Origin of the sequence: Gimesia sp., from assembly GCF_040219335.1 — a bacterium.
GTDB lineage: Bacteria > Planctomycetota > Planctomycetia > Planctomycetales > Planctomycetaceae > Gimesia.
In genome coordinates this window covers 1-57,671 of sequence record NZ_JAVJSQ010000028.1, presented here as the reverse complement: position 1 = coordinate 57,671, position 57,671 = coordinate 1, and the positions used below count along the sequence as shown (strand labels likewise).

Genomic DNA, 57,671 nt, shown 5'->3' with positions numbered 1-57,671 from the left:
CCCAGGCCGAGTGGATCGAGCTTTATCTCCCCCTGCTACTGGCTAAACCAGCGGTAACCGGTGTTTACTGGTCACAGTTCCGTGACCAGGATGCCTGCCGATTTCCCCACTCGGGTCTGGTCAACGAAGACGGCAAAGCCAAGCCAGCCCTGGACACGGTCACGAAGTATCATCGCCAATACTGGCGCGCCTGATTTCAAACAGGTTCTACCACATTGCACAGCGGCTCTCTGTCGAAAATTCCATGTCAGACTGTTATCATGCAGGTGCGTGACTGAAGTTTTGCATTCCAGTCTGATTCGTATTCCGACTGGCTTCATCGCGCCCTAACGAACCAGCCCCGGTTCGCCCCTCAGACTTCATCAAGGAATCAACATGGCTACCGATAGCAACGTACCTGAAGTTGGCAAGCGTGCTCCTGCTTTTACTCTCCCCGCTTATCCGGAAGGCAAAGTCCGCCTGAGCGAATTCAAAGGGGAAAAGAACGTACTGCTGTACTTCTACCCCAAAGACAATACCCCCGGCTGCACCACTGAATCCTGTGACTTCCGGGATCGGGTTATTACCTTCAAGAAAAATGACACCGTCATTCTGGGTATCAGCCCCGACTCGGTAAAGTCTCACGAAAAATTCGCGACCAAGTTCGAACTGCCTTTCACCTTGCTCGCAGACGAAGACCATGCCATCGCTGAAAAGTATGGTGTGTGGGTAGAAAAGAGCATGTACGGCAAGAAGTACATGGGGATCCAGCGTGCGACTTTCCTGATCAACAAGGAAGGCAAAATTGCCGCAGCCTGGCCCAAGGTGAAAGTCAACGGACACGCCGAAGAGGTCGCCCAGGCATTAAAAGAGCTTGACTGATCAAGCGGCCTGAGGACCTCGTCTCAACTCCCTCGAACAACGCTGGCTGGCTGACGCAGTTCCCGCTTCGGGTGCCTGCTAGCCGGCCATGCGGCGTTGTTCGCTCGGAAACTGGATGAAGGGTCCGACAGGTCCCTGCTGGCTGCCATCCCACTGATGAGCATTGACTGCTTCCAGTACTCGCTCTGCAACCTGCATTGCTTCCAGAGCCTGGGTTCCCCCTACCAGGGGCGCTGTATTATTACGAATCGATTCCACAAAGCTGCTCAGCTCTGCAGTCAGAGCATCTGCCGAAGAAACTTCAGGATTCTCCACTTTCAGAAACGTTCCGAAGACTTCCTGTTTCAATGCTTCCAGGTTTACGCCTGCTTTCCGGGCTCGCTCCAGCGGAGGAGTGCCGTACAACAGAGTTTCTGAAGGCCGAAAGGAATTCACTTCCCGGCTGGTGAAGTCAACGGTTACACATCCGGAAACACCCCAGAGTTGCATGGTCCGTTTCGCCACCGGGCAGATCCGGCTGGCAGTCAGGTCGGCAATACATCCATTCTGGAATCGCAGACGCGCCTGAACGGCGTCTTCATGCTCGCCCATCACTGAGATTCCAAACGCTTCCACGCTTTGCAGCGGGGACTGGACGACGGACAGTACCAGGTCAATATCATGAATCAACAGATCGTGAATCACACCGATATCGGTTGAACGGAAGGTGTAAGGGCTGACGCGTTCGCTGCGAATAAAGCGTGGCTGCGGACAGCGCTGGAAAGCAGCCTGGGTGGCAGGATTGAACCGCTCGACATGTCCAATCTGCAGCAGAGTCTGATTGGCTTCCGCAATCTGCACCAGCTCTTCTGCTTCAGCCAGATTACAGGCGATTGGCTTTTCGACCAGTACGGGAATCTGCTGTGAAAGAAATTCACCGGCGATCGCCAGATGGGCATGAGTCGGTACGGCCAGAGAAACCGCGTCCACGGAATCAAATAGCTCACGGTAATTTGCCACCCAGCGGGTGCCGTGCTGCTCGGCAATGGCCTGTCCCTGATCAGGATTGGTGTCGGCAACTGCACACAGATTGACCCCTTCCATGCCAGCTAAAATCCGGGCGTGATGCCGCCCTAAAGCTCCGACCCCGACGACGGCCACGTTCAATGAACTCATGCTGCTCTCCGTGTTGAATCTTGACTGTTTTCTTCAGGAACGTATTTGGCGCTGCGGGCGGCTGCTTCTCGTCCTCGTCCCGCTTTACTCCCCTGAATTCCTTCAAAATGATTAAACAGAGTCTGCAATGCCATCGGCATTACACCCTCCAGTTCCTGACTGAAAATTTCGCGGACTTCGTCCAGTTTTTTATTCTTGCGATAGAACAGACGGTACGCTTTGCGGATGACTGCAATTGAGCTCTCCGAAATACCCGCACGCTGCATGCCAACCAGGTTGACAAACCGCACGCGAAAATCATCGGAGCCCGTGCAGATCATAAAGGGAGGCACGTCGATCGTGGCCCGGGCACCGCCGCTGACGAAGGCCAGCGTTCCTACGGTACAGAACTGATGGACGACCGTGTTTCCGGAAACAATCGCCCGGTCGTGCACATGCACATGTCCGCCCAGCAGCACGCCGTTGACGAGTGTCACATCATCAAAGATCCGGCAGTTGTGAGCGACATGAGAATTACACAGGAATGTATTTCGATTGCCAATGCGTGTGCAGTGGTCTTCTTTTTCGGCGCCCCGATGAATCGTGCATCCTTCTCGAAACAGATTGTCGTCACCGATGATCAATCGGGTGGGAGCACCATGATAGCCGGCATCCTGTGGCTCGCTGCCAATGACTGATGTCGGGAAAAAACGATTTCGTTCGCCAATTGTAGTATGTCCCGTGATGGAAACATGACTGTCCAGTACAGTCCCATTCCCAATTTTGACATCCGGTCCCACAAAACAGAATGGGCCGATTGTCACATCCTCTCCAATTTCTGCCTGGGGATCGACGTGGGAGAGATTTGAGATACTTGTCGCCATGTGTGTTGACGTCCTAAAAAGTCTGCAGTCAGTGACATACCAGAGTGTGATGGAATAGCTGTCCAGCAGCTGAATCAATACTTTTTAAGCAACCTTCCAGGCTGTTTCGGATTCCGTGGATTGATGCGTTAACCTGATCTGCCGGATCAGCTCTCGATTTAGAGAATGCCCCGACTGATTTGCGCTGAAATAACCGTGCAGGTCACAGCCCAGCAGAGCAAAATCTCCCAGGCAATCCAGCATTTTGTGGCGGACACATTCGTCGAGTGTCCTTAATTCGTTATCAACGGGACCATCCGGCCCCAGAACCAGGAGATCGGCGGCACTCAACCGCTGACCGTAGCCCAGCTCACGCATGGCTGCGACTTCTTCTTCCAGCACAAACGTACGGGAAAAAGCCAACTGGTTCACCCAGACCTCCGGATTGATTTCCAGAGTCAGACACTGAGGCTCAACCGGCGAGTCTGCGCCATAGTTCAGATAGTAGCCAATCGCCATGACAGACCGATTTAAAGGACGAGCCTGAATAAAGCTGCCCGCCTCATTGTCCACGGTCACTGGCTGCTGAATCGAAATCACTTTCCGGGGGAATGGCTGTTCTACGATTCCCGCTTCCAGAAACTCCTCTGACAGCTCCAGCGCGGAACCATCAAAACAGGGAGCCTCGGGAGCATTGATCTCGATGCGGCAATTATCGATCTGCAATCCTGCCAGAGCGGCCATGACATGCTCGATCATTTCGACAGAAGCGTCTTCGAATTCAATCGCAGTCCGCCGCTGCCGAAAGACGGCATTCTCAATCAAAGCCGGGATTGGTTTGGATCCACTCAGATCCGTCCGGACAAACTGGATTCCATGATTTTCCGGTGCGGGGAAAAAGCGAATTTTCACATCAGAGTTTGTGAAGATCCCGACTCCGCGACACTGTACTGATCTGGCCAGCGTTCTCTGTTGGCGAGTTCGCATGGGCTGCTCCTTCAAAAAGAAAGATGATCCTGGTGCACTGAAACAACCACAAAAAGGATGCAGGCAGATTCAGACCTGCGCTGCATCCGTTTGAGGAGTGCATGAGAACCCTTCTCTACTACTGCCGGGTGTTACCGGGAGTCGGACGAGTAGCAGAACCACCGGCAGCTCCTGCCTGGCTCTTGTAGTTGCGGTTCAGGTAGTCCAGCACGGACAGAGTGATGTCATCGTCAGCACGGTGAAATACCACCTGGCGATTCATACCCTGGATCAGTTTCTTGGGATCATCGGTGTCGAGGCTTTCGCGATTAAACCGCATGATCAGAGTGTAGTTGTAGATCTTTGCGTACTTCTGAACCGTTTCAGTCACTTCCATGTAAATGGTGTGATAGATCCGGGATTCTTTCCGCAAAAAATCACGCTGTGCTACTTTACGGAATGCTTCGAAGTCGGAAGCGGCCTGGGCCAGCTGCTTTTCGCGAGCCAGGTACTCAGGGCTGCCCTGTTTGAAATCCTGCATCTCTTTCTGAACAGCCTGAATCTGCTCTGCCATGGCTTTCGCTTTGGCATCGCTCTGCTGAATTTCAGTTTTGAGCTCTTCACGCAGGGCGGTGAATTTCTCGTAGTTCTTGAACACGTGAGCCATGTCGATCAGGCCCACTTTGTGTACCACAGAAGAGGTCTTGCTGGGAGCATTGTTTTGTGCAGATGCTGTTTCGGTGAAACAGGCAAAGCAACCAACAATGGCAAGAACTGTAGCAGATGTCATTAATTTTTTCACGACCGAAGCACTCCTTTGCAGAATGGACCACTGTCCGTAGTGGCAATCAAACGAAAATAGATTTTCTGAATCAGGCCCGATTCCGTCTCACGTTTTCAGGAGACCTTCACGGAACCCGTACATCATGGAAATGTAAGTTTAACTATCGCGTTCAGTGGAAAACATCTCATATTTTTCCGACTGCCCGCATCGAGAGAACGGTAATTTTGCATAGTTTTAAAATCAGGTCAATACGAAAAAATCCGCTTTCACGCTCAATTTACAAACCGATTTCGGGTTTTTCGTCGCAGGTCCCTGCGCAGTTCCAGTCACTCGGTTTTTGGTCTTGCCTTGATATGGCGTTTGAATTATCACACGCACCTCTTTCAATTCTCAAATTCAACCTTTCCCCGATATGAATCGCCCCCGATTCGTATTTCCCAAACAATTCTGGTTGTCCTCAAACACTCGCGACAACTCACCTTATACCTTTCAAATGGGCTGTAAAAAAGTCAGCACGGAGGCTTATTCCATGTGTCCGTTAGACCGCTGGATCCTGACACCTATATTAATGACAGGGCTGTTCCTCAGCCTGGCTGACGATGTTTTTGCGAAAAAACGGACCTTTCCCTACGAAGCGGTCGTCAATGCAGACGAAGCCCTGGTTCGCAGCGGCAATGGACGTCGCTATTATCCGACGCTCAAACTCAAACGGGGCAACCGCGTCACCGTACACCGCCACGATCCGGGTGGGTGGTTTATGATCGCCCCTCCCCAGGGAAGTTTCAGCTGGGTTCGTGCAGAACATGTACAGAAACTCAATGGCAATCGGGGACGCGTGACAGAAAATGGCGTCGTCGTCCGGGTGGGAAGTGCCTTTGATGAATCGCGGGAAGTCGAGCAGATCCGACTCTCAAAAAATGATGAAATCACCATTCTGGACAGCAAAAATGTTCAAACGGAATTTGGTAATGTGCTGATGTATCGCATCAAACCTCCCGTTGGCGAATGGCGCTGGGTTGAAGGACACCTGTTGCTCCCTACAGATGAATATCAGCCTGGCAAAAGTGCCCCGGCAATGATTGATTCGCCGATCGCTCAGAATGACGCTGACCCCTTCAGCCAGGGTATGCCCGAGATTAAGACGCCAGCTGCTCCAAATCAGGAACAGATTCGAACTCCCACCGATGGCTCTGCCCGGCGGAGTGTTCCTCAAGTTGACGAAATCGCTGCCGCCAAGGACGCGATCAAAACCATCGACACTCAGTTCCGGGCGATGATTGAAGCCGAACCGACGAGCTGGGATCTGGATGGCCTGGAGCAGGACTATAAAACTCTGCAGCAGGAAATCAAACTTCCGGCGATCGCCAGTAAGATCGATCTCCGCATCGATGCCGTCAATCGCTATCGCAAAGTCAAAGAAGAGTACAAGGACTTCCTGAAGCTGGCAGAAGAAACCAGCAAACGGGATGCAGAACTGGTCTCGATGGCTCCGGACCAGAACAAAACGAATCGCTATCCCTCACCGGAAGTTCCTGTGGGAGAGAACGGACTGCTCCCCCCCACTCCCGAACCTGCTGATTCCATGATTCCCGGGCAGCCTGCTGCTCCCACTCAACCAGTCATCCCGAGCCAGCCGGCTCCACCACTGCCACAACCGAGTGCACCAACACCAACTGTTCCCCAGCCTCAGATGCAGCAGCCTTCTCAGCCTGCTCAACCTCAGTTCTCAGGAGCGGGGATCGTACGACGTCTGTCCAATATCAGCCGTGGCATGCCGACACATGCTCTGGTTGCCCCGGATGGACGCTTTCTGGCCTATCTGCAGCCGGTCTCTCCTCAGATCAATCTGGACGCCGTCCAGGGTCGGGCAATCGGCGTGACTGGCAAACGCTGGTTCCGAAATGATTTACGCGGGGAATACATTCTCGTCGAATCGATGACTCCTGTTCGCCTGCAGGCAACTCCGGTTCCCGGGCGGTAACGTCCCCCCTACAGATAATAATCTGATAAACAAAAACGCCCGCTGGAGCTCTGAGCCAGCGGGCGTTTTCCATTTCAGATTGAGATCGAATCAGCAGTTTAGACCATCTCTTCGGCACCAGCGGCCTTCGCGACATCTTCTTCGCTGACTTCTTGAGGTGCCTGTGGAGAATCCTTGAACAACAGGAAGAACAGGACCATGATCACCAGCGCTGCCACGGTCGGAATGATCCAGAACTCTTTCCAGTTCTGCAGTTTGGCTGCCCCTTCGCCGGTCACAATCGTATTGATCAGGTTTCCGCTGATCAGTGCCCCCAGCAACATCCCAACTCCCTGAGTCGCGAATACCAGAAAGCCCTGGGCCTGGGCACGAATTGAGGGTCCCGCTTTCTGATCGACATAGATCTGCCCTGTCACGAAGAAGAAGTCGTAACAGATACCGTGCAGCAGAATCCCGATGACAATCATCCAGACAACACCATCAGTTGCTCCAGCAGCAAACAGGCCATAACGGACAACCCAGGCGAACATACCGAACAGCAGCATGCGTTTGACTCCCAGGGATTTGAAGAAGAAGGGCATCAGCACCATGAACAACACTTCGGACATCTGACCGAAGGACATCTTAAATGCAGGGTTCGCTATTCCGGCATCGGCGACAAACACCGGTGCGTAAGCGTAATAAGCTGCCAGGGGAATACAGATCAGCAGTGAGCTGACCATGAAGACCAGAAAAGATCGATCTTTCAGCAGTGCCAGCGAATCCAGTCCGAGAATATCCCGAATTGAAATTTCCTTACCTTTAGACGGTGGCGGAGTGTGTGGCAGGGTCAGACTGTAAATCCCCATCAGCACTGCAGCTCCACCAGCCACGAACAGCGGTTTGGGAGTCATGTCAGCTTGCATGAATTTACTGACCACAACGTTAGCGACAATCCAGCCCAGGGTCCCAAACACACGGACCAGCGGGAACCAGACTTCCTGATTCTTGAGATGCGAAAAAGCAATCGTATTGGTCAGCCCCAGGGTTGGCATGTAACACAGCATGTGTAACAGCAGTAACAGGATGAAGGTTTTGCTCCCTTCCCCATCAGGTCCTACAACGTGCGGAGCGTAATAGAGTGCCGCACCACCGATGACCATCAGCACGGCCAGGACGCGTTCAGAAGAGAAAAAGCGGTCTGCCACCATACCCAGGATAAAAGGTGAGACGATCGCCGCGATCGGCCCTACAGTGTAAGCCCAGTAAATCGCATCCCCCATTCCGTTGGCTCCCATGTAGTTACCAACGGTTACATACCAGGCTCCCCAGACGAAGAACTCCAGGAACATCATAATTGAGAGACGAATACCAATGCTGAGTGGCGATTGTTGTGAGGACATACTCGTTAAACCCTTCTCCTGCTCTGTTGCTAAATACCGTATTTGTCGGATCTTTGATCGGTACGATCATGTCCCGAATGACCTTAACAGGCAAGTATAAAGGGATTCAGTCCCGGGAATTTCTCCTGAATGCATCACTGCTGTGCTCTGACTGAAACGTATCCCGGGGATTCAATCAGTCGCTGCATGCCAACCAAGCCAGGCTTCTTCTCGTTGAATTACTCCTGACACGATGCAATCTAATCAACTGCCTGACAAGCCCCCAAGGCGGCATTATCCCCGGCAGATTAGCAAAGTATTTCCATATCAGACTGCGATATATGGACTTACAGAATTTATATGCAAAAGAAACACACTTATTCACACTTTTCATATTACCTATATTTACAATGGGCGTAAAATCGATACAATCCGTTTAATCCGAATAATCACTACAATCGGAACAGGCGGAACTCACTCTCACCTCACTCTCAAGAAACTGTCACCACTTTCTGAGAGGTCTATTATGAAACTGTTAACGAACTTCTGGTGCGATGAAGCCGGTCTGGTCATGTCAGCCGAGCTGGTCATGCTGGGAACGGTCGGAGTCATCGGTGCCACTGTCGGCCTGAGCGCTGCTTCCACCGCCATTAATGATGAACTGGTTGAATTCAGCCACGCGATTCGCAGCCTGGATCAGAGCTATGAAGTCCAGGGGCACACCAGTTGCCGTGCCTGGACTGCTGGATCATCCTATCGGCAGCAGGACGTCGAGAAGTCACTGGCTGATCTGTGTGGCCAGGTTGAAAAAGGCAATCGCGCTGTCGAGAAAAAACGTGAGTTGAAACGCAAAGCGCCACCCACATCCAAAGAGCTTCGCAAAAAAATGGAAGCTAAAAAGCGGAAACAACAGCAGAAGAAAAACGAAGCCTGATCTGTCAGCTTCATAAGTTCCTGCTAACCCCATAATGCAACAGGCCCGCTCTGATTCGATTTCAGAGCGGGCCTGTTTTTGATTTCAGTTTCGCTGGCAGCTTACTGCTGACGATTCCACTCATCCACCTGCTGCAATACTTTGATTACGGCTTTCAATGGATCAAGTGCTTCTGCTTCGAACCTTCTGGAAATCCGCGGATTCTGTGGTGGTGAATAGGAACAGCTGAAGAGAAATTCGTCCGGGCGGACACCAGGTTCAAGGCGATAATCGCGAATGCCCAGTTCGTTCAACTTCTGAACCGCGGCACTCCAGGTCGCCGGATCCCGTCTGAGCATCAGTTCGGCTCGCTGCCGGAACTGGGGATCCACTTCGCGAACTGGTTCCTGGGCTGCAGCCTGTTGAATGGCGGATGGCTGCTGCGGTGTGTCAAATGGATTGGCAGTATTCGCCTGGCTTTCAAACTGCTGAAGTTCCTGCCCCAGTGCATTCTCAACACCTGGTGCGAACTCCGACTGACCATCAAAGCCGGCCTGTTGTATCGGATTCGGCTCACGGTTGTCCTGCATCTGTGCTTCACCAGGAAACTCAGCCGGAGGATTCAACCCTGCCATCTCCTGACCGGGCTCACCTTTCTGTGCAGATGGTTCCAACTCCCAGCCATCAAGGGCCCCTGCAGGTGGCAGCCACTCATCATCGCGTCGACTTCGCTTGGGAGACTGTGATGCTGTATTACCAAACGGATTCTGTGCGGACCGACCATTGCCTGCGGCACCGTTCAAACTAGCTTCTCCACCCAGATCGATTTCGTGGGAAGAAGAGTCGAAAGAGATTTCCTCAAAGGGAGACTGCGTTGAATCTTCCTGGTTGAAGAGGTCGTTTTCACTGAGGGCAGACTTTTTCACAGGAGCGATTTCCGGAATCCCGAAGATGGCCAGCATCGGTACTGCCACCAATGGGATTAACACAAGAATCGTCGAAAAAAAGTCATTTGTTTTGGAGCGCATTTGCGTTTCTCCTCCATGTTCGCAATCACGCTATCGGATCAGATCCGATCGGAACAATGGGAACACTCCTTGTTCTCAATGTGTCTGGTTAACAGAAACCTTCCTGTTTAACCACAATTAATCTAATCAGAAATTCGCCTTCGCTGTGGGGCCCGGTTGTTCAACTGACTTCTGAATTCCTGAGGCAGATCGGCATTTTTTGAAATGTATCCAGTCAGTTTCAAGGTCGCGAATCATACAGAATCACCTGAATCCCAACAATTGAAGTTTCTGAAATTCTGTTGAATTCGACAAATCTTCAATGAATCATCTATCTTGCGCCCCCCTGCCGGCTGTTAAAATAGGACACCCTTTAACTTCAGGCAGAATAAAAAGGTCACAAACTTAGGTAGCAACGAGTCAATCTAAAGAATCTGTCTTGACAATTTATCAAAAAACCAAGAGAACACGTGATCTGATTTATTACGGTCTGGGCATCGGTTCGATTATTTATACAGTGTCGAGAGAGTTTTGAATGTTCAAACCTCTGCTCGACATCGAACCTAAACACCGTATCATTTCATATGAGGGAAACTCAGTCAGACGTTTCCGTACTGCAGAGTGATCTATATAATTCTTACTGGTTTTGAGACCGTTCCTCCGCCAATGTGCTCATTCGGAATCAGTCCAAAACAAGTGGATTTCGACAAAGGGAGTCACGAAATTCAATGGTAAAACAATTCGCTTACCAAACGCGCATCGTTCTGGGTCGCCAGATGGGGAAAGTGGCAGCGTTCACTGGAGTTCTTGCTCTCGCCCTGACTGCCAGCCTCACTCAGGTAAATAACCTGCACGCTGAAACCCCAAGTTCGGGCCATGCTCTGGATCCGGCTATCCGCCTGGCGATGCAGAGCTATGAAACAACGGCTGACATTAAAGACTTTCAGGGGACCTTCATCAAACGTGAAAAAGTAGGACGCAGAATGCAGCCTACTCACACGATGCAGATCAAGTTTCGTGAAAAACCACTCAGTGTCTATCTGAACTTCCTTAATCCTCATGAAGGACGTGAAGTGATCTACTTCCATGGTCGCAATGGAAACCAGATCCTCGCACACGAGACCGGTATCAAAGGTCTGGTCGGTACCGTCTCTCTGCAGCCTAACAGCCCGCAGGCCATGGATGAAAGCCGCTACCCGATCACAACCATCGGCATTCGCAAAATGCTGTACCAGATTCTGAAACAATGGAATGAAGAACGGAAACAGGATGCTGGCGTTGCTGTTAAATACTTCCCGGATGCCAAACTGGGCAACATGCAATGTAAAGTTCTGCAGACCAGCTATCCTCAGCAGCGTCAGGGAATCCGCTTCCAGATGACGCGGCTCTACATCGACAAAGCAACCAACCTGCCCGTACGCGTCGAACAGTATGACTGGCCGACACGTCGCAATGCGAAACCGGAACTGGTCGAAGAATACACCTACACCAACATCCGCACCAACGTTGGTCTGACCGATGCAGACTTCGATCCGCAGAACCCGAATTACAACTTCTAACCTGCCCGTGATTCGACTCCATATAAATTAAGATCACTTAGTAATCACCCGCCGAAGACTCGTCTCGAGTCTTCGGCTTTTTTTATCGTTTCCTCTCCGCAAAACCCTGCCTTGTGACTCTTCACATTCTTTACGAACAAGTTGCAACTGCCTCTTTCGCATTGATATAATCAGATATCATTATACGTATTTTTATCTGATTGAATTCCGCTTTCTACTAAACGGTCAATCGATTGATTCTCTGCTTTCCTTTTTCAATCGGCCGGTCAGATAAACCTTCCATCTGTTTTCAACTTCATTAGCTACAACTAAGGAGCCCAACATGAGTGAAGCGCCCAAGGACATCTCATCACGTCGCGAATTTTTAAAGAATTCCAGTCGACTTGCTGCAGGGGCTTCTGTGCTGGCAGGCACGTCTATTCCACACGTACATGCTGCCGAAGATAACACAATTAAAATCGCCCTGGTTGGCTGTGGCGGACGTGGTACCGGAGCTGCCTCCAACGCGCTCTCCACCACCAGTGGTCCCATTAAACTCGTCGCGATGGCAGACGTCTTCGACCATCGCCTCAATACCAGCTACAACAGCCTGAAGAAAATCCACGGCGACAAAGTCGATGTTCCCGACAGCCAGAAATTCATCGGCTTTGATGGCTACGAGAAAGCAATCAGCTGTCTCGGTCCGGGAGATGTGGTACTGCTCGTCACCCCTCCCGCTTTCCGCTGGGTTCACTTCGGTTATGCCATCGAAAAAGGCATCAATGTCTTCATGGAAAAACCGATCACCGTCGACGGTCCCAGTACCCGCAAGATGCTTGAGCTTGGCAAAAAGTCTGTTGAGAAGAACCTCAAGGTTGGCGTCGGTCTGATGTGCCGGCACTGTAAAGCACGCCAGGAACTTTACGATCGCATCAAAGATGGTCAGATCGGAGATGTTCTCGAACTGCGGGCCTATCGTATGGCAGGTCTCACCGGTTCTGCTGCCACCGGCCCCCAGCCGCCTGACATGAAAAGCGAACTCTTATATCAGATCTCCCGCTTCCATGGATTCCTCTGGGCCAGCGGTGGTGGATACAGTGACTTCCTGATCCACAACATCGATGAAAGCTGCTGGATGAAAGATGCGTGGCCGATTCAAGCCGATGGATCGGGTGGACGCCATTACCGCGGCGATAACGTCGATCAAAACTTCGACAATTACAGCGTCGAATACACATTCGCCGATGGAACCAAGCTCTTCCTGCGCGGTCGTACGATTCCCGGCTGTCGCCAGAAGTTTGCCAGCTTTGCGCACGGCACCAAAGGACTGGCGGTTATCTCAACCTCAGCCCACCACCCGGCTAAACCTCGAATCTACAAAGGCTACAATGAGGACAGAGATAATCTTCTCTGGGAATTCCCACAGCCTGAGCCGAACCCGTATCAGATCGAATGGGACGATCTGATTACCGCCATTCGTGAGGATCAACCTTACAACGAAGTTCAGCGCGGTGCGGAAGCCAGCCTGGTTACCGCCATGGGTCGTATGGCTGCCCACACAGGGCAGATCGTTACCTACGATGAAATGTTGAACTGCAAACAGGAGTTCGCTCCCGATGTGGATAAACTGACCATGGACTCGCCCGCTCCGGTGATCGCTCGTGCCGATGGATCTTATCCCGTTCCACTGCCGGGTATCCTGAAGCACCGTGAGTATTAAGATTCACCGACGGCTACGGTCGTCTCTCAAGTGAATGATCAACAAGCGACCTCCGAACTGATTCCGGAGGTCGCTTTTTTTATTTCAAGTCATTCTGAAATACTCAACACGCTTCCTACCCCTGTCTCATCGACGTCCTTTCTCATTCAGCCTGCACAGGCTCACAACGCTACCAAACGGTCATCCTCACCCAAATATTTCTGGAGCGGGAAAATCACTCATATCAGCGTCAGACAGAAAAATTGACAAAATCAGGAGAATCAGACAATCAGTGATTGCCTTTTTGAATTGCGAACGGTAAATTCGGTTCCTAGTGGGTTTCCTGCCCAATTGATCTTTGATAACTAGTTGATTGCGGGTTATCCGCCCAGTACAATGTTGAAATCATTCAAGATTGTTGCAAATCGGGTTTAATCACCCCTGTTCCGTCAGGCTGACTATGAGCGGTGAAACTTTTATCACAGGAGAGATCAAACGGACGGTCGACGACCGTTTCCGGATTTCGCTCCCTGCTGATATGGCTCAAGCCGTGACTGACGATTCCGGGGAAACGATGCTCACCAAAGAGCGTGCTGGCTGCCTCAGTCTCTGGAAAGCCTCCGACTGGCAATCCAGACATGATCAGGGAGTTGACCTGATCAAACAGAAGATCCAGGCTCATCGCCTGGAGAATCGCTGGGATGAAGTGCAACGCCTGGGGCGACTGCTGTCGACCCGGAACCGCACGATTCAGTTGGCCAATCGTTCTCGCTGCACAATTCCGGAAGGATTTCGCGAGTTTCTGGGAGTCCAACCCAACCAGGAGGTCATGATTGTTGGCGCAGTGATCTGCGTTGAAATCTGGAATCTCTCGGCCTGGCAGAATCTGCTCGAACAGGACATGCCTGAATTCGGCACACTCTTCAAAGAGCTCTCTGGTTAATCCACAATCGATCTACGATACATATAGACCTTCAGCGTCTTTGACTACGGGAGAGGGAGCGACTCATTCAGTACCCCCATCACATCCGGTAAACCTAAAGTCTATTTCCATGGAAGGCTTTTTTGGCACGGATGCCGCTTTCTTCTCTTGAGTCAAATGCGTTTTCCCCATTCTCAATCTCAGGCAATTTTGAGAATGGGGATTTTTTACGCGCTAACCCAAACCGATGCGATCAGTTCCCCACCTGCCCGGCCAGCAGCTGCGCAAACTTTCGCCCCGTGACTGACAGGGGATATTCGCCCAATTCACTCACAGGCACCCACCGATATTCGGACGACTCCAGGGCTTCGTCCGCTTCGACCTCGGCGATAAAACACAACAGCCGAATCTTGTATCGCGTCACGCTGTGACGGATCTCCTGGGCAAATTGACGAATCGAAGCCGCCACGCCTGAGTGCTCGCGCACATACGCCTCCAACTGAGGAATCACAGACGCGTTCAACCCCTCCGGAATTTCTGCGATGTGGTTACCCACTTCCATTTCCTCATCGAACAGCAACTGCTCCCGGGTGGATTTCTTTCGGGGGGCAGCCGGATGCGGAGTACCATTCAGTTCTTGCAGAGTGAATCTTGGAAAATCCCAGAGCCCCGCCCAGCGTTCGCCTGCTGTCCGCTGCCGAATCAGAACATTCTGCCCGTCGAAGACCGCGATCGAAGCATCCGTCAGAGGAGTAATCACCGGCCGCGCTTTAGGAACCGGAATCTGCTGCTGTCGCTGAGTAAGAAACGCTTCACAACAGGCACTCACCGGACACTCGGCACACTGTGGATTCTGAGGCGTACAGATCAGACTCCCCAAATCCATCAACGCCTGGTTAAACGCTCCCGGTGCTTTGCGAGGCAGAATCAACTCTGCGAATTCCCACAACTGCTCCTGTCCGGATTTTGAGCGGGGATCTAATTCCAGACCGATTAATCGCGAATTCAGGCGGAGTGTATTCGCCTCTACAATCGGTGCCCGCTGATCATAGGCGAATGAACAGATGGCCCCAGCGGTATATCTGCCGATTCCAGGTAGCGCCTGCAGACCATCGACGTCTCGTGGAAAGACGCCTTCGAGTTCCTCTGCGATCACCCTGGCCGCTTTATGAATGTTCCGAGCTCGACTGTAGTAACCCAGCCCCTCCCAGTATTGCAGCACTTCACCCTCTTCGGCCACAGCCAGAGTCTGCACGTCGGGAAAGCGATCCATAAACTTTTCGAAATAGGGGATCACCGCAGCAACCACGGTCTGCTGCAACATGATCTCGCTGATCCAGACTTTGTAGGGATCTTCAATATTCCGCCAGGGAAGATCCCGCTGATGGACCGCATACCAGGCCTGCAGTCCACGTCGAAACCGCTGCCGTCGACCAGCGTCAAACAGATCACTTAACTCAGACATCACATCCCCAAACTGAAGCCGACCCTGCCGGCCCCGTCCGGAGCCTGCAGGAATTACTTGGGCGTTGCATACCGATGAGTGGGCACCGGTCGACCTGGGCGGAAACTCTGGGTCTGATTGAACTCCAGTTTCGCATTCAAAGCCCCAGCACACTGCTCCAGGACCTTCATGACCTGCTCGGTCAACGCGTCTGGATCGCAGGCCACGCGGGCGTTCACAATCAGATCGACTTCCTTGACCGTGCAGTCGGATGCCAGCGACAGCTTCGGTTCACTGTCGTTACTGACCAGGTTCGAGACACCAAAAAATCCTTCCCACAAACCGATCACTTTCAGGTGAGCGGTCTCTACCCCCTGTTCGCGGAATGAAGCCTGCAGTTGACTGATCACATCCAGCAACAGCTGATCCAGGGAGAATTCGGTCTCAGCTGAAACATGCACGCTGCTGTTCAACCAGCCCAGCTCTGCTTCACCTTCCGCATAGATATCATAATCAATGTCCAGAATTTTACCGCCGAAATCGCCTTCCTGTTCCAGAAATTCGATCAATCCTTCAAAGCCTGCCCCCGTCAGAGCGGATGTCCGCAGGACAGGTGTTCCGGGAAACTGTTCATTGACCAGCGCTGTCAGTTCTTCCACGGCCTCTCCAGATAATTCATCGATCCGATTGATGAGAATCAGATCTGCCTCTTCCAGCTGCTTCTTCAGAATATACGCCGCCTTCGGTGAGAATCCGGAACCCTGCTCATTTTTTAGAATTTTCAAACCATGACTGGGTTTCATCAGCACGGCATAAGGTTGGATTTTGAAATCTGCATCGTACAACTGCTTGATCGGCTGAATCACGGTGGCAACCAGATCGGTGCAACTGCCGACCGGCTCGGCCAGAATTACGTCAGGCCTCTGTTGTGAACCGAGTTCGCCAATGGTGTCCATCAGCGAATTAAAATGGCAGCAGAAACAGGCACCTGCAACTTCTCCGACATTCAGCCCCTGAGAACGCAGCGAGTTCGTATCAACCAGATCCGCCGCCTGATCATTGGTAACCACACCGACGTTCAATCCCTGATCCGTGTAATGCTTCGCCAGCCGTCCGAGAGTGGTGGTTTTTCCTGCACCTAAAAACCCACCCACCATGATAAATTTGATTTGATGCGACATCTTGGTTTCACCTGCCAATACGAGTATGCTGGATTTCAGACGAATTTCTGATTCAACCTGGTAACCTGATTTATGGATCAGAGCCCTGAAGATTGACACCATCATACTCTAACGTTCTTAAGTATAACAGTATGTTATTCACGTTTTGCGTCTTCCTGTTTAAATATTAGAGTCTAGAACCATGCTCGTGAACAGCCCCTTCAGCGAAAAACCGGCGATCCTCGGCGGCATTCCCTGTCTGCCCGCAGGTCCACCAGCCTGGCCTTTCCCGAGCGCAGGCACCACCCAGGTGTTGCAGGAGGCCCAGAGAACAGGCCTCTGGGGGAAATACCATGGGCCCTGGACGAAAGAACTGCAGCAGCGACTGTGTGAGCTCCATCAAAAAGAGGAAGCCCTCCTCTGCTCCAGTGGCACTGTCGCCATCGAACTTGCGCTACGGGGACTGAATGTCGGACCAGGAGATGAAGTCATCCTCGCCGCTTATGACTTTGAAGGGAATTTCAAAAATATCCTGACGGTAGACGCGACACCAATGCTGGTCGACGTGGATCGCCGCAACGGCAATCTCGACATCGAACTGGTAGAACAGGCGATCACACCTGCCACCCGCTGCATCCTGGTTTCACACCTGCATGGCGGGCTGGTCCCCATGCGGGCTCTGACAGCGATCGCAGCAGCCCGAGGCATCCCCGTGATTGAAGATGCCTGCCAGGTCCCGGGAGCGATGATTGAAGGCCGCACAGCAGGCAGCTGGGGCGAGATTGGCACTCTCAGCTTCGGAGGCAGTAAACTATTGACCGCAGGACGAGGGGGGGCTGTGATGACATCCTCACCACAGATCGCCCAACGGATTCGCCTTTATTCCTACCGGGGCAATGCTGCCTATCCACTCTCTGAACTGCAGGCCGGCCTCTTAATCCCTCAGATGGATCAGTTGGATACACAAAACCAGTTACGTCAGGAAAATGTGACACACCTTATCAGAAAGCTGGGCAGCGACTCAGGACTAACCAGCTTTGAGAACCACAGTCTCAATTCTGCGCATGCTTCACAGCCGGGATATTACAAGCTGGGGCTCTGGTATGACTCAGAGCAATTTGAGAGCATCCCGCGCGAGTTGTTCTGTGTCGCAATGCAGGCCGAGGGAATTCCCCTGTTCCCAGGCTTCAGGGCTCTGCAGGCGATCCACAGCCGTCGACGCTACCTGCAGGCCGACGAACTCTCTGTCGCCTCTGAATGTGATCAGCGACTGGTTGTTCTACACCATCCCATCCTGCTCTCTGAGGTAGAAACCATGACACGAATTGCAGAGGCGGTCCGACGTATTCGAGTCCATGCAGCCGAAATCAGACAGCAGACCACTCCGGAGATTCAAGAGGCAGTGCGCAAAAAAAACAGCGACCATTCATTCGAATGATCGCTGTTTTTCAAATCTGACCCCAAGGGGATTTGAACCCCTGTTTTCGGGATGAAAACCCGATGTCCTGGGCCTAACTAGACGATGGGGCCGAGGAGATTAGTAATCTAAGCTTTCCATCGGATAAGTCAAGCGGACGGCGTTAATAGAATTCAGGTTCTCAGAAAAAAAATGGGAATACGCCAGCTGGATGGAATCGGGCTGAAATCAGTCGCTAAAAAAAGCCGCTATGAAGCGGCCTTCTAGTATTCATAGATGCACAGCAGAATTATTGCAGTAACTCGGAAGCATCATTCTCAGATCCTGAAACCGAATTCTGTTCGTTCTGAATTGCTTCGTAAACTTCGCTACGATGAATGGGTACTTCGCGGGGCGCTTCAATCCCCAGACGCACCTTGTCGCCGCGAATTTCAACAATCGTAATCACGATGTTTTCATCGATTACGATCTTCTCATTTTTCTTGCGAGATAAAACTAACATGCCATCTTCTCTCTCAGGATGACTGATCATCCTACGTAAATCCTGACGTAGTGTGCCGCGAAAAACAGGGACACTACAACGATCCATCAGTAGTCGCACTGAGATCAAGTAACGTTGAGATTTTACATGCCCACATTTATACCGTCAAGAGGCTGGCGCGCGAGATGAGCGCACAGGCCGTCCGATGCGAGCCCTTCAGAAGAGGCAGTAGAGAAAATGAGGCGTTACATTGCAGGCGCAACATGTATTATAAAATACACTTACAGCAAGAGTTTCCCCTTCCGAAGGTAATCAGAAAGACTTTACAAAAAACGCTTTAATTTCGAAGAAATTTTGCTTTTTTTGAGTTTTTGACCTGAATCGGGCTTTTTCTCGAGAAAACCTGATGCGGTATTCCAGAGCAATGACAGTCGGTTCAGTTCAAAGAGAGTAGAGGAAACTACTACCCGAATTCAAATTTGATGCAGCTTCTACGAAGAGAAGCTGCATCGGAATGAATTCGTTCATCCTGCAATCAGACGCAGGAGACTAGACCATCTCTTTGAGTGCTTTGAGAGGTCGAACCTTGACGACGTTGCGAGCAGGCTTTGCAGCAACCTGCATCATTTCGCCAGGCTTGAATGGATTGGGACGGGTGGTGGCTTTGGTAGCCGGTTTACGCTGAACCTGAATCTTCAGCAGACCAGGTACGTTGAAGACACCAGGACCACGTTTGCCAAGGTTCTTGGCAATCAGTGAGCTTAATTCATCAAGTACAGCGGTAACTTCTTTCTTAGTGAGTCCAGAACCTTCAGCTAGTGCATTGAGGATCTCTGTTTTGGTAAGTGGCTTATCTTTCGTAGCCTTTGCTGCCATTGTGAACTCCTGATACTGGTAAATGAAAATGAAAGAAGTGGACTACCACCTCGTCATAGTGTGTTGTCATATCCGTGTTGTGGTCAGGCAAAAAACGTTGTTTTCCCCTAGAACCAAGCGTAAGTAAAGTATTTGTAAATCCAAAAGTCAATGTGTTTGCCCCTGTTTTTCAGGAGTTTTTGTTATTTACGCCGAAATAAAAACTTTTCCTGTGTCATTTTTCAGTCGCTATGAGATAATAAATTACTGGTATTTCTCACCAGAAGATCCAGATTCAACCCACACTACTATTGACGAATGAGAGTGAATTCACACACCACTTTTTAACAGGATCGTTATCGCGAAAAAAATTACCGCCGTATAGTTCCATTCTCAAAGCAGGCCCGACGGAATCGGGGACACTGAATTAAGGAGTCTCCACTACTATGGCAACACACGAACCGCGCTTGGACATGACCTCTTCGATTGTCAATCATATCCTGGTCGTTGAAGACGATCAGGATACGGCGTTCTTCCTCAAAACACTGCTGGAAGAACATCACTTTCATGTCACCCTGGCTAAAGATGGCGGCCAGGCTCATTCATCTTTCTCAATGCACAAGCCTGATTTTGTCATCCTGGATCTGATCATACCCCAGGAGAGCGGGTTTGAAATCTGCGAGCATATGAAGCAACGGGAAGGCGACGTCCCGATTCTGATTCTGACAGCCATCGATTTACCCGAGTCTCGTGAACTGGCTGCACGCGTTGGTGCGAACGGATATCTGCTCAAACCCTTTGATCCCGACGAACTCCTGGAACTGATCAGAGAGATCGCAGACGATGCCTGGGAACAAGGACACCTCACCGATCATCGAGAACAGCAGGAAGAACGCATACAGTTTTCCTGTGGCTGCGGCAAGAAACTGAAAGTCCGCAGTAAACACCGGGGCCGTACGATGACCTGCCCCGCCTGTAATGATGCCTTAATTGTCCCACTGCATGATTGAACCACTTCTGAAAAACAATGCAACCAGGAAAACATGACCTGATCCAGTCCCTTCATTTCTGTGCCGTACAAACCAGTAAACTACGAATTAATTCAAACAAGCCTGCCACTTTGAAGTCTGTTGAAATCGACCATCATTGTTCACAGCACGAATCACATCTTCCTGATGTAAGGCCCGCCAGACATGCCCAAATTCATTATCAAAACAGGTAAATACCAGGGAAAAACGCTCAAACTCCCCGCAAGAGAGGTCACACTTGGACGCGCCCCCGAATGCGAAATTTGTATCCCCGATCCAGATGTCAGCCGAAAGCATTGTCAGTTCTCGACAAGGGAAGGCACACTCTACGTCGTTGATCTGCAGAGTCGCAATGGCACCTATGTCAACGACCGGGTAATTCAGGCAGAGACCCCACTGCAACCAGGAGATCAATTGCGTGTCGGACCAATGCTGCTTGAGTTGGCCGGCGCTCGAAAAGCCATTTCGAAGCCTGCTAACCTCAGTCCCGACCAGTCGGCTCCCCTCTCCGATGATGACATTTCCACCTGGCTTTCTGAAGAAACGCCGGAAGGGGAACCTGGCGAATCGATTGGCGATACCACCATTATCTCCACATCACAGCTACCTCAGCCGGAAGCACCTGTTCCGAAAGCAAAGAAAGAGTTTCACTCGATTGCCGAAGAAGCGGCCGAAATCATTCGGCAGCACTGGGCAAAAGTGGCCCGGCAGAAGCAGGAAAAGCAGTGATCCTTCTCTTTGCCGCGTCTCCGTTATACAATCGCGGCATCGTATTTTGTTGTGTTTCGTGTGAATCCCGAGATTCACGCTCGATTTATTGAAATGTCATTACCGTGCGTATTATTGCTGGCAAATATCGTCGACGAAAATTACAGGCTAACCCCGGTCAGACCACCCGTCCCATTACCGACTTCGTCAAGGAAGTCCTTTTCGAATGGCTCGGGGATTCAGTCAAGGACAAGCGGGTGGCAGATATTTACGCCGGAACCGGATCTCTGGGACTGGAAGCACTCAGTCGCGGCGCGACCAGCGCTGTGTTCATCGAACAGGACCGGAAGGCTCATGAGTTGCTGAAACAGAATGTATCGCACGTCGGCGTTGAAGCAGATTCCCTCTGCTGGAAGACCAACGCCCTGCTCTCGTCGTTCCGTCCCAAAAATGTGCCAGACTTCGTCCCCTTCGACCTGATCTTCTTCGATCCCCCTTACAAAATGATCGATGATCTCAAGCCCGGCTCCCGGCTGTATGAATCAATGCAGCGACTGGCCCGTGACAACGTTTCCAGCCCCGACTGTCGCCTGCTACTCCGCACGCCCCGCGACGCTGAGTTCGAAGCACCTCCGGAATGGCAACAGTACGACCTGCTGCAGAAGTCGAGCATGGATATCTACTTCCTGAAAAAGCAGGAACCATCGGCGTAGCTCCTGCCCCAGAAAGCGATCTGCAAGGCCATCCCCGACGACACTGTAATCAATGTAAAGCCACCCTGAAATGAGACTTACGCCTCGAAAGACTGTTCAGACTGTGCCCGTTTGACCACATGGGAAAGATGTGGCTTTGACTCTTTCCCCTCCTGCAACAGCGGATGTTTCTCAGTCGCTTTCTGCTCTCGATTCTGCGAGTTCACAATCAGCGTTCCCAGAGGGCCAGCCAGCAGTGCGGGCAGAAAGATGATGTCGGCCAGAAGTGCTGCGGTAATCAGAGCACACATGAGAATGCCGAAGCGACTTACGAGCAGTAATTCTGCCGGATAGAGCATCGCCAGGCTGATCGCCACCACGGCACTCGTCTGCCACATCGCAGGGCCACAATGCCCCAACGCTGCAGCCACCGCTTCACTCTTGGTTTTGCCTTCATCGATTCCGATTTTGAACCAGGTCAGCAGATGCAGAGTCCCATCCACGGCGATCCCCAGTGCGACGGATGCGGTAATCATTGTCCCAATATCCACAGCCACGTGCATCCAGGACAACAGTCCGAAGATCACACCGATGGGCATCAGGTTGGGTAACATCGTAATCAGACCTGCAGTTGGGCTCCGCAACAGCACCATCATCACCACGGCGATGACAGCAAAGGCCAGCCCAAAGCTTTTGATCAAGCTCTCCAGTACGGCCTGCTGGGTTCGCAGAAACAGAGGAATCGTTCCGGTCACCAGATGCGTCGTCCCGGCATGATCACGCAAGACAGACTGCGTCACCTGGTTCAATTCATTCGTTAGATCCGCATAGTTGAGATCGGTCATAATGGCGACCTGTGCGGTAATCCGCCACATTTCGTCGCCCTTCTGAATGTCGACCATTCGTGCGCCGTTAGCAGTCTCCTGCTCCAGATCCGCAGTATGGTCGGCAATATTTAGAAATGATTTTACAGTATCCCCTTCCAGGTTTACTTCGCCTGATTTTTCCTTTTTCAGGCTCTCGCGAACGCGGCGTTCGGTCTCGTTCACCCGTTTTGCGTGACGCAGTTTCTGGAAGGTACTTGCATCTTTGGGCAGTGGTTCAGAGACGGGACGAAAATCAGCCAGCGAGATCGTACCGCTGATCTCAGGATGTTCGGCGATTTTCCGCTCGATGTTTCGCACCAGTTCGACACGTTCTTCGAAGTTCAGATCTTCCTGTGCTTTTTCATCGAAACAGATCACGGTATCGACGGGGGTAATCCCTGACAGGTTCTCTTCCAGAAACAGGTAGTCCTGAATCACGCGGGAAGAGTCGGGAAAATACCGGATTACCTTGGTCTCGGTCCGGAACCATTTGAACCCATAACAGGCAGCGATAAAAATTGTAAGACAGGTCAGCGATACCAGCCACTGGTGTCGTGCAAGCCCCCGACCGAACGCCTGCCAGTGTCGGGTATCGATCTCCGAAGCTTTCGGCGGCTTAGCCGGCCATAACTGGAGTAACGATGGCAGACCATAGAGTACCATCAACAGGGAAACCACACAGCCGATCGAAGCATAGAAGCCAAAATCGCGAACTGGTGATAGTGGGCTGGTCAGCAGTGAAGCCAGACCAATGGCAGTTGTCAGACTTGCCATCATACAGGGGGCCCGTGCCATCTCTACCGCTTTGACGACAGCGGTTTTCATATCCACATGGGCGGCGTGCTTCCAGTAATTCGCAACGTGAATAGACCCGGACAACGTGAGCACAGTCAACAGTGTCGGCATCACGACCAGCACCATGTTCATCGTGCCGCCGGTCATGGGAATTATGGAGACAGCAACGAACGTTGTGTAATAGGAGACCAGCAGCACCAGGCAGGCCAGTCGTACACTCCGCAGCATCAGGAATGCCAGGGCAATTCCGATCAGTCCGGAGAACAGCGTCACCGAACGTTTATGGAACTGCCACAGAGGATACGCAGTATTCCAGGATGATTCTTTTACCATTCGGTTCAGTGCAGCCCCCGCAACCGGGCGTCCCCCCATGTGGAGGTTTTCTTCCGGAATACCTGCGTCAACGGCAGCTGTTTTAATGGCTGCAACTGCCGAGGCATGGTCGGCATCGCCTGTATCGGAGAGTGAAATCGCCACTGCGATGGGAGTACCAATCGCGAAAAAACAGTCTTCAATGAGCTTGGGTTCTTCACCTGGCTGATCGCTTTTCACTTCCTGATCGGCAGCAGTCGAAGCCCCCGCCAGGATCTCGGGACGTCTTAAAGACAGTGCGATTTCTTTGACCTGATCGGCCTGCTTGGAATGAGCCTGCATTCGCGGCCAGATTAATTGAAAATCGTGTTCGGGGATCGCCTCGACCAGAGCCTTGAAGTCGACCTGATCTTCGTCCGGCTCTTCCACTGGTGCATCAGTAACGCTGCCTTCTTCGGTCTCGTCAACCATTTCCACCCAGGGAGTGAAAGCGGGTTTGACAGTCAGATCAATGCCCAGTTCGCGTTTGGTTGTGGCGATCAATTCCTGAATCGTCTGTTCTCGTCGCTTTTTACCAGCGGGACTCAAACGCACCTTAAGCATCCCGGTCCCGATCAGAACCCCCTTCAGGCGACGCTCTGCTTCATCAGCGTCGATGTGGTAATCCACCATCTTCTGAATCGCATCCTGGGGAGTTGCGACATCCAGAATGTACGGTGAACCACCCCGACGAACGCCTTTGGCATCTTTCTGCCCCAGCAATGACTGCTGCAGACGACCGGCGCGCAAGTCCGTCAGCGAACTGCCATCCCAGGAGACCAGCACGCGATCTTCAATACCGAAGCTGTCACGATGCCACTGCAAAACTTTTGACTGTGGATCATCGGGGGGGAGCCAGTTCTCAACGTTGTTTTCCTGGCGGATCTCCCGCAACACTCCGAACAGCACCGGAGTGATGAAGATCATCAGAACCACAACCCACAAAGATAGACTGTGTCCCCATGGATCGCGTTTTTCAAAAAACGAAGCCATTAATTAATCCATTAGCCGAGTAGGCTTTATCAATAACATGAATTCGCGTTCGAAAATCAGGGAACTGCTTAATTCATATTGAAAACGGTTTGATCCAAAATATCTCAACAACTGAGCCCGACTTGAGCTTTCTTCACTGAAAAACAGGAAAATGCTCAAACCAGATCTCATGAATTGTCACGGTTTCGCTAAATGAATCAATCTCGAATGCATAAAAAATAGAAATGCCCGCTTCCGCTGCTTGATTTGAATTGCGTTGTTCCGGTCACCGCATATCGGTATTTTTCGTCGCCGCGTCTGGTTAAACTTGTCGCAGCACAGGCAACATCTGTGATTATCGTAAAGATCCTGCGCATGATAGCAGTTTTGACGATTATAGCAGCAGGAATTTGCCCTCTGGGAGCCGCTTCTCCCTTAAAAAGTGGAAAATACAGCTTCAAGAGAGTGCTGGCGTCCCTGATTTTTACAGCGCGCAGGACGGACCATGTGGACACAACAACACACAAGGGCACCGGAAATCAGGCTGTTATTCGGCTGTTTCCGGGTCAAAGCCTTTGAGCAACTCATCGTCCCACTCGTCCTGTAATGGCCAGTCGATCGCACAGGTGCCGAAGTCTGCCATGTGCAGATATGTGTTCAGACGATCAATGGTCGATTGCAGCAGTTCCCGTTTATTGCGGAAAATAGGACCGTGACTGGGGAGCAGCCATTTCGCATCGCAGTCACGAATCCGTTCCAGGGACGCGATGAAATCGGGAATATCCGAACCGTGGTGGGCATCAATGTGACCGACACAGCCATCGCGGTAGATGTTATCCCCGGAAAACAGCAGATCGCCAAACCGGAATGCCAGCTGTCCGTCGGTATGCCCGGGGGTGTGCCAGACCTCCAGCTTAATGTCGCCCCCCAGATCAATCACATCGCCTTCATTGACTTCCCGATCAACCTTGCACGCAGGCATATCGATAGAAATCCCCTGGGCGCTGATCTCGGCATAAGTGCTGATCCGATCCCCTTCCTCCAGTGGTTTGGCTGCACTGGGATGCGCGACGACCTGGGCATTGGGCAGGAGTTCTTTCGCTTTACTCAACCCCTGAATGTGGTCGACATCTGCGTGGGTTGCAATCAGATATTTGCAGTTTGCCAGCGGGAAATCCATCTGCCGGATCATCTCGATGATTTCGGAAACGGTATCTTCGTAACCGATATCGATCAGTAACCACTCATTCTGGTCGTTGAATACCAGATAGACACAACACCCCAAACGCTGTCTGGCCTGATAATTGATTTCGATTACGTGGGGAAATACTTCGCGTCGGGGCAACATACCCGTAAGCTCCTCGTAGTTTTAAGCGCGGCGGTTGTTTTGAGATTCGGAACGGAAAGACCGGCCAGGCACTGGTTACAGAAATTGAATATCCAGCAGACAGAACGCCCTGTAAATCCAGTCTTTGCACTGCCGTCATTCTAAGCGGGGGAATTCACCGAAACAACCAATATCAAAGCAGATGTAGGGGTATATGTCTGATTTCATAGACAAAACCGCTACGTTTTCGATTCACATCGACAGACGCAGAACCGATTTACAGCTTCCAGTAACCGGGAAGCCCCTTCCGGGTTTCGATCAGGATCTCCAGAATCGCGCGGCGGTCCTCGACACTGAGATGCGCGTACTCCTTACTCTGGTTCTTACCTGTCAGCACTTCCCACAACTGACGATATACCACTTCCAGAACCGGTTTAGGCAGGCTTTCGAACGACTCGCTGTAAATCAGGTAGCTGCAGGGATACTTGAACAATCGCCGCTTCAGATCGAAATCGCGTAGTGAACGTCCCTGGCTGTCTCGCGGGCCTGCTTTGGAAAACTCAGCCTGGAAACCAGAGATCCCCTGAATCTGATCTTCCAGCTGTAGTTCGTCTGCAAACAGCATATAGTCCACCAGCCGTTTTGCAGAGCTCTCATAGCGTCGCTTTGTGCTGTCACTCTGAAACGCCGCTTCCCGTTCCAGCATACGGTTCATCACCTGCGAGTCCCGATCGGTAATCCGCCCTTCAAACTGCGCCCGTGTGATCAGGTTATGCATCTTCGCCTGATGCTCCAGGACCATCAACGACACAATATCACTGTACGGCGTCAGATAGGGGTCGGTGTCGAACCAGCGTTCCAGGTCGTCAGCGTTCGCTCCACGATCTCGATTGAGATTCCGCGCGCTGTCCCCCTGTCGGAAGATCAGGTTTCCCATGTGACGCATTTTTCCGTGCGTTCCTGAGACGTACCAGCCCCCCCAGCGTTCTTCAAAGGGACTACTGTGGTCGCTACGATAAGTTCCCTCACGGAACACAGGCATTCCATCCGGCCCCGGGTAGACCGACCGCATGATATGCCCCGGCACTCCCTGTGTCATGGAACCAGCATGGCACTGCGTGCATTCAAACGTTTTCCGGACAAACTGCGGACGCGATGCTTCAAACTGTGAGAGCGTGTAAAAAACGGTTCCCAGTTCTGGATCACTGGCCGAAACCTCCAGCACGGATCCCCCCTGTACGAAGCCGAGGTACAGATCGTCATTGTAATACAACGCACGCGGCGATAATGGATCGATGCGTTTGACCTGCAGACTGGTCTTGGAAAAGACCAGCACCTGCGAAGAAACCGGAATCTTCAAGGCTTCCAAAACCGCAGGCAAATAGCCACGGCCCTCTTTCCGATCAAATGTCAGTTTGGCTTCGCCTGCATCCAGTTTTTTCTGAAAGCGGGAGATCGCATTAGCGGGAGTGGCCTGATTATAGTTGATTGGTGCCTCTTCAAAAGTGACCTGAGCCGATGCAGATCCGGTCCCCACCAGACCAAAGGCAGCCAGGCAGACGATCCCCCAGTACAGACTGAGATTAAAAGGCGACAGATTCTTCGATTTCGGGAACACGTTCATCGGTGGAGCACTTCTTTCAACGGGCGGGACGTTACCAGAGTCAGATGTTCCGAACTCTGATTTGAGGTTTGAGGCAGGTATCCAGCTTCGATATCGGACACTTTTATCCATTTTATTTACTAATTATCCTCTGTCAACTTACTTTTCAGACTGGTCTTCTCATTTTAAACTGATCCCACAGTAAAAACAGCACCTTCTTACCTGAAAACAGCGACACAATGAGAAAACAGACATCATGAAATTCACCAGATTCCCTGTCGTACTGATCCTGATCTTTCTCATTCCGGTCTTCACGAGAAGCAGCCTTGAGGCCGCTGAGCCAGCCCTCCGCATCATGCTGATCGGCGATTCGACGGTCACGACTTATCATAAACGTCCCAAAGACAAACCTGACCTTACCGGCTGGGGACAGGTCTTCGGCGAATATTTCAACGACAATGTCACCATTCTGAACCGGGCCCTCTCCGGCCGCAGTTCCAGCAGCTTCATCCGTGAAGGACGCTGGAAAAATGCGCTCAAAGAAAAAGCAGATTACCTCTTCATCCAGTTCGGCCACAACGACTGTCCCGGCAAGGGTGATCGGGAAACCGATCCCGCAACGACCTATCAGGACTATCTCAAAAAATATATCGATGAAGCCCGCGCCGCTGGCATGCAGCCGGTGTTGGTTACTCCCATGACACGTCGCGTATTTGAAAACGGAAAGATCAGAACCATTCTCCGTCCATACGCCGAAGCCATGCTCAAAGTCGGTCGAGAAAAAAATGTACCCGTCATCGACCTGCACCAGAAAAGCGTCGCCCTGTTCAACCAGTTGGGAGATGCAGGCAGTGCATACTTCAGCCCCAGCAAAGATGACCGCACCCACTTCTCAGGGAAAGGCGCCCGCGAGATCGCCCGACTCGTCGTGGAAGAGATTCCAGCGAAAGTTCCCGGCCTGAAACCATACCTCAAGCAGCCAACTCCCTGAAGCTGTGAGAGATTACCGGCATTCTTGCGGTATCACGGCGTCTCTTTAAACCGGGGACCATTCTGTTTGAAAAACTCCAGCCAGCGGGCCATGATGGCATCACTTATCGTGGTCCCCTGCTGGTATTCCTGCAGACTCTGACCCCAATAGAAGCCAATCCAACCCTCCGCATATTTCCGCGACTCGAGCATAAACTGTTCAAATTCCTCGGGGGAACTCTTCAGCGGAAACGTTTCTTCAATGACCAGTGGTTTGCCGATATCGAAGCCTTTGAGCGTCTCTATCGCCTCGTCCACTTTCCCTTTCTCGGGATAGAGATGCACACAGATGAAATCCAGATGTGCGCTCACTTTCTCAGGTACAAAGCCAGATTGCAGCCCTTTTCGTTCCAGACTCCAGGGAACCATGCCGACCGTGATCAGGTGCTTTGAATCCTGTTCGCGAATTGCTTGCGCGAGCGTTTTGATCCAGGCTGCGGCAATCTCAGGGCGCGTCCGCTCATCCGGGCTGAGCGTAATCCGCTGCACGAAATGCTTGCCTGCAAACCCGGGACCCAGCCAGTCGGTCCCTTTTTTCTTTCCGCCGTGCACCACCGGTTCATTCATCAGATCGTAACAGAAAATGGCCGGACTCCCCGCACACCGCTTCGCGACTGCTGACCAGAAATGCGTCTGAGCTTCCCAGCGGCCTTGATCGCTCAGAGCATCGTACCAGGCGGGCACGTCCTGTTTGTGATAACACCCCAGGCCGGTCAGATCGAGATAGAGCCCGGTCTGCTCCGCAAGTTCCAGGAGATCACCCAACTTCTTGAGAGCCGCTTCGCGTGGCTGATCGGGGGCCGACATAAACTTGCCGAACTGAATATGAATCCGGACTACATTCGCCCCCAAGGCTTTCATCTCAGCAAAGTCGGCTTCAATCTCTTGCCACTCTTTATCCCAGTAATCTTCCAGCAGTCGGCTTTTCCGATCATGATCGTAATTGAAGCCCCAGGGAACGAAGCGTTGCTGAGACTCCGCGGTCACGAACGATTTCCCATCCGCGCTGACCTGAATCCATTCCAGCTCAGCAGCCTGCAGACACGAAGTAAACCAGAGACAGACAATAACAGCCAGCGAGCGCATACACATGATTCGACTCCGGCAACAGGAGTAAGAGAAAAGAACTGCTGATCGTCATTGTAGAACCTGCCGTTGGGATAATTCAACAACTCATTCACCAGGTTCCTGCTCTGCTATTGAGGAAGCCTTATATTCTGCGTATTGTAAAAGGACTTACCAGATCTCATCCAACCAGAGGTTCTCCATGAAAATTCGCAACCTGCTCTGTCTCGTTTTAAGCCTGTTGACCATCGGCCCGGTGTCACTTAACGCAGACGACAGAAAACCACTCACCTATGAAGTCGACCTGAGAACTGTGCGGGAAGGCTTTGATGGTAAGACCTGCTGGGTACAGGCCCGCGCGGGCGCGATTCCCCAGTCGGGCGATTTTCCGGCAACTGTTGTCCTCACCATGCAGAAGCTGCTCCTGACCGGTTCGGATGTGTTCTATGCCCTGAATGAAATGCGGACCAGTGATGGTGAAAACTGGATCGGCCCCATCAAACACGAGACTCTGGCCCGTCGTCGACTGTCTGACACGCGCGAGATCGCCATCTGCGATTTTACACCCGGCTGGCACGCGAAGACCAGAAAACTGTTAGGAACCGGACACTCGGTCCGCTACGAAAACAACAAAGTCATGCATGTTCGCAAACGAAGCGTTGCTTACTCGGTTTACAATCAGCAGGACCACACCTGGTCCGACTGGACGACGATGAGCATGCCTGACGAGCCCCGTTTTGAAAACTGCGGTGCCGGCTCGGCCCAACGCTGGGACCGTAAGGATGGCACCATCCTGCTGCCCGTTTACTTCAAACCTAAAAAAGAAAAGCAGTACAGCACCACTGTGGTTCTCTGCGATTTTGATGGTGAGAAACTGACTTACAAAAAGCATGGCAGCACACATACGGTGCCTGTGAAGCGGGGCCTGTATGAACCGTCTATCACAAAATTCCAGCAGAAGTATTACCTGACGATGCGGAATGATGATAAGGGCTACGTCTCCGTCAGTGATGACGGCCTGAACTATTCAGAGCCGGTCGTCTGGAAATTCGACGATGGCGAGGAACTGGGAAACTACAACACGCAGCAGCACTGGGTCACACACAGCGACGGACTCTTTCTGGTTTACACACGGCGCGGTGCGAACAATGATCACGTCTTCCGGCACCGGGCGCCGCTGTTCATGGCGGAAGTCGATCCTGGCACACTCCGGGTCAAACGGGATACCGAACGGATCATCGTCCCGGAAAAAGGAGCCCGCATGGGTAACTTCGCCGTCGTCAACATCAGCCCCTCTGAAACCTGGGTCGTTGTTGCCGAGTGGATGCAGCCGATCGGCATCGAAAAATATGGCAGCAACAACCGGGTGTATACATCGCGAATTAAATGGTCGCATCCTTCCAGAACGGAATAGACGATTCGATAGCGCTGCTACTCCTTGTTCGCGACCAGTTCCCGTAACGTCTGCATCAGCACATCCTCGACTTCCGGTGCCGTCCGTGAAACACGGCCGGTTTCGTAGCCTCCCTGGGCATACGCGATCGTCGTGCCGATATAACCGGGTCCCTGATCGCCATACGCGGCCATGCAGACGAAATCATCGGGGGCCATTTTCTGCGCTGCAAGCTGATATTCTACAAACAGTTCGCCCGGCATATGGATCACCTGGGCCGGTCCGATTTTCAAGCGGGTGATGTCGATCGTCTCTCCAGCCTGGGTCCGTTTCAGATAATCCAGATCACGGGCCGCCCGGATACGATCGGTGATCCGTCCCTGGGGATTTTTCAAAATCGTTGTGAGCTGTTCCTCATCCAGCGTATCCCGCAGTGGAAGCAGAACCGGTTTCACACTCCAGCTGACATCCTGTGCTGTCACCGGTGTTTTTTCGGTCGACTTCCAGGCAGCTTGCATCCCGTCTGCCAGCCGCTGTGCGAGCAGAGGGCGATTCTCCGGATCACCATTGTTATATTTTCCAGCACCGATGTTGCCTCCTGCACCGTCGAAATGAATCTGCAGCGCGCCGGGCAACTGTTTTTCATGCAGTCCTCGCGCCAGGCCTACCGTGTCACAACTGATGCCGCCACGTCCGTAATAACTTTGCGGATGCGTCGCGTAATAACTGAGTACGACTACAGGCTCATCACCGTCCCACAGGCTGAGCAGACGGACATAAGGATCGATCACACCTTCCGGCGCCTTGATGGCAGCCAGGTTTCGGGACGAACTGAAACGCACGATTTTCACTTTGCCATCCGGTCCCAGGATGCGACGATTGGAAGCAAACTGCTTCACCTTCCCTTTTCCGGTTCCGACGTGGGTCACGGGGCGGGCCTGTTTCAGACTCTGCTGTGCTGCTTCGATCGTACGCTGCATCACATCTTTCAAATACGCTTCCTGGTACATCACCCCTTCCAGGCCGTTCTCTTTGAGCCGTTGATTCGCCGTGATATCGACGCCGGGTGCGTCATGCTGATGCAGGCAGTGAACCGCACAATGGTCGGGCGTTGTCCCTACTGCTGCCGCCAGTGCTTTCTTCCATTCATCCTGGGCACCGTTGTTCGCTCCCACCCAGTCCAGGGCCAGCAGGACGATCGGTTGATCTCCGCCCAGCAGAATCATACCGCGGGCACTTAACGGATCCACTACTTTTTTAGCCGGCGCAATGTGCCCGTAACAGAGTGGATGCCCGATAGGGGGAGTGATGTCGATCGCAAACGTCGCGACTTTGAGTGTCTTTTCCTTTGACTGTTTTGGGGAATCTTCTGCGAAGACAGGGACCACCATTAATAACAGCGAACAGAGACTGACGACAATCATACGGGGTAGAGACATTACGGACATCGGTTGACTTTCCTGAGAATTCGGGTGTGAGGATAGTTTCGGATGGAAGCAAATAGTATAACAGATTTTTGATTCGTCTGCCCAATCCCGATGATCAACTTCTGTTGAGAATATCCCGTTCCGCTCCCGTCATATTGACTGCCACATGCCTCGTTTTTTTTACGGTAACTTTGATTTCGAACATCAGCTCGCCGGGGAGACGTATGGCAGTTCGACCGGCGCAGCAGCCTCACTCACATCGAGCCTGGCCTGTTGCTGGCTGGGGCTGGCCGAGGCGGGAGATCAGATCTATTTACCGGCTGCAGTTCCCCGGGAATTTACAGAACGACTGGAGACCTCCGGATTTCCCCCCATCGAATTCACGTCCGAGTGGCCCACAACGGAAGCGGCCCGCTCCCTGACGTTCGTTCCCTGGGGGTGGTCTACTGAAATGACAAGGCTCGCAGAAGCGAAAGGCTTCTCCATTGAGACGGGTATACTGTCTGCTGCGAGCACGGTCAACGCGCGTTCTTTCTCATTCCAGCTGGAAACGGACTGGGAACTGGCGCTGCCCGGCAGTTGTCGCGTCGAAAGCCTGGAATCTCTGGAACAGGCGCTGCAAGCCTTTTCAGATTCGGACGACTCCAGCTGGGTATTGAAAGCAAACTTCAGTATGTCGGCCCGGGAACGCATGTGCGGACGCGGACCGAAGCTCAGCGAACCAATCCGAGGCTGGGCCGCAAAACGACTGACACAGGGACAACCCCTGTTTCTGGAACCCTGGGTCGAGCGGATCAGTGAAGCTGGAATTCAACTGGAAATCCCTGCTGCAGGAGAACCAACGCTCTTCGGACTGACGGTACTGCTGAATGATACGCGCGGTCAGTATCGTGGCAGTCGTATCAACGTCGATGATTCGACACTTCAACAATGGCAACCCGCAATTGACGTCGCACAACGGGTCGCCTGCGCCGTTCAGCAGACTGGCTATACAGGACCAGTGGGCATCGATGCGATGCAGTACCGCGATGCTGAGGGAAACACGCGATTACGACCGCTGCAGGATCTCAATGCACGGTATACGATGGGGCGACTCGCGCTCGGTTTTCAGCGATTCCTGACTGCAGATCAGGTCGCCAGCTGGCTGCACTTCCCCTGGAAAGAGTCGTATGGTATCGACTTTTCAAACTGGTTAAGATGTGTGACACAACAGTTGCCTGGCGGTGCCAATGTGCGACCAACTTCTCCCGATCAGATTGAGGGGCAGCCTCCACGTCTGGCCAGTCTCGTATTGATCGCGGAAAATGATACAGACCTGCTGACAACTGAAGCAGCGTTGTATGACGCGCATACCGAGCTGAATCAAACGACCGGTTGAGATGTCACGATTGAACAAACAGAATTGACCATACTTCATGAGCGAACAGCGGGAACCTCAACCACAACAGCGCAGCTGGCCCCGGCGTCTACTGAACCGAATGGAAGTCAACCGGGCCGTCTTTTATGCGCTGGTCAGTCGGGGCTGGCAGTTCGTATCAGGCCCGGTGACGATGTTGCTGATCGTCGCTTTTTTCTCCAGTGAATTGCAGGGCTATTATTATACCTTTGGTGCGCTGGTCGCGTTGCAGACATTTGTCGAAATGGGGATGCAGGTCGTAACTCTTTATCTGACGAGCCATGAATGGTCAAAGCTGGAAATCGACGAGCGAGGAAATCTGATCGGAGAAGAGGCAGCTCTCTCCCGGATGCGCAGTCTGGCGGCCCTGGTTCTTAAATGGTACAGCATCGCCGGACTGTTCTTTGTCGGAGGGATCGGCATCGCAGGTTACTGGTTCTTTCAGTCACAACCTGCAGATGGCGTTGACTGGCAGGGCCCCTGGTACTGCATTGTCGGACTCACCGCGCTGACACTCGTCGCCACTCCCTGCCTGACACTGCTGGATGGCTGTGATCAGGTTTCGGTAACCAATCGCTATCGCGCCTTTCAGAGTGTCACGGCCACCCTGGTTGTCTGGATCGCGATCTCCAGTGGCGCGGGACTCTGGACCAGTGTCGCCATCTGTGCCGTCCGCCTGTTCTGGGAACTCTGGTTGATTGGCGTGCGCTATCGACGTTTTTTTGCTTCCCTGCTGCCGGCACGCAGCGGCCCCGGCGTCAGCTGGTCAGAAGAGGTCTGGCCTCTACACTGGAAGCTGGCAATCCAGGCGATGGCAACCTACTTCACCAGTTCATTTGTGATTCCCCTGATGTTTGAATACCAAGGCCCGGAAGTCGCCGGCCAGCTGGGTCTGACCTGGACTGCCCTGATGACACTGCAAATGGCCGCCTATTCCTGGATGCTGAGTCGGGCGCCCCTGTTTGGTTCGCTGGTAGCCCAAAACAATCTCCAGGAATTCAAGCGGGTGTTCTGGCGTCTGTTTCAGGTCTCTACGCAGGTCCTGATTGCGGGAGGGACGCTATTCTGTCTGATCGTCTGGATCCTGCAACTGCTTCAGGGAACGGAACTTCCGGAGTCCTGGAGTGTTCTGCAGCCCCTCTGGGATCTGGTTCATAAATTACAGCGGCGGATTCTCCCTCTGTATCCGACGGTCCTGCTGGCACTCGCCCTGATTCCGATTCATATCGCCCAGTGTGTGATGGCGTATATCCGCCCCTTTAAGCAGGAACCCTTTCTGTTCCTCAATACCGGTTCGCAACTCATCACCGGAGGGCTGGTCTGGTACCTGGGAAAAACCTACGGACCGTTGGGCGCGGGCTGGGGTTTTCTACTGACTGGCCTGCTGCTGACCATTCCCGGATTTTTATTCATCCTGAAACGGTTTACTCAAAAACAGTTGTGATCCGGTGCGTGGTCCATTCGCTGCTTTACTCCAGAAATTTGTTGACAGATAGAATTCAGCCGTTTACCATCAGGCAATATACATGGATTCATTTATGTCATCTCTTATGGTCTCAAGTTTATACCTTTTCATTTCTGCATTTGATTGAGCCCATTGATTGCAAACCGGTTTCTGTCGGGCCAGTACATCAGGCTTTGAGACGGAGACGTTCTCGACGGTATTTCACCACTTGAACTGACAACGTACTTTCTCACTCACAGTCAGTGTCAACTGCTTTCACCTGCGCATTGAAGGAGTCTGTTATGCGAGCATTATTCATTGTCACTTCTATTTGTCTGATGTGCTTTGGCACGACGCCACCGATCACTGCCCAGTCAGAAGATAAGCCGGCCAAGCCAACCTTAAAAACGGTTAACTGGCCTGTTAAATTCACAGTTAAGCAAAAGCAGGCAGCGGTTCCACAACAGGTCGTTAAGGTCAAACAGCCGTTCTATCCGGAACTAAATCCCCGCGTACAGCAAATTCAGGATGCTCTCAATACCAACACGAGAGCCAACTTTCCCAATGTCCCCCTCACTCAGGCACTTAATGAAATCCAGAAGCAGCATGGCATTAATATGTATGTCTCGGGATCAGCATTGAAAGAACTCGGAATCACTGCCGATGAGCCTGTTAATGTTTCCCTGCATGGGGTATCTCTCAAATCGGCGTTAAAAATCATTCTGGAGCCGCTGGGACTGGCCTATGAAATTGACCAGGAAGTCCTCAAGATCACCACACAGGCAGAAGTCGACCGCCATCTGATAACGCGGATTTACCCGGTCGGCATTCTGTGCCATTCTGCTGAAGAATACGAAGCCATCGAAAAAGCGATCGGCACTGCCTGTCGGCCGAACATCTGGGCCCGACGTCAACGACTCTCGGCCCAATCCCAGGTCATGAGCACTCCTGCACCATCGCCTTTCGCTGCACCAACTGGAGTGCTCAGTTCTTCCATCACGGCCGTCCCCCAGTGCCAGGCTCTGGTAGTCAATGAGACCGACGAAGTACATGAGAAAATCGTGGAACTGCTCACACAATTGCGGCAGGTTCGTCAGATTCAGATGAGAGCAGTCCCGGAAACGAATTGAAGTTCAGTCAGTCAATTACCCCTGAAAATCAATAGGAGTAAGGCATGTTACAAACTGGAAAACGCAGAATGACCTGGACACTGCTGGGACTCCTTGCAGGTGGATTATTAGTTACAGCCCAGGCTGAAGACAAAGAGCAGACCAAAGCCAGGCAGGCTAAAAAACCGGCTCCGCCGGCGGTTGCCTCCGATTTAGCGACAGCAACAGCACTAACGGCCCCGACAAAACAGATCTTTTTTCCCGCACTCACAAAGTTTGAAAAAGAGTTTCAGGAAAAGCTTAACGAAACGGTCACCGCGGAATTCGTAGATGCCGCTTTGAGCGATGTCATCACGTTTTATCAGGACTCTACGGGCATCAACTTTGTGATTTTTGCAAACGATCTGGGACAGGATGGACTGACGACTGATGAGCCGGTCAACATCTCTGTCGAGAATATTTCGCTCAAAACAGCCCTCGATCTAGTTTTGGAGCCGATCGGTCTCACGTACGTCCTCGATCGGGATGTGGTCAAAATCACAACCCGGGGTAGGGCTGAAGACATGTTAAAAACACGCGTCTATCCGGTAGGCGATTTATGTCAGACCCCCATCGACTATCTGATGCTGGAATCGGTCATCAAAAACACCAGTGTGGGCAGATGGCGGACGCTGAAAAGTGAAGTCACCCCCAGTCAGCAGGCGGGGGGTGGATTCGGTGGCGGTGGTGGTATGGGTGGCGGCGCTGGGGGTGCTGGAGGCGGTTTCTTCCAGGTTTCCGATCAGCAGGGCATGAATGCAGTACTGGGAGCCAGTCTGTATCACGATGACGATGGCGGAACCATCTCGATCGTGCCGCAAAGCAAAGCCCTGGTTATCTGCCAGACTTACCATGCTCACAATGCAATCGTTGAACTGTTGACTCAGCTCCGGGAAGCGCGTGATGTGAATTGATCAAGTCAATTTGAATCTCTCATGGAATTCGTTTAAAGATAGTATGGAACGAAACCACACTCATTCAAAACAGGAGATTAAGATGACAGTTTATAAGCGTCGCAAGATCCGATGCGCCGCACTGGCAATGCTCGTCGGCAGCATCGTCGTTTCCGGCTGGTCCATCAGTCTGGCTCTGGGAGATAAAAAATCATCCAGGCAGGTAACCAGTTCAGCCGATAAGAACATCGCTAAAAAAACGACTCTGAAACAATCGTTTTACCCCGCATTGACGGCACGCGAGGAAAACCTGGAGGCGGCACTGCAGGCAGAGACAGAAGCCAATTTCCCGGAGATTCCCCTGGATGAAGCTATGACTTTTTTCAGTGACCTCCACAATGTTCCTGTTGTCATCCAGGCCCAGGACCTGGGAGCAATTGGATTAACGCCCGCAGAGCCCATCGACACTCGGCTCAAAAACATCACCCTTGATAATGCGTTGAAACAGATTCTGGATCCCCTCAATCTGACCTACGTCGTCGATCGGGATTTGATCCTCATCACATCACAAGCCAAAGCCAGTGCAACCTTCAAAACGCGCGTTTATCCCGTGGGTGATCTCTGTCAGACGGATGATGATTACCAGGCCCTGATTGCAGCCATTCAGAAAGCAAATCTTGGCATCTGGGAACGCACTGGGAAATCATCTCAGGCAATCAATTCGGCTCAGAACAAAAAGGGAACTCCTAACTCTGACAAAGATAACGGATTTTTCAACATCCAGGGAAGCGTCATCGTAGAAGTCGCCAGCCCGCTGCCGGGTGGTACCTCAGGTGGAAAACACAATTCCAGCAGTACGCATCCGAACTACACAGGAACGATTTCGGCGGTACCTCATTCCAAATCTCTGGTCATCAGTCAGACGTACCATACCCACAAGGCAATCGTAGAACTGTTAACCCAACTCCGGAAATCTCGAGCTGATCAAAGAGGCAACTAGTTAGAGAGCGGCATAAGAAAACAGGAAGCGGACCGAGGGGAGCAGCCCGCTTCCCAGGGTGACCTATCTTCCTCCGTTGGGAGTGCGGCTCATAATATAGGAAAACAGGTCTTTGACTTCCTGATCGCTCAGGTTCTTGGTCAGACCATCCGGCATCAGGGAGAGATCGAGGGCCTTGAGAATCTCGATCTCGTCCTTATTGATCAGCACTGTCTGCCCTTTGACATCACGCAGGGTAATTGTCTTTGTCGTCTGTTCGTCAATCAGACCGGTCACGGTACGCCCGTCATCGGTCACCACCAGGAAGTTGGTAAACTCCTCGCGGATCGCGGCACTCGGATCGACAACCGCCAGCAGCATGAAGTTCAGGTTATCCCGTTCATATCCGGTCAGCTTGGGACCGGCTTTGCCCCCTTCACCATACAGGGTATGGCAGACCGCACACGTCTTGTTAAACAGAACTTTACCTGAAGAGAACTGCCCGCCACCGGCTTTCACCAGACGTGCCACCCGCTGCATTTCCTCCTGTTTTTCTGCAGGAGTGCTGCCACGAACCTTACCCCAGTGTTTCTTAATGCTGGCTTTGATGTCGGGATCGTCGTGTAATGCCATCTGCTGCACCACATCCAGCGGGATCGTATTCGCTTTAATGCGCCAGGCATCCACTTCATTCAGAAACTGTTTGCTCCATGCTTTACGACTGGCCAGCACACGTTGCGCGGTACCCCGCACATCGTGCTCGTCCAGCAGCGTACTGTGATAGCGGGCCAGAATGCTCTTACCGATACTCGGATTCTCAAAGTTCATCAGCGCCTGCAACGCCACCCGTTTGAGTGAATGGGTATCGGAGCCGGTCAGTGAAAGAATCGATGTCAGCGGGCCGATAGCCGCTTTCGTTTTCAGCTGTCCCAGAATCTCGATGTAGGTCAGCCGTGTCGGCCGGTCTGCATTTTTGTCTGCGATGATTTTCAAGGCGCGACTGGTCGCATCCTTATCACCCAGACGCAGCGCCAACGCGAGATCGGTTTCCCCCAGGCTCTTCTGATACTCTCCCAGACCTTTACTGAGGTCTTCGGGCAGGTTCGTAATTTTCTGACCGCGGAAGGCTTCCAGCATCCCCACCATCAGTTTTTCCTTGTGTTGATCGGAGGGAGCCAGCTTAAGCAGTTTGGCACACATCGCATAATTCTCATCGCCGCCTGCCATCGCGTACCGCTGCATGATCCGTTCCAGAATCACATCCTGGACCATCTTAACCTGCCAGAACTCGGGCTTGGAAAACAGCTTCAGGACGGCTTCCCGATCCGAAGTCGCTTTGCTCTCCAGTGACCACCAGAGTAACAATGGAATATGCAGGTCTTCCTGATCTTCTTCGCGTTGCAGCAGGACTTCGGTAATCGCCAGTCCTGATTCCGCGGGGAAGCGTTTGGCTGATGATGCCAGCTGTGAACGCACCTCAGCATAGGGCTCAGTCTGCGCCAGTTCCACGAGGGATTTCGTCAGCTGTTTTGATGCCTGGTGTCGATCGCCGAGCAGACGGATCGTCCAGCGACGCACGTGCTGATCGCGGTGTCCCAGCAGGTCCAGGGCGAGTTCTTCATCGAACGCGCCGAGTTGATTCAAGGCCCATAATGCTTCCAGAGCCCGATCGTCGCTGTCGCTTTTCGCAATCTTCAACAGGGCTGGCACCATCGACTGGTCACCCCGTTCGCCGATCACCTGCACGGCTTTCTGCCGGAACCACTTATTCGAATGGCCCATGGTTTCGATCAGTTCGGCATTGGTCTGCTTAGACAGATCAAAGGGTTTCACTGGTTCAAAGTTTTTCGGTTTGAGACGATAGATCCGGCCACTGGTTTTGTGCCAGTTGTCGCGGGGATCCACGTGTGTCAGGCGGCTGTCATACCAGTCCGCCAGGTAAATACAGCCATCTGGGCCGACCTTGATATCCACTGGTCGGAACCAGCGATCCTGCGTGAGCACAATCGGCGGCAGATCTTCTGTTCGATACGTAGACGTATCCGGAATCAGGTTGCTGGCCATCACGCGGTTATGCAGTGAATTGGCCGCAAAGACCGCCCCATTATATTTGGGCGGGAAAATTCCCCCTTCGTAGATTGAGAAAGTCTGGCTGAAACGCTCCTGGTAGCCTTTGTGCCGCATGTGTTCGTAATAGCCGAAGGCGTACGGGTTCGTCAGTGGACCATGTTTACCCCAGTTCTTCTTGGCATAGCCTCCCTGGGCGTAATGCATACCGCGGGTTCCCCCGTTATTGGTACCCGAGAAGACACGTCCCTTGGAATCGATTTCCAGGCTGAACGTATTTCCGCCCCCTTCCGCGAAGATCTCGAAGATTTTCGTTTCGGGGTGATACCGCCAGATCATCTGGCCTTTGAAGTGCAGTCGCTTCGTGACTTCCGAACTCACTGTTCCCGTAGAAGTACTTCCGTTGGCGCCGTACAACCAGCCATCGGGTCCCCACTTGATGCTGTTCGCTACCGAGTGGGTGTCTTCCAGACCGAAACCCGAGAGATGCACTTCGGGATCGCCGTCCGGTATGTCATCGCCATTCGCATCGGGATAGAAGAGCAGATAAGGAGGATTCAAAACCCAGATGCCCCCTTTGCCCACCGTGACAGCAGAAACAATATTCAGTCCGGTAATCACATCTTTGATTTTATCGAAGGTGCCGTCTCCATCCGTATCTTCCAGCACCGAAATCTTATCCGCCCCCTTCACATGATTCGGCGGAGCCTGGGGGACTTTATCGAAGACTGCTCGCAGATACTGATCGTACTTGACGACCTTCAAGCCCGCAGGGAACGGATACTGCAGATATTGCACAACCCACATCCGCCCCCGATGGTCAAAGCTCATATACAGCGGTTGCATCACTTCGGGTTCCGCGGCGATGGTTTCCATTTCAAAGTCCTGCTGAACCTGAAACAGTTTGACCGCTTCGGCGGGCGGGGTTGGATCCGATTCATCACCGACTTCCCCACGCCCCTTGAACGACTTCATGACCTTGTCGACCTGCTCGTTTCCAGCCAGATCCTGCTTGAACCGGTCACGGCTGATCTTGCCTGCCACGTCGACCTGTGGCGGTTCTTTTTTCAAACACCAGTAGATTGCATTCACCAGCGTGTGCGTAAAAGTATTGATCTCAAAATCGCCAGGATGTCCCAGAGAGGTATAGAAAACGCGTGACTTCTTATAATTGTTCGTCCAGGTGACCGGCATCTGTACCGGCTGTCCTTCGACGTTCGAAAGTCCCCGCAACAGAGTCTTGGTTGAGCTTTTCAGGTTGATGCTCTTATACATGGAGCCTTCGCTGCGGAAGTATTTATTGCGGACAGTCGCCATGATTGGGTCCTGCTCGGCCCGCAACTGGGTGGTGACATCAGTTGGTGTTTTATTGCCGAAGTCGCCCGCGTATTCGCCCCCCAGAACTTCCTTGTCAAACTCTTTCCATTCCACATATCCCTCGGCCGGCTTTCCTTTACTCAACGCAAACCCATGGCTCGAAGTACGGAGGGCGACCAGTGGCTTGCCGGCATTCAGGTAATCCTGAATGAGTTTCATCTGGGCAGTCGGCAGAGTCTTGCGGCGGACACTCAAAAACAGCAGATCCGCTTCTTTGATCGCTTTCAGGTCGGAAAAGGAGTTTGGATCGTCCTTGTCCGGAAAGATAAACTGCGTGCGAAATCCGAGTGGCTGCAGATGTGCTTTGGCAAATGCGGGCAGACTCTCGGCCGTCTTGTAGCCCTCTTCCCCGATCATAAACAGAATCAGCGGATGATCTTCAGGACTGGCAGCCTGCTGTTTTGGGGAATCTTTCTCTTCACCTGAGAGGGAGAAAAACGTCAGTCCACAAAACAGCACGAAGGCACTCAAGGTACAGACAGACTTCAGAGAGGCTCGATTCAGCATGGGGAATTTCTTTATGCGGGACAAAAATAAAGGAAATTAACTAATTGAATTTCTTCATCATAACAGCCCCTTCGAGGCTCTGTCACCCGACAATAGTATTTTTTTGGAAAGAAGCGCTGGCATGCAATCCCTATCAGATGCATACCACGGCTGGATGGCGTAAGTTCTGATATCGTTATTGTTTATCAGAAGGTTTCGTCGATGAATCAGTGGCGGGCTGTTCCTGATAATGATGTACGACCAGGCTTCCCGAACGAAAGGCAATCGGCAGGCTGAAGGGAAACTTCGCTTTCAGATGTTCCGGAAACGCCGGTGGGTAAGCATTGGGTCCCTCCGGCCCGATCTCTTTCGCCTGACTGACCAGCAATCCTCCCGCCATCAGATTCGACAGCACAAATCGCTGCGGACTCTCGCGCAGGGCTTTAAAAATCAGCGGTCGCCGGGAAGGATAAAACTCAATGTAACTTTGCGTATAGACAAACCGTGTCGATGGTTCCAGCCCCAGAGACAGATAGAGATGAACCATATCATTGCTGAAGCAGGTCACCTCGCGATCCTGGGTCTGTTGCGACTTGAGAAACTCAGCCACGTGTTCCATGTCTTCCCAGTCCGGATAAGGAATCCGCGCCAGTTGATTTCGAATTTTGCCAGTACTTCCCTGCTCCAGGCAGGCGCTCCACAGGCGCAGATAAGCAGGTTTTGTCACGGGCGAATAAATCAACGCCATGACTAGAAAACTACCGGTCAGCAGCCAGCGGGTCAAACGGGCACGCCGGGTACAATGGAACGCGTAGACCAGCAGAGACAAACCCAGCAACAGAGGTGGAAAATGAACATAATCAAAGGGATGCTGAAGCAGTACCACCTGCAACAACCAGGCCACATAGAGTGCTGACAGCAAACGCAGACGGAGCGCTGTCTGGGCTGATCGCTGTGGATCCTGTCTGATCAGCAGAACTATCGCTGCAGGGACCGCTACCAGGTGAATCAGAATATAAGGGAAGAAGCGGGCCACCATGTTGAGAATAATATAACGTAGATTGCCGAAATTCCCTTCCGCCAGGTACTCCCGGTTCCAGTCCAGTTGCATTTCGAGAAACCAGGGTAAGGTCTGTGTGAAGTACAACCAACTGAGTCCCAGTGCGCCTGCGATCAAGCCTCCCGTCAACAGTCCGCCGAGATCCTTCCAGACTTTCGCTCTTAAATCGGAACTCGTAAGCGAACAGAGCCAGACAGCCAGCGCAGGAATTACCACGTGTGGCTTGAGCCAGACCCCGGCTCCCCAGACCAGCCCTTCCAGAAGTCCATACAGAAACAGTGTCTTACCGGCTACCGCCGCCTGAGTACTGCGCTGTATCTGGGCCCAGCGCAGATTCAACGCCGCTGCAGCGGGCAAGAGCAGCCAGAGATCACGCTGCACGTGACACCATTCGGAAACCGAGTAGTAAGCCAGGAACAGCAGGAAGGCGAGCTGAAAGCGGACACCCGTAACGAGCCGGGTCAGCAGAAATACCGTCAAACTGAAGACCAATAGATCAAAAGCCCGCAACGCTTCTGTACTCCAGCCGAACAACGATCGGACTGTGATGTGCACCCAGACCACGCCGGGGAAATTCGGTTCGACCATATCACGATAGAGCATGCCGCCGCGCATGACAGTGCGGGCCTGCAAATCATAGTAGGAAACATCATTCGTCACCGGCATACAGATCAATTGCGGTGTCGCTGCGATGACCAGCAGTATCAAAGCCGCCAGCGAGAGTGTGGACGTATTCCAGAACGTACCTCGATCAGTATTTTCTACTGTGGTCGCTTGTGTGGCGGCGGTGTTCATCATTTTGAGAATCGATTTAAAAACATCAGGCTTTGCAAGTGCATGGCGATCGGTGATAATCGTGTGTGCCATCCTAAGCAGGCAGGAAGACCATTCACCAGATTTATTTATGGAACTCAACTGGAATGTCGCGAATTTACCAGCTTCTGTTCAGCATTTGCTGGCTGTTCGGCTGCTGGCTGGCCATGATGGGCCTGCATGAACTGGGACACGTGCTGGGAGGCCTGCTGACCGGAGGCGAAGTGGCGCGGGTTGTGTTGCATCCCCTGGCAATTTCCCGAACCGATCTGGCCGTGAATCCTCATCCTGCAATTGTCGTCTGGGCCGGCCCCCTGATCGGCGTCCTCCTGCCGTTGGTACTCTTGATCGCAGTTCGACTGGCAAACTGGTCGCAAGCGGGACTCGTCCAGTTCTTTGCCGGCTTCTGTTTGATTGCCAACGGCGCATACATCGCCGGTGGTGCCCTGGATGGCATCGGTGATTGCGGCGTGATGCGGCAGACCGGATCGCCCCTCTGGCTGATGTGGGGCTTCGGACTCATGACCGTTCCCGCAGGCTTCGTGCTCTGGCATCGGCTCGGTTCAATCCGCGACTGGTGGCAACATCCGGAACGCACCTCGGAGCAGAGTGCCTGGATCATGCTGCTGACCGTCATGACACTCCTCGTTCTGATGGTCTGTTTTTCTGCACAATAACCGTTTCCGGTTTGCTCCTCGTCTCTGCTTTCTGATATCTTGGAACGATCACTTCCATGATATCTTCGGGAGCATCCACTATGTCCACGCTGCTGAATCGTCGTCAAATGCTGGGAGTCTGTGCTGCCGGCGCTTCAACTTTGTGTCTGCCCTCACTCACCCGGGCGCAGCAGGCCAAAACCAAAATGAAAACCTTTACCTTCAAAAAGGTGGGGAATCTGGAAATCAAGGCCGACGTGCACCGGGCCGATGATAACCAGACGCGGCCCGTCATGGTCTGGTTTCATGGCGGTGCACTGATTGTCGGGCATCGGGGGGGCGTGAGTGGCCGCGTTCTGAAAGACATGCTGAATGCCGGCTATACCGTGGTCTCCTTTGACTACCGGCTGGCCCCCGAGACGAAGCTGCCCGAAATCATAGCTGACCTCGAAGACGGATTTACGTGGCTGCATGAGAAAGGCCCCGCCCTCTTCAATGTCGACACCAGCAAAGTCGCGGTCTCCGGAGGTTCCGCGGGTGGCTGTCTGACGATGATCGCCGGTTATCGTGCCCAGCCCCGGCCCACGGTTCTCGTCCCGTTCTGGGGCTATGGTGACCTGATCGGCGACTGGATCGGCAAGCCCAGTCCGCATGACAGACATCAGACGGACATTACGAAAGCAGAAGCGCTGCAACAGGTGGGCGACGGAGCGATTGCCGACTCGCGTGAGAGTCAGAAAAATCGAGGGGAGTTCTATAAGTACTGTCGCCAGCACGGAACCTGGCCGCAGGCAATCTCCGGCTGGGATCATCACCGTAACCCCGAAAAGTTCTATCCCTACATGACGCTGAAAAATGTAACGAAAGACTACCCCCCCACGCTGATGGTACATGGGACCAAAGACACCGATGTCCCTTACGAGCAGTCGACTCTGATGGCCAAACAGCTCAAACAGCATGGAGTGGAGCATCAACTCGTCACGATTCCCGGAGGCGAGCACGGTCTGGTCGGCGGTGATCCCAAACTGATTGAAGCCGCCTACCAGCAGGCCTTTCAATTCATGCACGAACGGATGAGCTAAACATACCCAGGAAATTTCGAGATGGCTCAGGCAGATTTGAATTATACCCCGGTGGCACCTCAGGCCGTCCTCTCCCTGATGCTGGGAGTGTCCTGCACTTTGGGGCTCTTCTTTCCCTGGCTGGCGCTACTCGCTATTCCAGGGCTCGTCCTGGGGCTGCTTGCACTGAAATCAATAAGTCATTATGAGCTCAGTGGCCATCAACTCGCACGCAGGGGTATCCAGCTCTCACTTTTATTTGGAGCCCTCGCACCCGTCTGGCATCTGACCTGGTACGAAATCCGCTTTCACTCAGAGGCACTCTCTGGTTACACTCGGATCGACTTCGCTGCTGTTACAAAGAACAGAATACACTCTGAGAAAATATGGGAATCACTGCTCGGACAGCCGATCTGCCTGAAAGGCTTTGCAGAGCCGCGCAGGGGAGGCCGCCTCAGCCTGTTTCGCATGTCAGCTCAGATGCTGCCGTCTTCTTTCGGAAGCCAGCCCGATCCGCAAAAGACAATTATGGTCCAGCTACCGAAAGGAAAAACCTGGGAGTGGCGGCACCAACCAATCGCAGTCTCCGGCACACTGGTTCGCAACCCGGATGCCGAAAATGCCCCCGATGCGCCTCGCTTCCTGTTGAAACAAAGTACCGTCTTGCCAGCTCTGACTTCCGATCATTTTCAGGGACCGTTTTCAGGAGGGCGAGGCTGTTGAGAACCCTGCATCTTAAAAAGGACAGAGTATGAACTCACGTCTGCCTGATGCCTTTCGTGCCTTTGCTGTGCCGGAGTGCCGGGAAACATCTCCCCTGTATTGTTGTCTGACGGAAGCGATTGCCACGGATGCGGAAGTGCTGGAGATCGCCAGTCAGGCGCGGGACGGACAGCCAGTTCCTAATCTCCTCTTCGCTGCTGTCCAGTATCTACTGGTTGCCAACCCGGTTCATCCGCTGGCAGAGTACTATGCGACCTGCACTGCAGAACCCAAAGATCCCTCAGACGCCTTCCCGCTGTTTAAAGATTTCGTACTCACTCATCAAAATGAAATCATCGAACTGCTGCAGACACGACTCGTGCAGACCAATGAAGTCCGCCGCTGTGCCTGTCTGTACCCCGCGTTCATGTACGCGCTGCGGCACTTTGCCCCTCAACCGCTGGCCCTGCTGGAAATCGGTTGCAGCGCTGGACTGAATCTGCTCTGGGACCGCTATCGCTACGCCTATGATGACAGCGGTAAAATCTATGGAGATCGCGAATCACCGACGCTGATCACGTCTGAATTTCTGGGAAAGCCATCTGCAGGGCTCGAAGACTCCCTGCCTTACGTCACGCACCGCATCGGCATCGACCTGCATCCGATCGATGTTTCTATTCCCGCAGAAGTCAACTGGCTGCGGGCCCTCATCTGGCCCGAACAGCACGAACGCCGTCAGCTGCTGGAAGCCGCGATCCGACGACAACAGGGGATCGAACTCGACCTGCGCACCGGCGACGGTTTTACAGACATCTGCTCCATCGCTGCAGAGATTCCCGCGGACTCCCTGCTCTGTATCTTCCATACGCATGTCGCCAACCAGATCTCGCCAGAGCAAGGGAATGCGTTTCTGGAAACGATCCGCGAACTGGCCCGGCAACGCGATCTCCTGCACCTGTATAACAATCTGCCTGACGCCCATTTAAGGTTACAGGTATTCCACAAAGGAATTCTCACCCGACAGATACTCGCCAACACCGACGGACACGGCCGCTGGCTGGAATGGCTGGCGTAAAGATACTGTCAGTGATTTGACCTTATCAAATATTCTCGGAAAGAAACTTCGTTATGGAGACACAAGGCCGCATCGTCATCGCCGGAGGTACCGGGTTCCTCGGATTGAATCTGGCCCGCTATCTGACCGGACAGAATTATGAGGTCACCATTCTCGGCCGACATCAGCCACAGACGCAGGGCGACTGGCGATATGTGAGCTGGGATGCCCGCTCTCTCGGATCGTGGGTCAGCGAACTGGAACAGGCGGCCGCTCTGGTGAACCTTGCCGGCCGCACAGTCGACTGCATCAAAACGCCAGACCACTGTGATGAAATTCTCCGCTCGCGGGTCGAAGCAACTGACGTACTGGGGCAAGCAGTTCGGCAACTCGCAGCACCGCCGCCGGTCTGGGTGCAGATGTCAACGGCCCACCGCTACGGCGATCCTCCGGAATTTATCTGCGATGAAGACTCCACCTTCGGCTACGGACTCGCGCCCTTCGTCGCACAGGAATGGGAAGCCGCCTTCCAGCGCGCTGTTCTCCCCGAAATGCGGCAGGTCATTCTTCGCACCAGCTTTGTCATCGGCCGTGACGGGGGAGCACTCCAGCGGCTTTCGAAACTGGTCCGCTGGGGACTCGGAGGCACCGTCGGACACGGACGACAGGGCATGAGCTGGATTTACGAGCAGGATATGAATCGCCTCTTTTATAGAGCCATCACCAATGAAACCATGCAGGGAGCCTACCTGGCCACCGCTCCCGAACCGGTTTCGAATGCCGAATTCATGCGTGCTCTGCGAAATGCTTTGAAGATGCCCATCGGTCTCCCTGCACTGAGTTGGATGGTACGGCTGGGGGCGCCGCTGTTGATGCGTACCGATCCCGAACTGGCACTCTACGGACGTTATTGTATTTCGCGACGTCTGAAAGAAGAGAATTTCGAATTCCAGTTTCCTGATCTGGATTCTGCGCTGCAGAACATCTACGATAAAACTTCCAGCTGACACACAATACAGAGCACAGCCACGCATTCAATTCACCCGACCGTTGCAGGGAGTTACCCATGACCATCGAAACAGAGCAGGACCTCAAAGCTTTAAGAGAAATCGGCAAAATCGTCGCCCTGACTCTGCAGGAGATGATGAACCAAACCGAGGCCGGCATGACCACGGGCGAACTCGATCTCATCGGTAAAGCGCTGCTGGAACGCTACGCAGCGCTTTCCGCACCCAAAGTTACCTATAACTTCCCCGGCTACACCTGCATCAGCATCAATGAGGAAGTCGCTCATGGAATTCCCGGCAGTAGAATCATCCAGCCCGGCGATGTGGTGAATATTGATGTGTCTGCGGAAAAGAATGGCTACTTCGCAGACACCGGAGGCACCCTGATCGTGCCTCCCGGCAACTCGATCAAAAATCGGCTGATTGAATCCACGCAACTCGCCCTCCGCGAAGCCTGTAACCGCGCTCGCGCAGGGCGTCCGTTGAATGGCATCGGCAAAGCGATTCAGCAGGTTGCGAAACGAACCGGATTCGAGATTATCAGAAATCTCTGCAGCCACGGCATCGGACTCGGCCTGCACGAAGAACCTGCCGAGATCCCCGGCTATTATGTGCCCAGCGATAAAAGAAAGTTGGAGGCAGGAATGGTCATCACCATTGAACCGTTCCTGTCCACAACAAACCGCTTTGCCAGAGAGACCGACGATGGCTGGACACTGGCAGGCAGGCAACACAGTCTCTCGGCTCAGTTCGAGCACACGCTGGTCATCACCAAAGAGAAACCGATTCTGTTAACGCTCGTCTGAATCAGGACACCTGACAGACTTCAGAAACCAATTCTCTACCACTCAGGCAAACCCGTTTCCCTGAATCTATTCGCAGTAAAACAGGACAGACTTCAAAAGATTCACGTCTTGCACAAATCAGACAAACTGCACTCGCGCCACATTGTCAAGACTTATGAAACGAAGCTGCAGAATCACAACCAACTATGATTAAATAAGATACAGACCAGAAGTCTCGCACTGCTTTCATAACCTGCAGCTGAATCCCTCCCTCTGTCACTGTACGTCCTTTCGTTTAGGTATTTTAATAAATAACGATAATTATGCTGGCTCTTCGATTCTGACTCCGGTTAATATGTTAAGAATATAAAAACCTCTTTAAGAAACTAACTTACAGATTCGACAGTTTTCCGATCGATTCTGAACTGCCTCGCGTTTTTTTCTTTCACCGGAACTGGAGTTATCTATCGATGCTGAAGTCATCCAAAACACAACGGGGATTTACCCTCATCGAACTGCTGGTGGTCATCGCTATTATCGCGATTCTGATCGCCCTCCTCTTGCCCGCTGTCCAGCAGGCACGTGAAGCAGCTCGTCGCTCGACCTGCAAAAACAACTTGAAGCAGATCGGCCTGGCACTGCACAATTACCATGACTCCTATCAGACGTTTCCAATCGGCTCGCAGGTTTCCTACTATCGCGCTAACTGGCGATCTTCGATTCTGCCTTTCATCGATCAGGCTCCTGCCTACAACAAACTCATTCCGGCGGCCTACTCTCAACACGGCTTTGCGGCCGGCAGCGGAAACTCTGCCTCCGGCTATAACACCGAAAATGCCGTGCTGAATAATCTCTACATCCCCATCTACAAATGTCCGTCCAGCACCGCGGATGCCTTCTACACTGGCACCAGTCCCGTTTCCAACAACGGTACGACCTCCCCGAACTCGGCTCTCGGAAAAGAAACCGGTATGACCATGGACTACGTGGGCATCAGCGGTTCTTACCTGAATGCCGCCCCCTACAGCTCCGGTTGTGGCGCTGCTTACGGCGGTTACTGGTGTAACAACGGAATGATGCAGATCGGCAAAGTCTCCCGCATGCGTGACTGTAAAGACGGAACCTCGAACACCATGGTCATCGCTGAAGATTCCGGCCTGGTAAACAACAGGGATTACCGCAGCAACTACTACGGAGGCTGGGCAGGACACATTGGACTGACCAGTTGGGGAACCGGCGTGAATACCATCCGCTACAGCCCCAATCCTTCCACCGCACCTGCGGGGGGAGACCAGACTTACACCCCCAACAACCCGCTGACCTCCGAACACGTAGGCGGCGTGCATGCGCTGCTCGGCGATGGTGCCGTACGGTTTCTCTCGAATAACATCGATATCGAAACCCTCCGCAGACTGGGTATGCGTAACGACAACTTCGTGCTCGGCGAATTCTAATTCGAATCTCTGACAATGCACCATAACCTGAACTTCTGAAAATCCTCAACAGCCGATGCACGTGCCAAACGACATCGGCTGTTGACATAAAGTGACAACCGGAGAAACACCACTATGCTCAAACTCTCTCGACTGACTCTCTGCCTCATGCTGACCGCGCTGCTGACCGCCTGCGGATCCAGCGTCGAGGAAGTCCCCACAGGTACCGTCAGCGGGACCGTGACCCTCGACGGGAAACCGCTTTCCGGTGCACGCGTCAATTTCATTTCCGGAACCGCAGGGGCAGGCGCCTACGCCGATCTTCAGCAGGATGGCACCTATGCCATTTCCGAACCGATCGCCGCCGGTGATTACAAAGTCTATCTCTCCTCCCCCGGACTGGGAGATGCCCCCCCGGATGAATCGGGAAACCAGGATCTCAAAAACGCTCTCAAAGACGTCCCACAGAAATATCAGAGCGATCAGACCACCGAACTGCAGACCGTGATCAAGGAAGGCGAGAACACCTTCGACATCGATCTCAAGCCCTGATTCATTGATTTTCAATTTTCTTAACAACACTGATTTTTTCCGGGAGTTTTTTTGATTTCGTGTATTTCTCGAGTGTATACTGTTAATCAGGTATGAGAGCTGGTTGTCTCATAACGCGGTGAAAGGAAACAGCTGCCCGCAGACAACCCTCGTTCCTGAAACCAATTGATTCATGTTTCTGGTGGAGAAAACAGACATGTCGATCATTACGACGGGCCACATCTTCCTGAAACGGCCCTATGAAGTCGCCAACGCGACAGCGCTCAAACAGGTGCTCCAGGAACAGGGGGGTGAACTGCATGGCTCCTCTGACGAACGTTACTGGGAACTGATCAAGCATCAGCTCATCATCACCATCAAGGTCCAGCCCATCACAGAGCTGCTCGACCAGTGCCAGACCGAGCTCAATCTCCTCGGACTCGCCCCCGATGATGTTCCCGAGGTCATTACCGTAGAAGGCCTGATGGAGTCCGTCGATCTCTGTCAGTCGATCACCGACCAGCTCGCCTCCTCTCTCGCCGGAGTGACCGGCGGTGCGGAACACTGCCACTGAGCGGATTTGATTTTTAACCGGATTGTGTAGCTCCCGGGCTCTGAATTGCCATGGGTTCAGGGGAGGTGCCACCATTATTTTCAAATCCTCTTTCTTTTATTTTTCATTTTTTCTACACACAACCGATACCTCATCGCTATAATGAGTGTTTGATGAAGTGAAGCTCGCCCCAGATTCCTGCCTGATTCAAGACTGTAACCCATTCCTGAAACCAGTTGAGTGGTACCTCTACAGCTGTGATCTAGCGATCGCTTTCTTTCTGCACAGCACGTATTACCTCCCTCTATTTTGAATGCAGGTACACCATGTTTCAAATTAGCGCTCGCGCTCCGTTTGCGCTGACCTTAATCGGTTGCTCTCTCCTCGTCGGCTGCTTCGGCGGCTCAGCAGAACACATCGAACGCGCCTCCGTTTCCGGTACCGTCACCTTGGACGGCAAACCGCTGCCCGCAGGCAATATTCTCTTCGTCCCCGATGTCGATGCCTCCGGCAACCCCCTGCGTGGGAAAGCCGTTCAGGCGACCATCACCGACGGAGCCTATAAGATTCCCGCCGAACAGGGTCCCGCCGTCGGGAATAATAAAGTCCAGATCACCGCAACCCGTAAGACCGGGAAATTTCAGGAGTCGGACGGCCAGAAAATCGAGATCGAAAAACAGTATCTCCCGGCCAAATACAACGCCAGCACGACCCTGAAACAGGACATCGCGGCCGGCGAAAACACCGCTGACTTCACCCTGGAAGCCAAATAACATCTTCTTTCGATCGTTCACTGAAACTCTTTCAGATTTTTTTTCAATACCCTTCTAGTAGATGGATCAATCAAACTATGAAAGCGCTTTTGTCTAACCGTCGTCGGGGCTTCACCCTCATCGAACTGCTGGTCGTCATCGCCATTATCGCCATCCTTATCGCTCTGCTCCTTCCCGCCGTTCAACAGGCACGCGAAGCGGCCCGTCGCTCCACCTGTAAGAACAATCTGAAGCAGATCGGTCTGGCCCTGCACAACTACCACGACACCTTCGGCACATTCCCCCCCGCAACCATCCGTCGTCAGGGTGCCACCACAGAATGGGAAACCAGCATGATCAGCTGGCAGGCCCGTATTCTGGCTTCCATGGACCAGGCTCCTCTCTACAATCAGATCGACTGGAGCATCGAGCCCGGTAGAACAGGTACCAACGCCACAGCCATGAACAATGAACTTCCTGCCTACCGCTGCCCCAGTGACCCCGGTAACCGTGGCACCACAGGCCAGTCTGGCTATGGACCAACCAACTACGTCACCTGTACTGCAGACTCCGGTGGCTACGCAGCCGGCGGATCGACCTACCAGAACAATGGTCGCTCAGTCATGTTCCTGAACAGTAAAACTCAAATCCGGGACATCGAAGACGGTACATCCAACACCATGATGGTCTCTGAATGCGAAGTCGGTAGCGCGTTTGCCAACGTCAACGCCACCTCTGGTACTGTCTGCACTGGATCAGCCACAACCAAGACCCGGGGTTTCTCCTGGTTCTACGCCCAGTCGATGCCCGCCTGGAGCTTTACCACTCTGGTGGGACCGAACACAGATCTTCTTGAATGTGCTCAGAGCACCGGCGGTTCCGCACTGCTGGGAGCCCGCAGCAAACACGTCGGCGGTGTGCACACTCTGTTCTGTGACGGACGCGTGCAGTTCATCTCCGAAAATATCAACCTCGGTACCTGGCAGGACCTGGGTCACAAATCAGATGGTAACATCATCGGCGAATACTAAGCCCGAGCGACGACCATCTTAAGAAAAGACACGGCCAGGGAAAGCCCTTTTTCCCTGGCCGTTTTTTCATGCCCTGATCTTACATCTCCCCCTCAGTCTCCCTTGGGAATCACGGGCAGCAGAATATGCGAAGGATGTTCCGCATCGTGATACACCGTGTTGATCGCAGTCTGCTTCAACCGATTGTCATTCAATGGCTCCCCCGTATTCGGGTTCACGTCAAACCGTGGAAAGTTACTGCTCGAAATATCCACGCGAATCCGATGCCCCTTCTTGAATACGTTCGATGTCGGATACAGCTTGATCGTCACCGGATAAATCTCGCCCGGCTCCATCAGCTTTTCTTCCTTCAGTGAATCGCGGAACCGCGTTCGGATAATCCCGTCGCCGATATTCAGATCAAACCCGCCCGGGAAGTCACTGCTCGGCGGATACACGTCAATCAGCTTCGCCGTAAAGTCGGTGTCGACAGCAGAGGAGGAAATCCAGAGTTTCACTGCCAGTTCTCCAGTGACTTCCAGATCCTCTTTCAGAGGTTCCGTCTGAAAGACCAGCACATCATCGCGGGCCGACAGCGGTGTCGGATGCGTGAAATTCCAGATCTTCTCGCTCCCCTTCTGATCCCAGCCCCCCTGCACCAGGATGTCATTTCCGCTGGAAATGTTCCCCCCGATTGTCGGCACCGGATTCTCTGGATCGAACAGCAGGCTGGTCTTCGCAGTCTGTACTTCAGGAGCATCAGTCGCCAACCCGTCTGCAGGTTGCAGATGAAACTTGGTGTAAACGGTCCGTTCCAGTGGCCACTCCTGCTCGTTCCGCCAGTAGCCGCCATGATTCAGTTTCCCGTCTACGGTCTTCGAACCATCGCCGGTTCCCATCACGAAAATCCGCACCGGAGTTTCAAACGGAGCTGCTTTCCCGACACTGTTCTCCTTCCCCTTCAACCAGTGATCGTACCACTCCTTCCGCCAGCCCAGTGGATCCGCGATCGCAGCCGCTTTCCCAAACGTCACCTGACCGTGTGAGTACGCTCCCTGCTGCCCGTGAATCCAGGGCCCCATGATCATATACACGGGACCTTTGATCGTTTTCGACAGCACCTGAAAATTGGCCGTGTTATTGCTGCTCCACGAATCGTACCAGCCACTCACCAGGTACACCGGAATGTCTTTGTACTTCTCCGGGTAATCGATGATGTTGTTCTGAATCCAGAAGTCATCGTTGGCCCCATGCTGCATCCCCGCGACCAGCCAGTCTTCGTATTCCGAAGCCAGCTTCAGCGGCGTCATCCCTTTCCGCAACGGCAGACGATGCAGATACTCCATCCGGTTCTCAGCCATCTCCTTCAGCACAGTCGCGGTTCCCGCATCATGTGACTGACGGCTCCCTTTACCCGCATTCAGATAGATCCAGTTCCAGAACCGCAGCTCAAACGCCCCTCCGTTCCGCATGCTGGCATAGCCCAGGTTCGACATCGCATCCACCGGAATCACGGTCTTCAGCTCAGGAGCCTTCTCCATCGCCAGCGCGTGCTGAGTTCCCCCCACATAGGAAGTTCCGATCATCCCGATCTCCGCATTCGACCAGGGCTGCTCACCAATCCACGCCGCCGTGTCAACACCATCCCGACCGTCATCGGTCAACATGTGCCACACCCCCTCCGACGCATAACGGCCCCGCGTATCCTGGGCCACGAACGCATACCCGTGCGAAGCGTAATACATACCCGACGTCTTACACCCGTTCTTGTTATAGGGACGCCGCTCCAGAATCGTCGGCAGTTTCCCGTCCAGTACATCCCCATCTTCCACCGGCAAATAGACGTCCGTCGCCAGCTTGACTCCGTCCCGCATCGGCACCATCACATTCTTCCGCACTTCAACCGCATACGGCCCTCGCTCTGCCGCCAGTGCAGGCAGTGTGGAAATCAGTAACGCGAAAACAAACAGAGTCATTCCAGCCAGGGAACGGTGGAGAGGACGACAGGCAGGCATGGTTTTATTCCTTCTTCAGGAGGCAGGCAGCATCAACAGCGTAATGCAAAACATGATTAAGAAATCCTTACCAGCAGGCTACTTGCCCGCACCAACGTTGTCAATCAATGACAATAAACACCCCCAATCCTTCCGTAGGGCGCGGACCCATGTGTCCGCCCGCCTCGCGACTTTCCAGCCCATCCAACTTCTGAAGGAAATTCATAACACATCCTCGTGAGCGGCAAGGCGCTACCCGCCGGTAATTAGTGTTGACTACTGACATCATCAGGTAGCCAACGCAATCCCACTCCGAACACAACGGGTAAGCCCGAATGCAATTCGGGCCGAGCGCAGCGAGCAGGAAACGGTCAGCACAAAATTACGAACGCTCCTCAGAACCTCTCCTTTTCGAAATAGTTCAATATCCCACCCCACCTGAAAACCTCCCCACTGAACCTCCCGCACTCCCCACTGAACAGACTCCCCTTGATCCACGCCTCCCGAATCGTAAGCTACTTCCCCTCTGGCTCGCGCGCGAGGCGGGGCGACGCCCACCGGCACAGTCGCCACCAGTGCCCCACATCCACCTGAACCTCCGCCGCTTTTCACTCTGTTTCCACCGAAACATTCTGAACCAATGCAAAATGTTCCCTTCCCCAAGTTCAGGGCAAACCAGGACACACCTCGGCCAGACGAGGACAAAATCCCGGACACACCAGGACAAAATCCGGCCACATCGGGACAAAATTTTGTCTTGACGCCCCCGTCCCCTTCCGGAAAATTCAGTTTCATCACTACGAACTTTCGAATTAAGAAATCGATCAACGGATACCATCTGTCGGCTTGTCCGACAGTACCGATCATCATCAGGTTCTGCCACTTTAAATCATGCATCATCGGGTACTCCAGAAAATCATCCGGGATTACGTTCGCAACAGGAGGACACAGCGCAGACAGACAATCTCGAATCAGCACACCCACTCCCACCGTAGCTGGTGGTGGTGCACCGCTCAGGCGACTGTACGGGATAAGGCATGAGAGAAGCGAGTGGCGATCCAGCTACAAATCGGTCTTTAGGACCAGGGTGCGGCACGATCTGACACTCGCCACCAATGCTTCCCGCCTTTAAAGGCGGGAAGCATTGGCTTTGTTTGTCTATCAAAACAAAGTACTGCAGACAGTCAAGAGCAGATACAAGGGTGCGGCCCTGTGTGGCCGCCCACCTCTCGAAACTCTCTACAGTCCAACCTCTGATGGAAATTCATCTAACACTCCCCTGTGAGCGGAATGGCGCCAGCCACCGGTAATCAGGATCAACGCTGAATCTTTTACCGGCGGCTGGCACCTTACCACACATTAAACTGGAATAGCCCGACTGCAAATCGAGCCGTATCTTTGCGTAACGCACCACGCATCCTACACATCGGCACCAGCAGAACCAGTCCACATCAACCAGTGAAAATCAGACACCACACCAGCCGCACGAACCTCTCCCCACCGACGCCTACCTGGCCCGCCTCAAAACCGCCTTCGCCGACAACTGGGAACAATATTGGGAATAACCGGCGCGTATGCACTATAATGCAAATGATCAGAACCAAGTGGTTACCTTCGAGTTTCGGGTGGCACTGTTGGCTCGCCCAACAGTGATCAATATACGCTCCTAACAGAATCTGAGCGGCACGGCGCTAGTAACTCCGCTCTTAAGTTCGTTCTCACCAGAAAGAATATTTACGCCGTCTTCCTGTTTTTTGTAGACCACCAGATTACTGGTGACAAAAATGCTCTTCCGAGGTCTGATGAGGAATCTCACCTCACCCACCAG

General features: G+C 52.8%; 48 protein-coding genes and 1 tRNA gene (1 of these 49 running past the window's edge). 29 read left to right on the top strand and 20 right to left on the bottom strand.

What is annotated here, in order from left to right:
• Both RID21_RS21320 and bcp read left to right on the top strand, forming a co-directional pair.
• Positions 1-194: the final stretch of an endo-1,4-beta-xylanase gene (locus RID21_RS21320; protein ID WP_350192384.1), read on the top strand. Its footprint begins 1,312 nt before the window's first position; only the last 194 of its 1,506 coding nucleotides appear in the window; its start codon lies off the left edge, out of view; it ends in the stop codon at positions 192-194.
• A gap of 181 nt (positions 195-375) precedes the next feature.
• Positions 376-861, top strand: coding sequence for a thioredoxin-dependent thiol peroxidase (gene bcp, locus RID21_RS21315; protein ID WP_350192382.1), 486 nt, complete (start codon positions 376-378; stop codon positions 859-861).
• Positions 862-939: 78 nt separating this feature from the next.
• Here the strand turns inward: bcp and RID21_RS21310 are convergent, their stop codons facing one another.
• The 4 genes from RID21_RS21310 to RID21_RS21295 all read right to left on the bottom strand — a co-directional run bounded on the left by RID21_RS21310 (position 940) and on the right by RID21_RS21295 (position 4,626).
• Positions 940-2,016, bottom strand: coding sequence for a Gfo/Idh/MocA family protein (locus RID21_RS21310; protein ID WP_145438771.1), 1,077 nt, complete (start codon positions 2,014-2,016; stop codon positions 940-942).
• Positions 2,013-2,879, bottom strand: coding sequence for an acyl-ACP--UDP-N-acetylglucosamine O-acyltransferase (gene lpxA, locus RID21_RS21305; protein WP_149343062.1), 867 nt, complete (start codon positions 2,877-2,879; stop codon positions 2,013-2,015). Before lpxA ends, RID21_RS21310 begins: the two co-directional genes overlap by 4 nt.
• Positions 2,880-2,963: 84 nt before the next feature.
• Positions 2,964-3,845 carry a UDP-3-O-acyl-N-acetylglucosamine deacetylase gene (locus RID21_RS21300; protein WP_350192380.1) on the bottom strand — a complete coding sequence of 294 codons (882 nt, stop codon included), beginning with the start codon at positions 3,843-3,845 and terminating at the stop codon, positions 2,964-2,966.
• Between the two features lie 118 nt (positions 3,846-3,963).
• Positions 3,964-4,626, bottom strand: coding sequence for an OmpH/Skp family outer membrane protein (locus tag RID21_RS21295; protein WP_350192378.1), 663 nt, complete (start codon positions 4,624-4,626; stop codon positions 3,964-3,966).
• Between the two features lie 511 nt (positions 4,627-5,137).
• Here RID21_RS21295 and RID21_RS21290 point away from each other — a divergent pair.
• Positions 5,138-6,589, top strand: coding sequence for a hypothetical protein (locus RID21_RS21290; RefSeq protein WP_350192376.1), 1,452 nt, complete (start codon positions 5,138-5,140; stop codon positions 6,587-6,589).
• 98 nt (positions 6,590-6,687) lie between these two features.
• Here RID21_RS21290 and RID21_RS21285 read toward each other — a convergent pair whose 3' ends face one another.
• Positions 6,688-7,971, bottom strand: coding sequence for a nucleoside permease (locus RID21_RS21285; protein WP_350192374.1), 1,284 nt, complete (start codon positions 7,969-7,971; stop codon positions 6,688-6,690).
• A 505-nt stretch (positions 7,972-8,476) separates the two neighbouring features.
• On the opposite strand from RID21_RS21285, the gene RID21_RS21280 reads away from it, so the two are divergent.
• The gene (locus RID21_RS21280) at positions 8,477-8,884 is read left to right on the top strand and encodes a hypothetical protein (protein ID WP_350192372.1); all 408 of its coding nucleotides are present in this window, start codon (positions 8,477-8,479) and stop codon (positions 8,882-8,884) included.
• Between the two features lie 101 nt (positions 8,885-8,985).
• On the opposite strand, the gene RID21_RS21275 is transcribed toward RID21_RS21280, so the two are convergent.
• Positions 8,986-9,891 (bottom strand): hypothetical protein, encoded by a 906-nt coding sequence (locus RID21_RS21275; RefSeq protein ID WP_350192370.1) that lies wholly within the window; start codon positions 9,889-9,891, stop codon positions 8,986-8,988.
• 707 nt (positions 9,892-10,598) lie between these two features.
• Between RID21_RS21275 and RID21_RS21270 the strand changes: the two genes are divergently transcribed.
• The 3 genes from RID21_RS21270 to RID21_RS21260 all read left to right on the top strand — a co-directional run bounded on the left by RID21_RS21270 (position 10,599) and on the right by RID21_RS21260 (position 14,050).
• Positions 10,599-11,429: a DUF1571 domain-containing protein gene (locus tag RID21_RS21270; RefSeq protein ID WP_350192368.1), complete on the top strand. Its 831-nt coding sequence runs from the start codon at positions 10,599-10,601 to the stop codon at positions 11,427-11,429.
• 322 nt (positions 11,430-11,751) lie between these two features.
• Positions 11,752-13,128, top strand: coding sequence for a Gfo/Idh/MocA family protein (locus RID21_RS21265; protein ID WP_350192366.1), 1,377 nt, complete (start codon positions 11,752-11,754; stop codon positions 13,126-13,128).
• Positions 13,129-13,567: 439 nt separating this feature from the next.
• Positions 13,568-14,050 carry a division/cell wall cluster transcriptional repressor MraZ gene (locus RID21_RS21260; RefSeq protein ID WP_350192364.1) on the top strand — a complete coding sequence of 161 codons (483 nt, stop codon included), beginning with the start codon at positions 13,568-13,570 and terminating at the stop codon, positions 14,048-14,050.
• Between the two features lie 232 nt (positions 14,051-14,282).
• Here RID21_RS21260 and mutY read toward each other — a convergent pair whose 3' ends face one another.
• Entirely contained in the window at positions 14,283-15,494 is a 1,212-nt protein-coding gene (gene mutY, locus RID21_RS21255; RefSeq protein WP_350192362.1) for an A/G-specific adenine glycosylase, read from the bottom strand.
• A 53-nt stretch (positions 15,495-15,547) separates the two neighbouring features.
• Positions 15,548-16,654, bottom strand: a complete 1,107-nt coding sequence (locus RID21_RS21250; protein WP_350192360.1) for a GTP-binding protein — start codon at positions 16,652-16,654, stop codon at positions 15,548-15,550.
• A 181-nt stretch (positions 16,655-16,835) separates the two neighbouring features.
• Here RID21_RS21250 and RID21_RS21245 point away from each other — a divergent pair, with 181 nt between their 5' ends.
• Positions 16,836-18,071: a DegT/DnrJ/EryC1/StrS family aminotransferase gene (locus tag RID21_RS21245; RefSeq protein ID WP_350192358.1), complete on the top strand. Its 1,236-nt coding sequence runs from the start codon at positions 16,836-16,838 to the stop codon at positions 18,069-18,071.
• A gap of 17 nt (positions 18,072-18,088) precedes the next feature.
• Here RID21_RS21245 and RID21_RS21240 read toward each other — a convergent pair.
• From RID21_RS21240 to RID21_RS21230, 3 genes are all read right to left on the bottom strand, one after another.
• A tRNA-Glu gene (locus RID21_RS21240) sits at positions 18,089-18,163 on the bottom strand.
• Between the two features lie 176 nt (positions 18,164-18,339).
• Positions 18,340-18,552, bottom strand: coding sequence for a carbon storage regulator CsrA (gene csrA / locus RID21_RS21235; protein ID WP_145180704.1), 213 nt, complete (start codon positions 18,550-18,552; stop codon positions 18,340-18,342).
• A 528-nt stretch (positions 18,553-19,080) separates the two neighbouring features.
• Positions 19,081-19,407, bottom strand: a complete 327-nt coding sequence (locus RID21_RS21230; RefSeq protein ID WP_145103980.1) for an HU family DNA-binding protein — start codon at positions 19,405-19,407, stop codon at positions 19,081-19,083.
• A gap of 425 nt (positions 19,408-19,832) precedes the next feature.
• Between RID21_RS21230 and RID21_RS21225 the strand changes: the two genes are divergently transcribed.
• The 3 genes from RID21_RS21225 (at position 19,833) to rsmD (ending at position 21,835) form a co-directional block, all read left to right on the top strand.
• The gene (locus RID21_RS21225; RefSeq protein WP_350192356.1) at positions 19,833-20,396 is read left to right on the top strand and encodes a response regulator transcription factor; all 564 of its coding nucleotides are present in this window, start codon (positions 19,833-19,835) and stop codon (positions 20,394-20,396) included.
• A gap of 183 nt (positions 20,397-20,579) precedes the next feature.
• Positions 20,580-21,143 carry an FHA domain-containing protein gene (locus RID21_RS21220; protein WP_350192354.1) on the top strand — a complete coding sequence of 188 codons (564 nt, stop codon included), beginning with the start codon at positions 20,580-20,582 and terminating at the stop codon, positions 21,141-21,143.
• 104 nt (positions 21,144-21,247) lie between these two features.
• Positions 21,248-21,835 (top strand): 16S rRNA (guanine(966)-N(2))-methyltransferase RsmD, encoded by a 588-nt coding sequence (rsmD, locus tag RID21_RS21215; protein WP_350192352.1) that lies wholly within the window; start codon positions 21,248-21,250, stop codon positions 21,833-21,835.
• Between the two features lie 77 nt (positions 21,836-21,912).
• On the opposite strand, the gene RID21_RS21210 is transcribed toward rsmD, so the two are convergent.
• The 3 genes from RID21_RS21210 to RID21_RS21200 all read right to left on the bottom strand — a co-directional run bounded on the left by RID21_RS21210 (position 21,913) and on the right by RID21_RS21200 (position 27,749).
• Complete coding sequence (locus tag RID21_RS21210; protein WP_350192350.1) at positions 21,913-24,819, bottom strand: efflux RND transporter permease subunit; 2,907 nt, start codon at positions 24,817-24,819, stop codon at positions 21,913-21,915.
• 526 nt (positions 24,820-25,345) lie between these two features.
• The gene (locus RID21_RS21205) at positions 25,346-26,146 is read right to left on the bottom strand and encodes an MBL fold metallo-hydrolase (RefSeq protein ID WP_350192348.1); all 801 of its coding nucleotides are present in this window, start codon (positions 26,144-26,146) and stop codon (positions 25,346-25,348) included.
• 256 nt (positions 26,147-26,402) lie between these two features.
• Positions 26,403-27,749, bottom strand: coding sequence for a hypothetical protein (locus tag RID21_RS21200; protein WP_350192346.1), 1,347 nt, complete (start codon positions 27,747-27,749; stop codon positions 26,403-26,405).
• 235 nt (positions 27,750-27,984) lie between these two features.
• Between RID21_RS21200 and RID21_RS21195 the strand changes: the two genes are divergently transcribed.
• Positions 27,985-28,719, top strand: a complete 735-nt coding sequence (locus RID21_RS21195; protein ID WP_350192344.1) for a rhamnogalacturonan acetylesterase — start codon at positions 27,985-27,987, stop codon at positions 28,717-28,719.
• 32 nt (positions 28,720-28,751) lie between these two features.
• Here the strand turns inward: RID21_RS21195 and RID21_RS21190 are convergent, their stop codons facing one another.
• Positions 28,752-29,849: a cellulase family glycosylhydrolase gene (locus RID21_RS21190; protein ID WP_350192342.1), complete on the bottom strand. Its 1,098-nt coding sequence runs from the start codon at positions 29,847-29,849 to the stop codon at positions 28,752-28,754.
• Between the two features lie 175 nt (positions 29,850-30,024).
• Between RID21_RS21190 and RID21_RS21185 the strand changes: the two genes are divergently transcribed.
• A complete protein-coding gene (locus tag RID21_RS21185) occupies positions 30,025-31,236 on the top strand; it encodes a sialidase family protein (protein WP_350192340.1) in 1,212 nt (403 codons plus the stop codon).
• Between the two features lie 17 nt (positions 31,237-31,253).
• Here RID21_RS21185 and RID21_RS21180 read toward each other — a convergent pair whose 3' ends face one another.
• A complete protein-coding gene (locus RID21_RS21180) occupies positions 31,254-32,663 on the bottom strand; it encodes a hypothetical protein (protein WP_350192338.1) in 1,410 nt (469 codons plus the stop codon).
• A gap of 145 nt (positions 32,664-32,808) precedes the next feature.
• Between RID21_RS21180 and RID21_RS21175 the strand changes: the two genes are divergently transcribed.
• The 5 genes from RID21_RS21175 (at position 32,809) to RID21_RS21155 (ending at position 38,523) form a co-directional block, all read left to right on the top strand.
• Entirely contained in the window at positions 32,809-34,020 is a 1,212-nt protein-coding gene (locus RID21_RS21175) for a hypothetical protein (RefSeq protein ID WP_350192336.1), read from the top strand.
• A 37-nt stretch (positions 34,021-34,057) separates the two neighbouring features.
• A complete protein-coding gene (locus tag RID21_RS21170; protein WP_350192334.1) occupies positions 34,058-35,482 on the top strand; it encodes a polysaccharide biosynthesis protein in 1,425 nt (474 codons plus the stop codon).
• Positions 35,483-35,784: 302 nt separating this feature from the next.
• On the top strand, positions 35,785-36,612 hold the full coding sequence (locus tag RID21_RS21165; protein ID WP_350192332.1) for a hypothetical protein: 828 nt from the start codon (positions 35,785-35,787) through the stop codon (positions 36,610-36,612).
• A 44-nt stretch (positions 36,613-36,656) separates the two neighbouring features.
• Positions 36,657-37,544, top strand: coding sequence for a hypothetical protein (locus RID21_RS21160; RefSeq protein ID WP_350192330.1), 888 nt, complete (start codon positions 36,657-36,659; stop codon positions 37,542-37,544).
• 82 nt (positions 37,545-37,626) lie between these two features.
• Positions 37,627-38,523 (top strand): hypothetical protein, encoded by an 897-nt coding sequence (locus tag RID21_RS21155; protein ID WP_350192328.1) that lies wholly within the window; start codon positions 37,627-37,629, stop codon positions 38,521-38,523.
• 63 nt (positions 38,524-38,586) lie between these two features.
• Here the strand turns inward: RID21_RS21155 and RID21_RS21150 are convergent, their stop codons facing one another.
• Positions 38,587-42,453, bottom strand: a complete 3,867-nt coding sequence (locus tag RID21_RS21150; RefSeq protein WP_350192326.1) for a PVC-type heme-binding CxxCH protein — start codon at positions 42,451-42,453, stop codon at positions 38,587-38,589.
• 175 nt (positions 42,454-42,628) lie between these two features.
• A complete protein-coding gene (locus tag RID21_RS21145) occupies positions 42,629-44,290 on the bottom strand; it encodes a hypothetical protein (protein ID WP_350192324.1) in 1,662 nt (553 codons plus the stop codon).
• Between the two features lie 122 nt (positions 44,291-44,412).
• Between RID21_RS21145 and RID21_RS21140 the strand changes: the two genes are divergently transcribed.
• From RID21_RS21140 to RID21_RS21090, 11 genes are all read left to right on the top strand, one after another.
• The gene (locus tag RID21_RS21140) at positions 44,413-44,982 is read left to right on the top strand and encodes a hypothetical protein (RefSeq protein ID WP_350192322.1); all 570 of its coding nucleotides are present in this window, start codon (positions 44,413-44,415) and stop codon (positions 44,980-44,982) included.
• A gap of 80 nt (positions 44,983-45,062) precedes the next feature.
• Positions 45,063-46,043: an alpha/beta hydrolase gene (locus RID21_RS21135; RefSeq protein WP_350192320.1), complete on the top strand. Its 981-nt coding sequence runs from the start codon at positions 45,063-45,065 to the stop codon at positions 46,041-46,043.
• A 21-nt stretch (positions 46,044-46,064) separates the two neighbouring features.
• Positions 46,065-46,745, top strand: coding sequence for a hypothetical protein (locus RID21_RS21130; protein WP_350192318.1), 681 nt, complete (start codon positions 46,065-46,067; stop codon positions 46,743-46,745).
• Between the two features lie 28 nt (positions 46,746-46,773).
• Complete coding sequence (locus RID21_RS21125; RefSeq protein WP_350192316.1) at positions 46,774-47,799, top strand: DUF2332 domain-containing protein; 1,026 nt, start codon at positions 46,774-46,776, stop codon at positions 47,797-47,799.
• Positions 47,800-47,852: 53 nt separating this feature from the next.
• A complete protein-coding gene (locus tag RID21_RS21120; protein WP_350192314.1) occupies positions 47,853-48,785 on the top strand; it encodes a TIGR01777 family oxidoreductase in 933 nt (310 codons plus the stop codon).
• A gap of 59 nt (positions 48,786-48,844) precedes the next feature.
• Positions 48,845-49,591, top strand: coding sequence for a type I methionyl aminopeptidase (map, locus tag RID21_RS21115; RefSeq protein ID WP_350192312.1), 747 nt, complete (start codon positions 48,845-48,847; stop codon positions 49,589-49,591).
• Between the two features lie 449 nt (positions 49,592-50,040).
• Entirely contained in the window at positions 50,041-51,024 is a 984-nt protein-coding gene (locus RID21_RS21110) for a DUF1559 domain-containing protein (protein ID WP_350192310.1), read from the top strand.
• 114 nt (positions 51,025-51,138) lie between these two features.
• The gene (locus RID21_RS21105) at positions 51,139-51,555 is read left to right on the top strand and encodes a carboxypeptidase-like regulatory domain-containing protein (protein WP_350192308.1); all 417 of its coding nucleotides are present in this window, start codon (positions 51,139-51,141) and stop codon (positions 51,553-51,555) included.
• 196 nt (positions 51,556-51,751) lie between these two features.
• Positions 51,752-52,108 carry a hypothetical protein gene (locus RID21_RS21100; RefSeq protein ID WP_350192306.1) on the top strand — a complete coding sequence of 119 codons (357 nt, stop codon included), beginning with the start codon at positions 51,752-51,754 and terminating at the stop codon, positions 52,106-52,108.
• A 305-nt stretch (positions 52,109-52,413) separates the two neighbouring features.
• Complete coding sequence (locus RID21_RS21095) at positions 52,414-52,860, top strand: hypothetical protein (RefSeq protein ID WP_350192304.1); 447 nt, start codon at positions 52,414-52,416, stop codon at positions 52,858-52,860.
• Positions 52,861-52,937: 77 nt separating this feature from the next.
• Positions 52,938-53,870, top strand: coding sequence for a DUF1559 domain-containing protein (locus tag RID21_RS21090; protein WP_350192302.1), 933 nt, complete (start codon positions 52,938-52,940; stop codon positions 53,868-53,870).
• Between the two features lie 92 nt (positions 53,871-53,962).
• Here the strand turns inward: RID21_RS21090 and RID21_RS21085 are convergent, their stop codons facing one another.
• Together RID21_RS21085 and RID21_RS21080 are read right to left on the bottom strand one after the other, a co-directional pair.
• Positions 53,963-55,864 carry a CocE/NonD family hydrolase gene (locus tag RID21_RS21085; protein WP_350192300.1) on the bottom strand — a complete coding sequence of 634 codons (1,902 nt, stop codon included), beginning with the start codon at positions 55,862-55,864 and terminating at the stop codon, positions 53,963-53,965.
• Positions 55,865-56,131: 267 nt separating this feature from the next.
• A complete protein-coding gene (locus RID21_RS21080) occupies positions 56,132-56,743 on the bottom strand; it encodes a hypothetical protein (RefSeq protein WP_350192298.1) in 612 nt (203 codons plus the stop codon).
• Positions 56,744-57,671: the final 928 nt, after the last annotated feature.

Excerpts from the sequence above, each read along its gene's own strand:
- RID21_RS21310 (WP_145438771.1), bottom strand. The coding sequence starts at position 2,016 with ATGAGTTCATTGAACGTGGCCGTCGTCGGGGTCGGAGCTTTAGGGCGG.
- mutY (WP_350192362.1), bottom strand. The coding sequence starts at position 15,494 with ATGTCTGAGTTAAGTGATCTGTTTGACGCTGGTCGACGGCAGCGGTTT.
- RID21_RS21085 (WP_350192300.1), bottom strand. The coding sequence starts at position 55,864 with ATGCCTGCCTGTCGTCCTCTCCACCGTTCCCTGGCTGGAATGACTCTG.
- RID21_RS21110 (WP_350192310.1), top strand. The coding sequence starts at position 50,041 with ATGCTGAAGTCATCCAAAACACAACGGGGATTTACCCTCATCGAACTG.
- RID21_RS21285 (WP_350192374.1), bottom strand. The coding sequence starts at position 7,971 with ATGTCCTCACAACAATCGCCACTCAGCATTGGTATTCGTCTCTCAATT.
- RID21_RS21200 (WP_350192346.1), bottom strand. The coding sequence starts at position 27,749 with ATGAACGTGTTCCCGAAATCGAAGAATCTGTCGCCTTTTAATCTCAGT.
- RID21_RS21100 (WP_350192306.1), top strand. The coding sequence starts at position 51,752 with ATGTCGATCATTACGACGGGCCACATCTTCCTGAAACGGCCCTATGAA.
- RID21_RS21245 (WP_350192358.1), top strand. The coding sequence starts at position 16,836 with ATGCTCGTGAACAGCCCCTTCAGCGAAAAACCGGCGATCCTCGGCGGC.
- RID21_RS21185 (WP_350192340.1), top strand. The coding sequence starts at position 30,025 with ATGAAAATTCGCAACCTGCTCTGTCTCGTTTTAAGCCTGTTGACCATC.
- RID21_RS21280 (WP_350192372.1), top strand. The coding sequence starts at position 8,477 with ATGAAACTGTTAACGAACTTCTGGTGCGATGAAGCCGGTCTGGTCATG.
- lpxA (WP_149343062.1), bottom strand. The coding sequence starts at position 2,879 with ATGGCGACAAGTATCTCAAATCTCTCCCACGTCGATCCCCAGGCAGAA.
- RID21_RS21160 (WP_350192330.1), top strand. The coding sequence starts at position 36,657 with ATGTTACAAACTGGAAAACGCAGAATGACCTGGACACTGCTGGGACTC.
- RID21_RS21125 (WP_350192316.1), top strand. The coding sequence starts at position 46,774 with ATGAACTCACGTCTGCCTGATGCCTTTCGTGCCTTTGCTGTGCCGGAG.
- RID21_RS21205 (WP_350192348.1), bottom strand. The coding sequence starts at position 26,146 with ATGTTGCCCCGACGCGAAGTATTTCCCCACGTAATCGAAATCAATTAT.
- RID21_RS21120 (WP_350192314.1), top strand. The coding sequence starts at position 47,853 with ATGGAGACACAAGGCCGCATCGTCATCGCCGGAGGTACCGGGTTCCTC.
- RID21_RS21095 (WP_350192304.1), top strand. The coding sequence starts at position 52,414 with ATGTTTCAAATTAGCGCTCGCGCTCCGTTTGCGCTGACCTTAATCGGT.
- RID21_RS21210 (WP_350192350.1), bottom strand. The coding sequence starts at position 24,819 with ATGGCTTCGTTTTTTGAAAAACGCGATCCATGGGGACACAGTCTATCT.
- RID21_RS21275 (WP_350192370.1), bottom strand. The coding sequence starts at position 9,891 with ATGCGCTCCAAAACAAATGACTTTTTTTCGACGATTCTTGTGTTAATC.
- RID21_RS21190 (WP_350192342.1), bottom strand. The coding sequence starts at position 29,849 with ATGTGTATGCGCTCGCTGGCTGTTATTGTCTGTCTCTGGTTTACTTCG.
- RID21_RS21300 (WP_350192380.1), bottom strand. The coding sequence starts at position 3,845 with ATGCGAACTCGCCAACAGAGAACGCTGGCCAGATCAGTACAGTGTCGC.
- RID21_RS21175 (WP_350192336.1), top strand. The coding sequence starts at position 32,809 with ATGCCTCGTTTTTTTTACGGTAACTTTGATTTCGAACATCAGCTCGCC.
- RID21_RS21145 (WP_350192324.1), bottom strand. The coding sequence starts at position 44,290 with ATGATGAACACCGCCGCCACACAAGCGACCACAGTAGAAAATACTGAT.
- RID21_RS21105 (WP_350192308.1), top strand. The coding sequence starts at position 51,139 with ATGCTCAAACTCTCTCGACTGACTCTCTGCCTCATGCTGACCGCGCTG.
- RID21_RS21155 (WP_350192328.1), top strand. The coding sequence starts at position 37,627 with ATGACAGTTTATAAGCGTCGCAAGATCCGATGCGCCGCACTGGCAATG.
- RID21_RS21230 (WP_145103980.1), bottom strand. The coding sequence starts at position 19,407 with ATGGCAGCAAAGGCTACGAAAGATAAGCCACTTACCAAAACAGAGATC.
- RID21_RS21260 (WP_350192364.1), top strand. The coding sequence starts at position 13,568 with ATGAGCGGTGAAACTTTTATCACAGGAGAGATCAAACGGACGGTCGAC.
- RID21_RS21225 (WP_350192356.1), top strand. The coding sequence starts at position 19,833 with ATGGCAACACACGAACCGCGCTTGGACATGACCTCTTCGATTGTCAAT.
- csrA (WP_145180704.1), bottom strand. The coding sequence starts at position 18,552 with ATGTTAGTTTTATCTCGCAAGAAAAATGAGAAGATCGTAATCGATGAA.
- RID21_RS21090 (WP_350192302.1), top strand. The coding sequence starts at position 52,938 with ATGAAAGCGCTTTTGTCTAACCGTCGTCGGGGCTTCACCCTCATCGAA.
- map (WP_350192312.1), top strand. The coding sequence starts at position 48,845 with ATGACCATCGAAACAGAGCAGGACCTCAAAGCTTTAAGAGAAATCGGC.
- RID21_RS21220 (WP_350192354.1), top strand. The coding sequence starts at position 20,580 with ATGCCCAAATTCATTATCAAAACAGGTAAATACCAGGGAAAAACGCTC.
- RID21_RS21270 (WP_350192368.1), top strand. The coding sequence starts at position 10,599 with ATGGTAAAACAATTCGCTTACCAAACGCGCATCGTTCTGGGTCGCCAG.
- RID21_RS21130 (WP_350192318.1), top strand. The coding sequence starts at position 46,065 with ATGGCTCAGGCAGATTTGAATTATACCCCGGTGGCACCTCAGGCCGTC.
- RID21_RS21180 (WP_350192338.1), bottom strand. The coding sequence starts at position 32,663 with ATGTCCGTAATGTCTCTACCCCGTATGATTGTCGTCAGTCTCTGTTCG.
- RID21_RS21195 (WP_350192344.1), top strand. The coding sequence starts at position 27,985 with ATGAAATTCACCAGATTCCCTGTCGTACTGATCCTGATCTTTCTCATT.
- RID21_RS21165 (WP_350192332.1), top strand. The coding sequence starts at position 35,785 with ATGCGAGCATTATTCATTGTCACTTCTATTTGTCTGATGTGCTTTGGC.
- RID21_RS21140 (WP_350192322.1), top strand. The coding sequence starts at position 44,413 with ATGTCGCGAATTTACCAGCTTCTGTTCAGCATTTGCTGGCTGTTCGGC.
- RID21_RS21135 (WP_350192320.1), top strand. The coding sequence starts at position 45,063 with ATGTCCACGCTGCTGAATCGTCGTCAAATGCTGGGAGTCTGTGCTGCC.
- RID21_RS21150 (WP_350192326.1), bottom strand. The coding sequence starts at position 42,453 with ATGCTGAATCGAGCCTCTCTGAAGTCTGTCTGTACCTTGAGTGCCTTC.
- RID21_RS21250 (WP_350192360.1), bottom strand. The coding sequence starts at position 16,654 with ATGTCGCATCAAATCAAATTTATCATGGTGGGTGGGTTTTTAGGTGCA.
- RID21_RS21290 (WP_350192376.1), top strand. The coding sequence starts at position 5,138 with ATGTGTCCGTTAGACCGCTGGATCCTGACACCTATATTAATGACAGGG.
- RID21_RS21080 (WP_350192298.1), bottom strand. The coding sequence starts at position 56,743 with ATGATGCATGATTTAAAGTGGCAGAACCTGATGATGATCGGTACTGTC.
- bcp (WP_350192382.1), top strand. The coding sequence starts at position 376 with ATGGCTACCGATAGCAACGTACCTGAAGTTGGCAAGCGTGCTCCTGCT.
- RID21_RS21265 (WP_350192366.1), top strand. The coding sequence starts at position 11,752 with ATGAGTGAAGCGCCCAAGGACATCTCATCACGTCGCGAATTTTTAAAG.
- RID21_RS21170 (WP_350192334.1), top strand. The coding sequence starts at position 34,058 with ATGAGCGAACAGCGGGAACCTCAACCACAACAGCGCAGCTGGCCCCGG.